This is a genomic window from Acinetobacter sp. YH01020, assembly GCF_013420275.1.
Classification (GTDB): Bacteria; Pseudomonadota; Gammaproteobacteria; order Pseudomonadales; family Moraxellaceae; genus Acinetobacter; species Acinetobacter amyesii.
Genome location: NZ_VOYN01000015.1, coordinates 1 through 57,179 on the forward strand (window position 1 = coordinate 1; position 57,179 = coordinate 57,179).

At 39.9% G+C, this 57,179-nt stretch carries 61 protein-coding genes and 2 tRNA genes (1 of these 63 running past the window's edge); 33 read left to right on the forward strand and 30 right to left on the reverse strand.

The genetic code is table 11. From position 1 onward, the window contains the following. Positions 1-313 (forward strand): hypothetical protein (locus tag FTT85_RS07705; protein WP_180183251.1); only part of this gene is annotated, 313 nt, incomplete at its 5' end. Positions 314-354: 41 nt separating this feature from the next. Here FTT85_RS07705 and FTT85_RS07710 read toward each other — a convergent pair. Then, positions 355-2,097: an FAD-dependent monooxygenase gene (locus tag FTT85_RS07710; RefSeq protein WP_180183252.1), complete on the reverse strand. Its 1,743-nt coding sequence runs from the start codon at positions 2,095-2,097 to the stop codon at positions 355-357. 156 nt (positions 2,098-2,253) lie between these two features. Here FTT85_RS07710 and FTT85_RS07715 point away from each other — a divergent pair, with 156 nt between their 5' ends. Further along, a complete protein-coding gene (locus FTT85_RS07715) occupies positions 2,254-3,135 on the forward strand; it encodes a LysR family transcriptional regulator (protein WP_180063430.1) in 882 nt (293 codons plus the stop codon). A gap of 15 nt (positions 3,136-3,150) precedes the next feature. After that, positions 3,151-3,468 carry an NGG1p interacting factor NIF3 gene (locus FTT85_RS07720; protein WP_180109514.1) on the forward strand — a complete coding sequence of 106 codons (318 nt, stop codon included), beginning with the start codon at positions 3,151-3,153 and terminating at the stop codon, positions 3,466-3,468. Positions 3,469-3,642: 174 nt separating this feature from the next. Here the strand turns inward: FTT85_RS07720 and FTT85_RS07725 are convergent, their stop codons facing one another. Together FTT85_RS07725 and FTT85_RS07730 are read right to left on the reverse strand one after the other, a co-directional pair. Next, entirely contained in the window at positions 3,643-4,416 is a 774-nt protein-coding gene (locus FTT85_RS07725) for a nitroreductase family protein (protein WP_180109513.1), read from the reverse strand. Between the two features lie 96 nt (positions 4,417-4,512). Continuing rightward, positions 4,513-5,313 (reverse strand): enoyl-CoA hydratase-related protein, encoded by an 801-nt coding sequence (locus FTT85_RS07730; protein WP_078192396.1) that lies wholly within the window; start codon positions 5,311-5,313, stop codon positions 4,513-4,515. Positions 5,314-5,419: 106 nt separating this feature from the next. Here FTT85_RS07730 and FTT85_RS07735 point away from each other — a divergent pair, with 106 nt between their 5' ends. Together FTT85_RS07735 and FTT85_RS07740 are read left to right on the forward strand one after the other, a co-directional pair. Then, positions 5,420-5,989 (forward strand): nicotinate-nicotinamide nucleotide adenylyltransferase, encoded by a 570-nt coding sequence (locus FTT85_RS07735; RefSeq protein WP_180026888.1) that lies wholly within the window; start codon positions 5,420-5,422, stop codon positions 5,987-5,989. Between the two features lie 86 nt (positions 5,990-6,075). Then, a complete protein-coding gene (locus tag FTT85_RS07740) occupies positions 6,076-6,642 on the forward strand; it encodes a YceI family protein (RefSeq protein ID WP_180003275.1) in 567 nt (188 codons plus the stop codon). Between the two features lie 17 nt (positions 6,643-6,659). On the opposite strand, the gene FTT85_RS07745 is transcribed toward FTT85_RS07740, so the two are convergent. Next, complete coding sequence (locus FTT85_RS07745) at positions 6,660-7,547, reverse strand: LysR family transcriptional regulator ArgP (RefSeq protein ID WP_180026887.1); 888 nt, start codon at positions 7,545-7,547, stop codon at positions 6,660-6,662. 138 nt (positions 7,548-7,685) lie between these two features. Between FTT85_RS07745 and FTT85_RS07750 the strand changes: the two genes are divergently transcribed. Further along, entirely contained in the window at positions 7,686-8,285 is a 600-nt protein-coding gene (locus tag FTT85_RS07750; RefSeq protein WP_180118225.1) for a LysE/ArgO family amino acid transporter, read from the forward strand. 59 nt (positions 8,286-8,344) lie between these two features. Here FTT85_RS07750 and FTT85_RS07755 read toward each other — a convergent pair whose 3' ends face one another. The 5 genes from FTT85_RS07755 to dapD all read right to left on the reverse strand — a co-directional run bounded on the left by FTT85_RS07755 (position 8,345) and on the right by dapD (position 11,704). Then, a complete protein-coding gene (locus FTT85_RS07755) occupies positions 8,345-8,803 on the reverse strand; it encodes a peroxiredoxin (RefSeq protein WP_180094965.1) in 459 nt (152 codons plus the stop codon). A 135-nt stretch (positions 8,804-8,938) separates the two neighbouring features. Continuing rightward, the gene (locus FTT85_RS07760) at positions 8,939-9,346 is read right to left on the reverse strand and encodes a hypothetical protein (RefSeq protein ID WP_078192024.1); all 408 of its coding nucleotides are present in this window, start codon (positions 9,344-9,346) and stop codon (positions 8,939-8,941) included. A gap of 13 nt (positions 9,347-9,359) precedes the next feature. After that, the gene (gene queC / locus FTT85_RS07765) at positions 9,360-10,031 is read right to left on the reverse strand and encodes a 7-cyano-7-deazaguanine synthase QueC (RefSeq protein ID WP_078190349.1); all 672 of its coding nucleotides are present in this window, start codon (positions 10,029-10,031) and stop codon (positions 9,360-9,362) included. Positions 10,032-10,059: 28 nt separating this feature from the next. Then, on the reverse strand, positions 10,060-10,770 hold the full coding sequence (gene queE, locus FTT85_RS07770) for a 7-carboxy-7-deazaguanine synthase QueE (protein ID WP_078192023.1): 711 nt from the start codon (positions 10,768-10,770) through the stop codon (positions 10,060-10,062). Positions 10,771-10,882: 112 nt separating this feature from the next. Beyond that, entirely contained in the window at positions 10,883-11,704 is an 822-nt protein-coding gene (gene dapD / locus FTT85_RS07775) for a 2,3,4,5-tetrahydropyridine-2,6-dicarboxylate N-succinyltransferase (protein ID WP_078190347.1), read from the reverse strand. Positions 11,705-12,077: 373 nt separating this feature from the next. Here dapD and carO point away from each other — a divergent pair, with 373 nt between their 5' ends. Continuing rightward, positions 12,078-12,818: an ornithine uptake porin CarO gene (gene carO, locus FTT85_RS07780; RefSeq protein ID WP_180073575.1), complete on the forward strand. Its 741-nt coding sequence runs from the start codon at positions 12,078-12,080 to the stop codon at positions 12,816-12,818. A 59-nt stretch (positions 12,819-12,877) separates the two neighbouring features. Here the strand turns inward: carO and FTT85_RS07785 are convergent, their stop codons facing one another. From FTT85_RS07785 to FTT85_RS07820, 8 genes are all read right to left on the reverse strand, one after another. Further along, positions 12,878-14,092, reverse strand: a complete 1,215-nt coding sequence (locus tag FTT85_RS07785; RefSeq protein ID WP_180183253.1) for an OmpP1/FadL family transporter — start codon at positions 14,090-14,092, stop codon at positions 12,878-12,880. A 153-nt stretch (positions 14,093-14,245) separates the two neighbouring features. Continuing rightward, the gene (locus FTT85_RS07790) at positions 14,246-15,169 is read right to left on the reverse strand and encodes a CysB family HTH-type transcriptional regulator (RefSeq protein WP_180183254.1); all 924 of its coding nucleotides are present in this window, start codon (positions 15,167-15,169) and stop codon (positions 14,246-14,248) included. A 56-nt stretch (positions 15,170-15,225) separates the two neighbouring features. Next, positions 15,226-16,287: a sulfate/molybdate ABC transporter ATP-binding protein gene (locus tag FTT85_RS07795; protein ID WP_078190344.1), complete on the reverse strand. Its 1,062-nt coding sequence runs from the start codon at positions 16,285-16,287 to the stop codon at positions 15,226-15,228. 11 nt (positions 16,288-16,298) lie between these two features. Continuing rightward, positions 16,299-17,186: a sulfate ABC transporter permease subunit CysW gene (cysW, locus tag FTT85_RS07800; protein ID WP_078192018.1), complete on the reverse strand. Its 888-nt coding sequence runs from the start codon at positions 17,184-17,186 to the stop codon at positions 16,299-16,301. Then, positions 17,183-18,016 carry a sulfate ABC transporter permease subunit CysT gene (gene cysT, locus FTT85_RS07805; RefSeq protein WP_180007627.1) on the reverse strand — a complete coding sequence of 278 codons (834 nt, stop codon included), beginning with the start codon at positions 18,014-18,016 and terminating at the stop codon, positions 17,183-17,185. The genes cysW and cysT overlap by 4 nt, the downstream gene beginning before the upstream one ends. 85 nt (positions 18,017-18,101) lie before the next feature. Next, positions 18,102-18,707 carry an alpha/beta hydrolase gene (locus tag FTT85_RS07810; RefSeq protein ID WP_180183255.1) on the reverse strand — a complete coding sequence of 202 codons (606 nt, stop codon included), beginning with the start codon at positions 18,705-18,707 and terminating at the stop codon, positions 18,102-18,104. A gap of 33 nt (positions 18,708-18,740) precedes the next feature. Continuing rightward, positions 18,741-19,754 carry a sulfate ABC transporter substrate-binding protein gene (locus FTT85_RS07815; protein ID WP_180183256.1) on the reverse strand — a complete coding sequence of 338 codons (1,014 nt, stop codon included), beginning with the start codon at positions 19,752-19,754 and terminating at the stop codon, positions 18,741-18,743. A gap of 176 nt (positions 19,755-19,930) precedes the next feature. Beyond that, positions 19,931-20,938 carry a sulfate ABC transporter substrate-binding protein gene (locus FTT85_RS07820; RefSeq protein WP_180183257.1) on the reverse strand — a complete coding sequence of 336 codons (1,008 nt, stop codon included), beginning with the start codon at positions 20,936-20,938 and terminating at the stop codon, positions 19,931-19,933. Between the two features lie 161 nt (positions 20,939-21,099). Between FTT85_RS07820 and pabC the strand changes: the two genes are divergently transcribed. The 6 genes from pabC (at position 21,100) to FTT85_RS07850 (ending at position 26,108) form a co-directional block, all read left to right on the forward strand. Continuing rightward, positions 21,100-21,909, forward strand: a complete 810-nt coding sequence (gene pabC, locus FTT85_RS07825) for an aminodeoxychorismate lyase (protein ID WP_180183258.1) — start codon at positions 21,100-21,102, stop codon at positions 21,907-21,909. A gap of 1 nt (position 21,910) precedes the next feature. Beyond that, complete coding sequence (mltG, locus tag FTT85_RS07830; protein WP_180183259.1) at positions 21,911-22,963, forward strand: endolytic transglycosylase MltG; 1,053 nt, start codon at positions 21,911-21,913, stop codon at positions 22,961-22,963. A 9-nt stretch (positions 22,964-22,972) separates the two neighbouring features. Next, entirely contained in the window at positions 22,973-23,578 is a 606-nt protein-coding gene (gene tmk, locus FTT85_RS07835; RefSeq protein ID WP_180076821.1) for a dTMP kinase, read from the forward strand. Between the two features lie 68 nt (positions 23,579-23,646). After that, positions 23,647-24,066, forward strand: coding sequence for a PaaI family thioesterase (locus FTT85_RS07840; RefSeq protein WP_180094979.1), 420 nt, complete (start codon positions 23,647-23,649; stop codon positions 24,064-24,066). A gap of 195 nt (positions 24,067-24,261) precedes the next feature. Then, positions 24,262-25,230: a hypothetical protein gene (locus tag FTT85_RS07845; RefSeq protein ID WP_180183260.1), complete on the forward strand. Its 969-nt coding sequence runs from the start codon at positions 24,262-24,264 to the stop codon at positions 25,228-25,230. Between the two features lie 11 nt (positions 25,231-25,241). Beyond that, positions 25,242-26,108: a histone deacetylase gene (locus FTT85_RS07850; protein WP_180183261.1), complete on the forward strand. Its 867-nt coding sequence runs from the start codon at positions 25,242-25,244 to the stop codon at positions 26,106-26,108. Positions 26,109-26,159: 51 nt separating this feature from the next. Here the strand turns inward: FTT85_RS07850 and nadB are convergent, their stop codons facing one another. Next, positions 26,160-27,806, reverse strand: a complete 1,647-nt coding sequence (nadB, locus tag FTT85_RS07855) for an L-aspartate oxidase (RefSeq protein ID WP_180108010.1) — start codon at positions 27,804-27,806, stop codon at positions 26,160-26,162. A gap of 228 nt (positions 27,807-28,034) precedes the next feature. On the opposite strand from nadB, the gene FTT85_RS07860 reads away from it, so the two are divergent. The 12 genes from FTT85_RS07860 to FTT85_RS07915 all read left to right on the forward strand — a co-directional run bounded on the left by FTT85_RS07860 (position 28,035) and on the right by FTT85_RS07915 (position 38,256). Further along, a complete protein-coding gene (locus FTT85_RS07860; protein ID WP_111883975.1) occupies positions 28,035-29,417 on the forward strand; it encodes a Do family serine endopeptidase in 1,383 nt (460 codons plus the stop codon). 119 nt (positions 29,418-29,536) lie between these two features. After that, the gene (locus FTT85_RS07865; RefSeq protein WP_180183262.1) at positions 29,537-29,986 is read left to right on the forward strand and encodes a thioesterase family protein; all 450 of its coding nucleotides are present in this window, start codon (positions 29,537-29,539) and stop codon (positions 29,984-29,986) included. Positions 29,987-30,181: 195 nt separating this feature from the next. After that, positions 30,182-31,999: a translation elongation factor 4 gene (lepA, locus tag FTT85_RS07870; protein WP_180183263.1), complete on the forward strand. Its 1,818-nt coding sequence runs from the start codon at positions 30,182-30,184 to the stop codon at positions 31,997-31,999. 21 nt (positions 32,000-32,020) lie between these two features. Then, positions 32,021-32,848 carry a signal peptidase I gene (gene lepB / locus FTT85_RS07875; protein ID WP_180183264.1) on the forward strand — a complete coding sequence of 276 codons (828 nt, stop codon included), beginning with the start codon at positions 32,021-32,023 and terminating at the stop codon, positions 32,846-32,848. Positions 32,849-32,868: 20 nt separating this feature from the next. Continuing rightward, the gene (locus FTT85_RS07880; protein ID WP_180183265.1) at positions 32,869-33,240 is read left to right on the forward strand and encodes a DUF4845 domain-containing protein; all 372 of its coding nucleotides are present in this window, start codon (positions 32,869-32,871) and stop codon (positions 33,238-33,240) included. Then, entirely contained in the window at positions 33,212-33,910 is a 699-nt protein-coding gene (rnc, locus tag FTT85_RS07885) for a ribonuclease III (RefSeq protein WP_180183266.1), read from the forward strand. Before FTT85_RS07880 ends, rnc begins: the two co-directional genes overlap by 29 nt. Next, positions 33,910-34,938, forward strand: coding sequence for a GTPase Era (era, locus tag FTT85_RS07890; protein WP_067765139.1), 1,029 nt, complete (start codon positions 33,910-33,912; stop codon positions 34,936-34,938). The genes rnc and era overlap by 1 nt, the downstream gene beginning before the upstream one ends. 31 nt (positions 34,939-34,969) lie before the next feature. Continuing rightward, on the forward strand, positions 34,970-35,164 hold the full coding sequence (locus FTT85_RS07895; RefSeq protein ID WP_078192000.1) for an NF038104 family lipoprotein: 195 nt from the start codon (positions 34,970-34,972) through the stop codon (positions 35,162-35,164). A gap of 8 nt (positions 35,165-35,172) precedes the next feature. Next, positions 35,173-35,889, forward strand: coding sequence for a DNA repair protein RecO (gene recO, locus FTT85_RS07900; protein WP_180059271.1), 717 nt, complete (start codon positions 35,173-35,175; stop codon positions 35,887-35,889). A 9-nt stretch (positions 35,890-35,898) separates the two neighbouring features. Then, positions 35,899-36,624 (forward strand): pyridoxine 5'-phosphate synthase, encoded by a 726-nt coding sequence (gene pdxJ / locus FTT85_RS07905; RefSeq protein ID WP_180183267.1) that lies wholly within the window; start codon positions 35,899-35,901, stop codon positions 36,622-36,624. A gap of 16 nt (positions 36,625-36,640) precedes the next feature. Continuing rightward, a complete protein-coding gene (locus FTT85_RS07910) occupies positions 36,641-37,294 on the forward strand; it encodes a tRNA-(ms[2]io[6]A)-hydroxylase (RefSeq protein ID WP_180183268.1) in 654 nt (217 codons plus the stop codon). Positions 37,295-37,431: 137 nt separating this feature from the next. Next, positions 37,432-38,256 carry a DUF4198 domain-containing protein gene (locus FTT85_RS07915; protein ID WP_180183269.1) on the forward strand — a complete coding sequence of 275 codons (825 nt, stop codon included), beginning with the start codon at positions 37,432-37,434 and terminating at the stop codon, positions 38,254-38,256. Positions 38,257-38,318: 62 nt separating this feature from the next. On the opposite strand, the gene FTT85_RS07920 is transcribed toward FTT85_RS07915, so the two are convergent. Continuing rightward, positions 38,319-39,392, reverse strand: a complete 1,074-nt coding sequence (locus FTT85_RS07920) for a hypothetical protein (RefSeq protein ID WP_180183270.1) — start codon at positions 39,390-39,392, stop codon at positions 38,319-38,321. An 87-nt stretch (positions 39,393-39,479) separates the two neighbouring features. After that, positions 39,480-39,555 (reverse strand) — tRNA-Asn (locus FTT85_RS07925). Between the two features lie 251 nt (positions 39,556-39,806). On the opposite strand from FTT85_RS07925, the gene FTT85_RS07930 reads away from it, so the two are divergent. Continuing rightward, positions 39,807-40,265: a hypothetical protein gene (locus FTT85_RS07930; protein ID WP_180059224.1), complete on the forward strand. Its 459-nt coding sequence runs from the start codon at positions 39,807-39,809 to the stop codon at positions 40,263-40,265. Between the two features lie 50 nt (positions 40,266-40,315). On the opposite strand, the gene FTT85_RS07935 is transcribed toward FTT85_RS07930, so the two are convergent. Then, complete coding sequence (locus FTT85_RS07935) at positions 40,316-40,756, reverse strand: PaaI family thioesterase (protein WP_180183271.1); 441 nt, start codon at positions 40,754-40,756, stop codon at positions 40,316-40,318. Positions 40,757-41,292: 536 nt separating this feature from the next. Between FTT85_RS07935 and FTT85_RS07940 the strand changes: the two genes are divergently transcribed. Next, complete coding sequence (locus FTT85_RS07940) at positions 41,293-41,985, forward strand: DUF2711 family protein (protein ID WP_180183272.1); 693 nt, start codon at positions 41,293-41,295, stop codon at positions 41,983-41,985. A 101-nt stretch (positions 41,986-42,086) separates the two neighbouring features. Here the strand turns inward: FTT85_RS07940 and FTT85_RS07945 are convergent, their stop codons facing one another. Continuing rightward, on the reverse strand, positions 42,087-43,313 hold the full coding sequence (locus tag FTT85_RS07945) for a pyridoxal phosphate-dependent aminotransferase (protein WP_111883988.1): 1,227 nt from the start codon (positions 43,311-43,313) through the stop codon (positions 42,087-42,089). Positions 43,314-43,581: 268 nt separating this feature from the next. After that, positions 43,582-44,409, reverse strand: coding sequence for a type I methionyl aminopeptidase (gene map, locus FTT85_RS07950; RefSeq protein ID WP_078190315.1), 828 nt, complete (start codon positions 44,407-44,409; stop codon positions 43,582-43,584). Between the two features lie 207 nt (positions 44,410-44,616). Here map and rpsB point away from each other — a divergent pair, with 207 nt between their 5' ends. From rpsB to FTT85_RS07965, 3 genes are all read left to right on the forward strand, one after another. Continuing rightward, a complete protein-coding gene (gene rpsB / locus FTT85_RS07955) occupies positions 44,617-45,363 on the forward strand; it encodes a 30S ribosomal protein S2 (protein ID WP_078190314.1) in 747 nt (248 codons plus the stop codon). Positions 45,364-45,505: 142 nt separating this feature from the next. Then, positions 45,506-46,381, forward strand: a complete 876-nt coding sequence (tsf, locus tag FTT85_RS07960) for a translation elongation factor Ts (RefSeq protein WP_180066391.1) — start codon at positions 45,506-45,508, stop codon at positions 46,379-46,381. A 174-nt stretch (positions 46,382-46,555) separates the two neighbouring features. Further along, entirely contained in the window at positions 46,556-47,065 is a 510-nt protein-coding gene (locus tag FTT85_RS07965) for a DUF3465 domain-containing protein (protein ID WP_180109403.1), read from the forward strand. A 253-nt stretch (positions 47,066-47,318) separates the two neighbouring features. Here the strand turns inward: FTT85_RS07965 and FTT85_RS07970 are convergent, their stop codons facing one another. The 7 genes from FTT85_RS07970 to FTT85_RS08000 all read right to left on the reverse strand — a co-directional run bounded on the left by FTT85_RS07970 (position 47,319) and on the right by FTT85_RS08000 (position 53,809). After that, positions 47,319-47,774 (reverse strand): DUF962 domain-containing protein, encoded by a 456-nt coding sequence (locus FTT85_RS07970; protein ID WP_180183273.1) that lies wholly within the window; start codon positions 47,772-47,774, stop codon positions 47,319-47,321. Between the two features lie 152 nt (positions 47,775-47,926). Further along, positions 47,927-48,541: a septal ring lytic transglycosylase RlpA family protein gene (locus tag FTT85_RS07975; protein WP_078190310.1), complete on the reverse strand. Its 615-nt coding sequence runs from the start codon at positions 48,539-48,541 to the stop codon at positions 47,927-47,929. A 286-nt stretch (positions 48,542-48,827) separates the two neighbouring features. Then, positions 48,828-49,829, reverse strand: coding sequence for a lytic murein transglycosylase B (gene mltB, locus FTT85_RS07980; protein WP_078191987.1), 1,002 nt, complete (start codon positions 49,827-49,829; stop codon positions 48,828-48,830). A 788-nt stretch (positions 49,830-50,617) separates the two neighbouring features. After that, positions 50,618-51,268: a hypothetical protein gene (locus FTT85_RS07985; RefSeq protein ID WP_180183274.1), complete on the reverse strand. Its 651-nt coding sequence runs from the start codon at positions 51,266-51,268 to the stop codon at positions 50,618-50,620. 17 nt (positions 51,269-51,285) lie between these two features. Beyond that, positions 51,286-52,104, reverse strand: a complete 819-nt coding sequence (queF, locus tag FTT85_RS07990; protein ID WP_180183275.1) for an NADPH-dependent 7-cyano-7-deazaguanine reductase QueF — start codon at positions 52,102-52,104, stop codon at positions 51,286-51,288. Beyond that, entirely contained in the window at positions 52,104-52,877 is a 774-nt protein-coding gene (locus FTT85_RS07995) for an ABC transporter permease (protein ID WP_111883995.1), read from the reverse strand. The genes queF and FTT85_RS07995 overlap by 1 nt, the downstream gene beginning before the upstream one ends. Then, positions 52,874-53,809 carry an ABC transporter ATP-binding protein gene (locus FTT85_RS08000; RefSeq protein ID WP_180183276.1) on the reverse strand — a complete coding sequence of 312 codons (936 nt, stop codon included), beginning with the start codon at positions 53,807-53,809 and terminating at the stop codon, positions 52,874-52,876. The genes FTT85_RS07995 and FTT85_RS08000 overlap by 4 nt, the downstream gene beginning before the upstream one ends. A 188-nt stretch (positions 53,810-53,997) precedes the next feature. Between FTT85_RS08000 and FTT85_RS08005 the strand changes: the two genes are divergently transcribed. The 3 genes from FTT85_RS08005 to uca form a co-directional block, all read left to right on the forward strand. Further along, a tRNA-Arg gene (locus FTT85_RS08005) sits at positions 53,998-54,073 on the forward strand. 467 nt (positions 54,074-54,540) lie between these two features. Continuing rightward, entirely contained in the window at positions 54,541-56,355 is a 1,815-nt protein-coding gene (gene atzF / locus FTT85_RS08010) for an allophanate hydrolase (protein ID WP_180183277.1), read from the forward strand. 19 nt (positions 56,356-56,374) lie between these two features. Continuing rightward, a protein-coding gene (gene uca, locus FTT85_RS08015; RefSeq protein WP_180183278.1) for an urea carboxylase crosses the window boundary here: on the forward strand, positions 56,375-57,179 show its 5' end (the start). The gene runs 2,795 nt beyond the window's last position; the window shows 805 of its 3,600 coding nt (coding positions 1-805); the start codon lies at positions 56,375-56,377; its stop codon lies beyond the right edge, outside the window.

The following is a 57,179-nucleotide window of genomic DNA, read 5'->3' on the forward strand; positions in this document are numbered from 1 at the left end:
TCAAAATGAAAAGTTGGACGATGCAGAAGTATTTTTAAATCTTACAACATGGCAAGGCAAGTCTTTTACTGAATCTACATTAAAAAAAACACAGGACGGAATTGCTACATTTTCTGCAGAGAAAAGTTTGCAATTTATTCATATATTTCCAGCAAAATATAGTTGGTCGATTTGCGTTTATAAAAATGGATATAGTCAAAATAGTTTTGTGCCAAAAAGTTCAAATAATCGAACACAAAATTTAGTATTGTTGTTAGATAAAGCTGAAATAGGTGTAGAAAAAAAACAACATTGTTGGAAAGAAAAATCCTAAAATATTGAATTAATAAAACCACCCGAAGGTGGTTTTTTTGATTAAACAGCCAATTGAATCTGTTTTAACACCGCCTTCAACGTATTTTCATAATCAAAAGCAGCATTAGTACTGTCTTGGTATCGCCAAGCGACATAACCATCTGGACGAACTAAGACAGCGCCTGATTCATGAATTTCAGATTTCGCATTCCACGTACCGTACACATCACGGTATTCACGAGAACCAACTTGAATAACATCCAAATAAGGCAAATCCAAAGCTTCTGTAGCTTGCTTCCAGCCTTTGCCAGACAAGCCCGTAATTAAGGTAAAACGCCCTTTGCCTGTGATGTCTAAGGTTGAAATTTTTTGGCCTTTGGTATTAATCAACCATGTATGCGGAACTTTTGCCCCCGGACGTGTGGTCGCTTGCAAGTAAAGCTGTTGATCTTTCTCAAAGACTTCCGCTTCAGATTCAGCAATCATGGCATTGGATGTATAACGCTGATTCAGCTCTACACCTTGGGCATTAAACTCAAAGTTTTTAATTTCTAAGGCTTGATATAGCTTTTGACGTATTTCTGCAGCTTGTTCATCTTCTGCAAAAATACGTTGCATCATTTGAGCTTGAGTTGTGATGCCTTGGTCAAAACCAAATACCTCTTTGAGATGCTTATAGTCAAAGCGAGATTGATTGGCACGCGCCACGATTTGCTTGCCAACAGGCGCACGCTCTAATGTATAAGAATCAAGTAGAGTAGGAGCAGCCCAACCTTTAATGGCATATGCCAATTTCCAACCGAGGTTAAAAGCATCTTGCATACAGGTATTTGAACCTAAGCCACTTGATGGTGGATGACGATGTACCGCATCACCGCCGCAGAATACACGACCTTTTGAATATTCGGTTGCCCATGTTTGGTTCACATACCAATAAGACAATTTTTGAATCTCGACATTTTCAATTTCAGCACCGACAAAGGTATTAAGTCGAGCACGAACTTGTTCTTCGGTGACTTGTGGTTCGCCTTTGGAAATATCAAAGCCCCAACCCATGATCCATTCATTCCAAGGTGTAATGGCACGGAGTAAGCCCATACCCAGATCACCAAAGCTGGCTTCAGGGTTAACAATCCATTGCAAAATAGCAGGGCGGTGTTTCACGTATTTGGAAAGATCAGCTTTAAAGGTTACATAGACTGTACCTGCACGAGACATCACCCCTTCAAGGGGTAAATCAAGCTGTTCAAGGACTCTGGATTTTGCCCCATCCATACCGACCAAATATTTGGCACGTAAGCTGAATTCAGTATTTGTAATACGATTTAAAAAGGTTGCTGTTACACCATGCTCATCTTGCACATGGGACAAATATTCAGTATTAAAATTATAAATTGCACCACGTTCAGCCGCATTTTTTACCAACAAAGCTTCCATTTTCGGCTGAATGAGATCGACCAATGGACAAGGACTGCCTTTAATATAATCGCCATGACGTTCATCACCGGTTCCCCAAGCACTCATACGGGCAATTTCTTCACCGACAAGGCTCGTGGTAATGAGGCTTTCACCCATCTGTTCCCAAGGCGTTGCAATTTTTTTGACCTGTTCTTCGATACCTAAGTCACGTAACACTTCCATCGCACGTTGGTTGGTAATATGGGCACGCGGACTATTGGCTAACCAATTAAATTGGGTAAAAAGCTGAACCTGAATACCGTAATTTGCCAAGGCTAAACCTAAAGTAGAACCTGCAGGCCCTGTGCCAATAATCAGAACATCGGTATCGTATTGCTGTGTCATACAAAACTCCATGTGTATGTGAAGCGCAAACTTGGAATAGTCCGCAGTCTAGGCAAATGATTTTCCGAGTAGAATGGATATTCATATAAACTATAGATCTATTGGTATTTTGACTGCATGACACAGGTGATGTAGGGAGTGTGTGGAGTGAAGCGAATGGAATTACGACATTTACGTTATTTTGTGACGGTGGCGAAAGAACAGAGTTTCACTAAGGCAGCGGAAAAACTATTTACAGCACAACCATCGCTTAGTCAGCAAATTAAAGACTTAGAGCAAGAGGTTGGGGTGCAATTATTTGAACGTTCTGCTCGCAAAGTTTTACTGACCGATGAAGGGCAGGCTTTTCTGAAATATTCCGAGCAAGCACTAGAAAATGCCAAACAAGCTGTAGCTGCAGCTCGCCACGTGGCGCAAGCCAAAAATAATCAAATACATATTGGCTTTTTAAATGTCGCAGAATTGAAAATTATGCCGAGTATTTTGGCGCAATTAAAACAACATATCCCTGATTTAAAAATTCATTTACATAGCTTGACGTGTACAGAGCAAATCCAAAAACTTAAAAATACCGAATTGGATATTAGCTTTACTCGTCATCACTTAATTCATGACGACTTCACCAATATTCAGGTTTTAAGTGAGCAGATTTATCTAGTCGGTGCAGCGCATTTGCATCCATCAGATCGCATCTTAAAACTTCAAGAGTTAAAAAATCACACCATTATTATGTGTGAACAAAATGCTTCTCCTGTGTTTTACGATACCTTAAATGCCTTGATTCCTTTTGATCAGCAACAACATGATCACATGCTGTGGGTGACCAATGTCATGCAGCATTTAAATTTGATTAATATGGGTATGGGGCTGAGTTTTGTGCCCGAATATTTACTGAAGTTTTTAAATGATTCGGTCAAAGTCATTCAAACAGATATGGAATTACCGAAACTAGGTTTATATGCTACCTATCCGCATGCATCGAATAATACGGCATTGAAAATGATTTGCAGTGCTTTAAATGATGTGACTGCACAATAGCGTCTGGAATAGTCAATGTTAAAACTAATTTATTATGTACCTGAGTCTCACCTAGAGTCGACTAAACTGGCTGTTTTTGAAGCTGGAGCAGGCGGTATAGGCAACTATGAACACTGCGCTTGGCAGGTGTTAGGTACAGGGCAATTTAAACCTGTAAAAGGCGCAAATCCTTTTATTGGTGAGTTGGATCAGCTGGAGTCTATCCCTGAATGGCGAGTGGAAACCATCGTGCCTGAAGAGAAGGCGAGTGAGGTCGCAAGGTCTTTAAAAGTAAGTCATCCTTATGAAGAGCCGGCATTTGAGTTTATTCAAATGGTGGATGTAAGTTTTTAATTCATAATGAAAGTTCCCTCTCCTTTTAAAGGAGAGGGTTAGGGAGAGGATTTATCAGATTATGCCCCTCATCTTCTTACGAAGAATGCTCCTCTTCCCGAAGGGAGACGGGACTTACCTAATATTTAAAGTTATGCAGTCAATTGCGGTTGTGACTATTCTTTTGAAAGCAAATTATATCTTCTGAATAAACAGCTCACGGTCAAAACGATACTGCGGGAAGAATACACCATCTTTAGCACGTTCACCTGCACCAATCACCATCACTGGGTATTGCTGAGCATTTAATCTTAAAATCTTCTTCACCAAAGGTTCATCAAAACCTTCCATCATACAACTGTCAAAACCATAGGCACGTAAAGCCAAAACTAAGTTTTCACAAGCCAATGCTGTGGTTTTGCTCGCCCAAAGTTTTGCATCTGCTTCATTAAATGCTGTTACAGGCAATTGTTTATCCAGTGTACGTGCAACTTTGAAAGCAACTTTCTTAAAGTTACCTAGGGCGTTGAAGTAGCCTGTCTTATAGTTATAAGGAATGAACTTGTAATACTTCTGCACAGCTGCAGGTGCTTCAGGGAATGGAAATTCGGAAATATTACGTTTAGCCATTTCATCTACACGGTCGGTACGCGCGACACAGACAATCAATTCAGCAGCAGTTTTTGCAGCTAGTTGCCCTAGGCAAGCTTTCACTAATTGTTTTTTCTTTGTAGGGTTTTGAACGACGTAGAATGTCCACGGTTGTAAATTCGATGAATTGGGTGCAAGTAAGGCGAGGTCTAAGCATTCATCTAAAACATCGTTTGGAATGGCCTTGTCGGTAAACTTACGTACAGAACGACGGCTTTGTACAATTTTTTTAAAATTCTCGATATCGATGCCTTCAGGCGCAGGCTCGTAGTAGCGTTTCTTTTCAGGTTTAGTTTCAGTTTGTGATGCTGCAGTCATGTGGAAACATCCAGTTTTTAAATTTAGAAAATAGATTGGGGCTAAGATGAAAAAAACCACCCAAATATGAGTGGTTTTTTACGTTCCATTAAAACATTAATTGAACTGAGAGAAGTCAGGTTTGCGTTTTTGCATAAAGGCTGCAACAGCTTCCATCATTTCTGGAGAACCTACTCGATCCATGAAAATCTCAGCTTCATGGTCAATCCATGCCACGATTTCATCTACATTATGTTTCATTAATGCTTTTGATTGAACCAAAGACGCTAGTGGAAGTGCAGATAACTGTGCTGCTTTTTTCGCAGCTGTCGCATAAGCATCTTCTTCAATGCTATTGACCAAATTTGCTGAAAGCGCTGTCGCACTATCAAACTTCTGAGCAGTTAACAGTAATTCCGCCGCTTTATGGTAGCCGGCTTGTTGAACCAATAGCTTGCTCGATGCACCTTCAGGCGATAGACCAAGGCTCACAAACGGAATTTGGAATAGGGCAGTATTGTCGCTGTAGACTAGATCGCAATGAAGCAGAATCGTAACACCAATCCCAATGGCAACACCGCGAACCGCAGCAATCAGCGGCTTAGAAAATTGAGCAGCAGATTTTAATAAAATGAACGGTGCGCCTTCAGAAGCTGGAGCTTGCCCTTTTTGAGCAGCAGATTTCATAAAATCTTGCATGTCATTGCCCGCACTGAAGTCCGCATCTTGACCACGGAGTACAACTACACGCACTGAAGTATCTTGATCAGCTTCATCTAATGCTTTTGCAATCCACAGATATAGTTCTGTATACAGCGCGTTCTTCGCCTGAGGTCGGTTGATGGCTAAGGTCAGTACGCCATTGTCCAAATTCGCATTCAAATGTTCATGGGGTTGTTGAATACAGCTCAGTGTCATCGTACTATCCTTGCGTAAAAGTTTCGTTTTGATTTTATGCTCAACATTATGTCGCATATTTCAGCCTGTGGCACAACTGCTCAGTTCATAAAAAGTTTGATTTGATATGAAATATACATTTGATTATTTGGTTTTCATTGGGCGTTTTCAGCCGTTCCATTTAGCACATCTGCAAACCATTAAAATTGCCTTGCAACAAAGTCAATATGTGCTTTTAGCGCTTGGTTCGGCGCAAAATGAACGTAATATCAAAAATCCATTTTTGGCTGTAGAACGTGAGCAGATGATCCTTTCAAGTTTTTCAGAGCAAGATCAGAAGCGAATCAAGTTTGTGCATGTGATTGATGTATATAACGATGAAAAATGGCAAAAGTTAGTCAAATCTTTGGTAGATGATGTAGTTGAAACGAATGCAAAAGTCGGTTTGATCGGGCATTTTAAAGATGATTCTTCTTATTATTTAAAATTCTTCCCCGAGTGGAAAATGGTTGAGCTGGATAGTCTAGAAGGGGCGATTTCTGCGACACCAGTACGTGAAGCGTATTTTCGTGGTGAAATTCAGCATAATGCTTTTCCTCAAGGTACCGTCGAATTTTTGCAAAAATTTCAACAGACAGACATTTATAAACAACTTCAACACAAATTTATGACTCAGGATAAAACAAATCTGCTATAAAAAAACGCTAAAATTTCTAGCACTACAATGGAGCAAAAAATAAACATTGTAGTGATTTTAGGTTGTGTTTTATTCAGGAGAAAAACATGAATTTGCGTCACGGAACCTTAGCAAAATATATGGGAGCCTTCGCTTTATGCTGCGTATTGCCCCTACATGCTGCTGAGTGGACGCTAACGCCTAATAGTCAGGTCACTTTTGGCATTAAATCTGTGGGGCTGTCTATTGTAGAAGGGCGCTTTAATAAGGTTCAGTCGAACCTTAAGTTTGATCCTGAAATTCCACATAAAGGTTCAGCGCATTTACTGTTAGATGTAGATAGCATTAGTTTTAGTAACCCAAGCTTAAAGGGATTAATCTTGGGAAGTGAATATTTTGATGCCGCTGAATTTAAGCAAGTGAAGTTTGTCAGTAAACAAATCGAACCAGTGGCATATGCGAAGTATATGATTCGAGGGGATCTCACCATTCGTGGTATCACTAAACCTGTGATCTTCGATACCACACTCACCCCAAATCCGCAAAATCCAAAAGTGTTGGATGTTCAATCTTTGGCAACCATTAAGCGTAGTGATTTTGGTATGCGTAAAGCACTGGGTGGTGTTGGTGAGCAAGTATTGATACAGCTCAAAGGCCAATGGCGGCTTGAATAACCGCAGTCTTACAGGGTTTAACACATATGATCTTTGGCATGTTGCAGCACAACAGCAGTCAATTTTTGTAATTGAACAGATTGTTGGTTCCAGTGATGCCAATACAAGGCTAAATCAATACTGAGTTCTGTTGAAAGCTCTATCAATTTTCCCTCTGCCAATAAGTCTTTGCTTTGATAGTCGGGTAACCATCCATAGCCCAAGCCCATCGTAATGGCATCAAAAAATGCCGTTGAAGAGGGAATGAAATGATGTGGATATTGTGAAGGATTGAGTCCGAAATTTTTCTGAATCGATTGCGTATGTAGGTCATCTTTCTCATTAAAAATCAGTGCAGGCGCAGCCCTTAACGCATTTCGCGTCACGCCTTGACCGAACCATCTTTGTATAAAATCAGGGGTTGCTACAAAGCGATAATGCATTTCACCCAGATATTCTGCGACGCAGCCTTTCATGGCTTCTGATTCTGTTGTGACACAGGCATTGACCAGTCCTGCTTCTAATAAATGATGTGTTTGTGACTGATCATCGACCTGAAAATGAATCACGATTTTTTCTTCAATTAAGAGATCTTTGAGTAGCGGAAGCAGCCATGTCGCAAGTGAGTCAGCATTGGTTGCAATATTGACTTGATAGAAAGCATTCGCCGTTTGTCCTGTTAGATTTTGCAGAAAATTATGTTCTAGTAATTTGCTGTGTTGTAAATAATGCAATAAAGATTGGCCTGCGAGTGTTGGGCGGCAGGGCCGTTCACGCACAATGAGCACATGACCTAATTTCTTTTCTAAGGTTTGTAGCCTGAGCGTGACCGCAGATGCCGTAATATTTAAACGCAGTGCCGCTTGTTCAAAGCTTCCTGTTTCTGCAACCGCAAGAAATGCTTCACTATGTTTGCTTTGTAACATGAGTCACCTATGAGCATTAGAAATTCTATAAACTAAGAAAAACTTAGTTATATTGATATTTATTTATAAATACTTATTTTTAGCAATAAGCTTGGATAATAGCAACATTCATTTAAAGCTTTGAAAGTGTAGTTAAAAATGTTGCACAGTTATATGCAAGGGCTCGCAATTGGATTTAGCCTAATTATCGCGATTGGTGCGCAAAATGCGTTTATTCTCAAGCAAGGGTTAAAAAAGCAGTATGTCTTTTGGCTCTGCGCTATTTGTGCTGCTTCTGATTCGATACTCATCTTATTGGGAGTGCTCGGATTCTCCCAATTGGTTGAAAGTCATCCGGAAATTGTCAATGCAGCGAAATATTTGGGCGCAACGTTTTTAGCAGTTTATGGGGTACAGCATTTTCTGCAAGCCTTTAAAACTTCGAGCAGTTTAGCGCCCAGTGAGAAGAATGAAACCAAACTATTGAAGTTGATACTGATTTGCTTGGCTTTAACGTGGTTAAATCCACATGTGTATCTCGATACGGTTGTGCTGATTGGGTCTATTTCCACGAAGTTTGAATCGACAGCAGTATATTTTGCGATTGGGGCAATTACAGCTTCATGGGTATTTTTCTTTGTCCTCGGATTTGGCGCGCGCTATTTATTACCGCTCTTCCAAAGTGCAAAGGCATGGAAAGTTTTAGACTTTATTATTGGCGTTGTGATGTGGGGAATTGCAATTTCATTATTGCGCTAGTTAGAAGCTCTTATTAAGTTTGAGCCCATTCCTATAGGAGCAGGCTCAAATCATTACTTTTATGCTGCTTGTAATGCTTTTAAATCTTCTAGGACTTGTTCTGCATGGCCTGCGGCTTTGACCTTGCGATATTCTTTTACCAGCTTGCCATGATGGAAAATAAAGGTTGAACGTTCGATGCCCATAACCTTTTTGCCATACATATTTTTTTCTTTAATCACGTCAAAATGCTGACATAGCACTTCTTCTTTATCACTGATTAAATCAATGCTTAGATTTTGCTTTTCAGTGAAGTTTTGATGAGCTTTAACCGAGTCACGAGAAATACCGTAGATTGGGGTATTAAGCGCATCAAACTGATTTTTTAAGCATGAAAACCCTATAGCTTGCGTTGTGCATCCCGGTGTTGAATCTTTAGGGTAGAAGTAAACAATCAGCCAGTCATTGTTAAGTTCCGCAAGGTTAACTTCACCTGAGGTAGTTGGAAAGGTTTGATTTGGTAAGCTAATTTCAGTCATGAAGATTTCCTTTTTCGTGTCTTATCCCTAAAGGGGCTTAAACAAAGTATGTGAAATATGACCATCATACAGAATTTACTTTGAACTTAAAGCAATAAAAAAGCCTGCATTTGCAGGCTTTTTTAAGACGAAAAATTATTTTTTCGCTTGAGCAGATTTCATTGCTTCTTCAGTTAAATTTTTTAATTTACCAGTTAACTGAGGACCGAAACATGCTTGAAGGTCTTTATTTTGTTTTTGAACAAAAGCGAGTGTTGCAGGGCTTTTCTTCTGGTTGATTGTGCTTTGGATTTCCCATTTTTGAGCATTGGTTAAACGACCATCTGCTTCAACAGCACAAGTACAGTATTTGCTAACTTCAGCGGCAGTTAGTTTTTTACCTTTGCCAGTTTCTTCTTTACAAACATTAATTAACGAAGATTTTACGTTAGTGCTCTTATATGCTTGTTGAAGCTTGTCGTTGTCAGCGTGTGCAACTGAAGCAAACAATGCAGCTGCAGAGAACGCAGCAGAAAGAATAATGTTTGATTTTAAATTTTTCATAAACCCTACCTTGTTATTTCGGTATGTAACGTGTCGGATCTTCAACACCTGCGTCAACGAAACCTTGTTTACGAAGACGACAGCTATCGCATTTACCGCAAGCACGACCTTGGTCATCTGCTTGATAGCAAGACACCGTTTGACTGTAGTCTACGCCATGTTCTATACCTAAGCGAATGATATTTGCTTTGGATAAATGTAACAGAGGTGTTTCAAATTTAAGTGGTTTTCCTTCAACGCCAACCTTTGTTGCAAGGCGAGCCATGTTGGCAAATGCTTCGATAAACTCTGGACGACAGTCTGGATAGCCTGAGTAATCAACTGCATTAATACCAATGACAATCGCTTCTGCACCAAAAACTTCCGCCGCAGCTAAAGCATATGACAAGAAAATCGTGTTACGCGCTGGTACATAAGTTACAGGAATACCGGCTTGTTCATGATCAGGAACTTCAATGCTATGGTCAGTTAACGCAGAGCCACCTAAGTTACCTAAATCGATATTAATGACACGATGTTCTACACCAGCCTGCTTAGTTAACTCACGAGCAGCATCCAGTTCTGTCGTAGAACGTTGACCATACATAAAACTTAAGGCAATACATTCATAACGTGCTTGAGCCCAAGCTAAACAAGTGGTTGAGTCTAAGCCGCCAGACAATAAAACTATGGCACGAGGGCGCATATGCATTACTCCAATAATTCTTTAAAACTTAACGACCAGTTTCATCGTTCCAAAGCAATTTATGTAATTGCAATTGGAAGCGAACAGGGAGATGGTCTTCTAAAATCCATTGTGCTAAATCACGTGCAAGCTGAGGCAAACGAACAGCACCTTTTTCAACGGCAAAGGCCGGAGAGAACCAAATGGTGCTAACTTTTTCGTTTAGCTTATAGCGCTCAACTTGCTGTTTTGACCATTCATAGTCTTCACGATTACAAATCACAAATTTGATCTGATCATGCGCTGTTAAATGGTCGAAGTTGCTAAGCAAGTTTCGTGCAACTTCACCCGATGTCGGGGTTTTTAAATCCATAACCTTTGAAACACGTGGGTCAACTTTAGACACGTCTAAAGCTCCACTTGTTTCTAAAGAAACTTCGCAGCCTAAATCGGCCAGACGAGTCATGAGGGGAAGGGCGTTCGGTTGAGCAAGCGGCTCACCACCCGTCACGCAAATATAAGGGGTTTTAAAATCTAAAGTAGTTTGAATAATTTCTTCTAATGATTGGCGTTCACCGCCTTCAAACGAATAGGTTGTATCACAATAAGTGCAACGTAACGGACAGCCCGTTAAGCGGATAAAGACCGTAGGCAAACCTGCGGTATTGGCTTCACCTTGCAATGAATAAAAAATCTCCGTAATACGTAAACCCGCAGACGGATCAGAAACAGGAATAGCGGAAGATCGAAGGGTATTCATAGCAAAATTAACCAGATATAAAAAAACAAAAAATCTCTACGATTATTGCTAACCGTAGAGACGAGGAGCGATAGAAGCTCCACGGAACACGAATGCTCCGCTGAAATAAAACTTAGTCTTCGCGTAATAATTCGTTCAAGCTTGTTTTCGCACGAGTTTTCGCGTCAACTTTTTTCACGATTACTGCAGCATATAGGCTGTATTTACCGCATTTAGAAGGCAGGCTGCCAGAAACCACAACAGAGCCAGCAGGAACACGGCCGTAATGGATTTCGCCAGTTTCACGGTCATAAATCTTAGTCGATTGACCAATGAATACACCCATTGAAATCACAGAACCTTCTTCTACGATTACGCCTTCAACGATTTCAGAACGTGCACCGATGAAGCAGTTATCTTCAATAATTGTTGGATTCGCTTGAAGTGGTTCAAGAACGCCACCAATACCAACGCCACCAGATAAGTGAACATTTTTACCAATTTGAGCACATGAACCAACAGTTGCCCATGTATCAACCATTGTACCTTCGTCAACATATGCACCAATATTGACATATGAAGGCATCAATACAACATTTTTTGCTTGGAAAGAACCTTTACGTGCTACAGCAGGTGGTACTACACGTACACCAGCAGCTTTAAATTGTTCTTCAGTCCAGTCAGAGAACTTAGTATCAACTTTGTCATAGAAGCGTAAGTCACAAGCTTCCATTGGTTTGTTGTCGTTCAATTTGAATGAAAGCAAAACGGCTTTTTTCACCCATTGATGAACAATCCATTCACCATCAATTTTTTCAGCAACACGTAATGTACCGTTGTCTAGGCCAGCGATCACTTCTTCTACTGCTGCACGTACTTCAGCAGGACAGTCAGCTGCAGTGAAATTAGCACGGTCTTCAAACGCTTGTTCAATGATTGTTGAAAGCTGAGACATGTTCTTCCATCCAGAAAAAAATTTTCCAAGATTTTACACTAAATCGAGTTAAAAATAGATGGTAAATCGGCCTAGGATCGGAATTAATTATTAAGCAAGCACTAAAACCAAGAAATTAAGAGTGATGAATTTAGCATTTTCATAAGGTTTGTATAAGAAATACGCAAAATATACAGAATTGTTCCTTAACATCATTATTATATTTAAAAAATGAAACAAAAACTCTTTATTAATCAATATTAAAATCTAAATGTATCAAAAGTTAACAAAAAATCAGTAAATTTGCATAAATGTTGAGCTGTGTTTCGTTTTAACATGTGCCATATAACAAGTCTGTAAAATCTGAATAACAGTTTATTTTGAGGAGAAACACATGAAATCATTACGTTTATTAACAGTAGCTGCTCTACTTACTGCTGCAGGTACTGCAATGGCAGATACCTCTGTAGTTCATGATGGTTATGCATTTGATCAAAACCAACTTATCCCAACTGGCGCTCGTCTAGAAGTGGGTACGACTGGTTATGGTGGTGCGTTACTTTGGACTGCGAACCCATACGTCGGCCTTGCATTAGGTTATAACGGTGGTGATATTTCATGGTCTGATGATTTGTCAATCAATGGCACTAAATATGACATGGATATGGATAACAGCGTTGGCTACTTAAATGCAGAAATTCGTCCATGGGGCGCAAGTACGAGTCCTTGGGCACAAGGCTTATATGTTGCTGCAGGTGTAGGTTATATCGATAATGAATACGGTCTAAATAAACATAATAAAAATGCCGAAGGTACGATTAAAGTTGATGGTACCAGCTACACTGGCATTGGTGGTGTGAAAGGTAACTTATCTTATGATAACGACATTGCGCCTTATGTAGGTTTAGGTTTTGCACCAAAATTAAATAAAAACTTTGGTGTATTTGGTGAAGTAGGTGCTTATTACACTGGCAACCCTACTGTGAAACTTCAAGAGTACGGTAATCTTCAAAACTCTGTAACAGGCTCACCTTCAATCAGCGAATCTGTAGATAATGAGGCACGTAAAATTGCAAACGATGACAAATATGAATGGATGCCAGTAGCTAAAGTAGGTGTGAGCTACCATTGGTAAGTTCTTACTGAAATAAAAAAAACGAGCTTCGGCTCGTTTTTTTTGTTTTTAGAAAGCGTTTAAAATCTGTGACCAAATTTCAGACCATAGATCATGGCATCATTGTCTGAGACACTTGCAAGACCTGAAATATGAGATGTTTCAGTATTCGATGGTTTTGAGAGTTTCATATAATACAGGCCAGTCGCTAGAAAATTGTTCGGGTTAAATTTATACATCATACCTAAACCTAAACCGAGATAGCCATCACTTGGGTTTAAGGTAGACGCCGCATTTCCTGTCCCGTTGTCCCAAATAAACTCTGCAGCAGCGAGCCAACTCGGATTCAATTGATGTGCAATCCCTAACTTTCCTGACCATTGATCTTTCTGATATTCCACCAATTGTATATCAGCTAAATCACGGTATTGTGGATCGAGTGCTGCGTATTGAAGCACGGCATTAAACTGCGGTGGCTGAATGTTGAAATCTTTCCAATTAATCCACCGAACTGTGCCATATACAACATTGTGTGGGCTAACAGCTGTTTGAAGTTCAAAATTAACGCTTTGTGGCGTTTGAATGGATGTATTGGTGTCAGGGACTAACTGAAAAGGACCATTTGAATATAAAGTTGATTCAGAGGTCTTATTTTCATGTTTGATTTTTGAACGATAGGTTAGGCTGGTTTTAATAGCGTATTCAGGGATTTGATAACTGAAACCGAGCAGCCATCCGAGCGCTTCATCTTGTTTAAAGTCGGCATGGTATCCATTGAGAGCTGCATATTGTTGCCCAGATATTTTTAAATCACCTTTAAATGTTTGTAGGCTCAAACCGCTATAAATATTCCAATTTTTATTCGGCTGATAGCCTACCAGTCCAGTTAGGTTATGCGTTCTAAAGTTAATATCGGCACTTTCAATATCGATATTTGAGCCATCTGGTAGGCGAGGGCTATATTGATAACTGATGTCGGTATGAAAAGGTTGTTCATAAATCATCCCCGCAGAAATATTTTCATGCGGTTGAATTTTGAGTGCAAATTTCCCAGAAAATTGTTGATGAGCGAGATTCCCTGTAGAAAAATCAGTGATGCCCAACTCACTGATTAAACCTTGGTTTTGAACTTTGCCGTCCACTTGAGCATCGACATAAGCGAAACTGACTTCAGTATAATTTCCGGGTTCAAGAAAGGCCGAGATCGATTGATCTGAGTTTTCTATTCCTGCTGCATACATGATCTGTATGGGGCAGACGATACCGACTGCCACTGCGACGAATTGATTTTTCATAAATATGGGTCGGAAGTAATAAGGTTTTAATTTTTATTGTGTTGGATGTATTTTAATCAAAATTAAAAATAAAGCCAAGAAAACTTAGATAAAATATGTGTTTACCAAAAAAAGAGGACAGTAGGTGTCCTCTTTAATTCGTCAATTGGCCTATCATTCTTCTGGGTAAGCGACTTTTTTCAACGCTTTGATGTCAGCATCTGGTGAACATAAAGAAATAAACTCATAGCCATAACCGCGTAGTAAATGTCCTTTGCGAACAGCAATCCAAGTGGTATTGACCCCAAAAATATCGGTTGGAATTTGTTTTAAACGGTAGTCACGTTCTGGGTCATATGCCACATCGTTGACAATACCAACCCCCATATTGAGTTCAACATAGGTTTTAATAACGTCTGCATCAAGTGCGGACATCACGATATCAACATCAAAGCCTGAATCTTCAAAGGCTTTATCAATTTTTGAACGACCCGTAAAACCACCGTGGTAAGTAATAATTGGATAGTTCGACAAATCTTCAATGGTGATATTTGATTTTTGGGTCAGTGGATGCTCTTTAGGCGTGATGATACTGTGTTGCCAGTTATAGTAAGGCACACTTGCAAGGTTATCTTCGGTGGTTAACGATTCGGTTGCGATCCCAATATCCGCTTCACCTTGAAGGAGCATTTCTGTAATTTCAACAGGGCTTGCTTGTTGCAAAATTAGATGAACTTTTGGAAATTCTTTTTTAAATTGGTTCACAATCGGCGGCAAGACATAACGCGCTTGCGTATGTGTGGTCGCAATCGTCAATGTCCCTTCATCCACTTTGTTAAAGTCATCTGCTAGACGTTTAATATTGTCTGCATCCACGAGCATACGTTCAACGATACCCAGTAACGACTGGCCTGGTTCAGTTAAACCGAGTAGACGTTTACCTTTACGGATAAACAGCTGTACACCAAGTTCATCTTCTAGATCTTTGATGTGTTTACTCACGCCAGACTGCGAGGTGTAAAGTGCAGCAGATGCTTCTGTTAAATTAAAATTCTGACGTACGGTTTCTCGAATAATTCTTAATTGTTGGAAATTCATAATTTTATTTTACCTTAAAAGCAAGTGGGGCTTGTGACGGCCCCAACTTTTTTGTTTTATGCAACTTGGTTTTCAAATAAATGCAAGTTCGTTGCACTTAACCATACTGTTTGATTTGGGCGGAATTGATGTGCTTTCGCTTCATCTGCCGTTAATGAAATTTCGATGAGATTACCTTGGCGGTCATGTAGTTCAGCAATGACTTTACCTGCAATCCAAAGCTCACGTACAAAAGTCGCTTGGATGGCATTTTCTTGCGGTTGTGCATGAATACGCAGTTCATCCGGGCGAGCGAAAGCAATGACATTGCCTTGTGGCGCATTGGCGTTTTGTGGCAACAAAATTCGGTCTTCACCAATTTGAATGAGGCCATTGCTATTTTGACCTTCAAAACGGTTGGCTTGACCTAAAAAGTCAAATACAAACGGTGTTGCAGGTTTTTCATAAACTTCACGCGGCGAGCCAATCTGCTCTACGTTGCCTTTGTTCATCACAATGATTTGATCGGCCACTTCAAGTGCTTCTTCTTGGTCATGGGTCACGAAAATAGAGGTGATGTGGAGTTCGTCATGCAAGGTACGTAACCAACGGCGTAATTCCTTACGAACTTTGGCATCCAATGCACCAAAAGGCTCATCCAGTAATAACACACGTGGTTCTACAGCTAAAGCACGTGCTAAGGCAATACGTTGGCGTTGACCACCTGAAAGCTGAGCAGGGTAACGGTCAGCCAAGAAACCAAGTTGAACAAGATCAAGTAAACGAGTAACCCGCTTTTTGATCTCGGCTTCAGATGGGCGTGTTGCACGTGGGCGTACGCGTAAACCAAAAGCAATGTTGTCAAACACGGTCATGTGGCGGAACAGTGCATAATGCTGGAATACAAAACCAACTTCACGTTCACGGACATGAACTTTAGTGGCATCTTCACCTTCTAAAATCACTTGACCGCCATCGGCAGATTCAAGACCGGCAATGATACGGAGCAGGGTAGTTTTACCACAGCCTGATGGGCCAAGCAGCGCAACGAGCTGGCCATCAGGAAAATCTAAAGAGATATTTTTAAGTGCATGGAATGCACCAAAGTGTTTTTCAATATTTTTTACTTGAATACTCATGAGGTCATTCCTTAAGAAACTTGTGAATCTTCTTTACGCTTGTCTTGTCGTTCCTGACGTAGTTCAACCCATGTTTTTAAAATCAGGGTCACAATCGCCAAGAGCGCTAATAGTGAAGACACAGCAAAAGCAGCACTAAAGGTATATTCGTTATAAAGGATTTCTACGTGTAGCGGTAAGGTGTTGGTTTCGCCACGAATGTGACCTGAAACCACAGAAACAGCACCAAACTCACCCATTGCACGTGCATTACAGAGAATCACGCCGTAGATTAAGCCCCATTTAATATTTGGAAGAGTCACTTTCCAGAAGGTCTGCCAACCTGAAGCACCCAATACGATTGCCGCTTCTTCTTCCTCTGTCCCTTGAGCTTCCATTAACGGAATTAGCTCACGTGCCACAAAAGGAACGGTAATAAACACAGTGGCAAGGACAATGGCTGGAACGGCATATAAAATTTTGATGTCGTTATCCATCAGCCAGCCGCCTAACCAACCTTGAGTACCAAAAATCAGTACCAACATTAAGCCTGCAATGACTGGAGAGACTGAAAATGGCATATCAATAATCGTAGTTAAAATAGATTTACCACGGAAATTAAACTTGGCAACAGACCATGCCGCTGCTACACCAAAGACCACGTTTAACGGTACGGCAATCACAGCTGTTAATAATGTCAGTTTCACTGCAGATAATGTGTCTGGATGAACAAGTGCTTGGAAGTAAACGCCAACACCTTGTTTAAAGGCCTCAACGAAGACCAAAACCAATGGCAGAATCAGGCAGCTTAAGAAGAAAATTAAAGCAATGATGATCAGGGTATAACGAACCCATGTTGGTTCACGCGTTGCATCACGCGACTGTAATTTTTCCGCAAGCGCATTACTATTCGTATTCATCGTGCAGTTCTCCCTGTACGGCGACTTGCCCATGCTTGAACCAAGTTAATTAAGAATAAAATGGCAAAAGAAATCACCAGCATCACAACTGCAATCGTGGTCGCGCCTGCATAATCATATTCCTCAAGACGAGAGATGATCATCAATGGAGCAATTTCAGTTTTGAAGGGTTGGTTACCTGCGATAAAAATTACCGATCCATATTCACCCACACCACGTGCAAAGGCCAAAGCAAAACCTGTTAACAGAGCAGGAAATAGAATAGGTAAGATCACTTTAGTCACGATCTGAAAGCGATTTGCGCCCAGTGCCGAAGCTGCTTCTTCAAGTTCAGTTTCTAGGTCGCTCAGTACAGGCTGTACAGTACGAACCACAAAAGGAATACCAATAAAGATGAGGGCTAAGGTAATACCGATTGGGGTATATGCGACTTTAATGCCAATGGGTTCAAGGTACTGACCGATCCAACCAGTCGGTGCATATAACGAAGTCAGTGCAATACCAGCAACGGCAGTTGGCAATGCAAAAGGCAAATCAACCAATGCATCGATAATACGTTTACCCGGGAAGGTATAGCGAACCAAACACCATGCTAAGAGCAAACCAAAAACCACATTGACTAACGCAGCAATAATGGCGGCACTAAAACTCAGTTGTAACGATTTTAAAATACGTTCTGAGCTTAAAATTTCCCATAGTCCATCCCAACCGATACCTAAAGATTTAATAAATACGGCCGAAAGGGGAATGAGCACAATTAAGGATAAATACGCTAGGGTAAAGCCTAGAGAAAGACCAAATCCTGGCAGCACTCGGGATCGCTGCGACATGTTGACTCCTCAAAATGAGAAAAGCTGACTTAAAAGGTCAGCAAAATTGAATAAATGATTTTGCGACAAGCTTAATGCTCAGTACTTAAAAAGCAAATTGAAATAAATACTTGTTTTCATCAGTAAAGCTGATATGTTTCATGTGGTTTTCTGAAATTAAGTAATTGAAAATTTCAGGAAACGGTCCAAAACCTGATGCAACATTAATGTGACCCACAGCACCCATATTCACAGGGTAAAGCTTCCAAGCATCAGCAAGTTGTTTTGCATCTTCAAAGCCAAGCCAAGGATCATTTTCACTAATCAACATCGTTGTCGGCACACTAATACTCAGCTGATGAAAAAAAGCTTTGTAATCCGTTGTACTGTCGCGTGCAAAGCCGTTTTCTCCAAAGCGTGCTGGATTGGCTGGCGCAACCAAAACTAAATTTTTGATTTTTTTATTGAGTTCTGGATACAAGGCCAATGCTGCCACCGTGGTTAAACAACCAAAGCTATGCGCCACAATTTGAATTTCACCCTGTAAAGGTCGTACGGTTTTAACGAATTGTTTAATCCAGTCCTTGAGTACAGGATGATTCCAGTCTTTTTGCTGAACACGAGAGCTAGACATGAGCTGACGTTGTAACCAAGATTGCCAATGTGCGTGTTCACTACCGCCTACACCCGGGACAATTACTGTATGTGTCATGTCAAGTTCTCCTGATTCAGTCAATGAATGGTCTTATTTTCCATTGTTGGCTTTGACGATTTGGTCAAACACGCCGCCATTTTCAAAGTGTGCTTTTTGGACTTTATCCCAACCACCAAATTCTTTATCAATGGTTACGAGTTTAAGTGGCTTAAAGACTGATACGTATTGTGCAAGCGTTGTAGCGTTACGTGGACGGTAAAAGTTCTGAGCTGCGATTTGCTGACCACGTGGTGAATAAAGGAAGTTTAAATAACCTTTGGCTAAATAAAGATTGCCTTTTTTCTCTGCATTTTTTTCTAAAACAGCAACAGGTGGCTCAGCTAAAATTGAAAGTGAAGGAGTCACAATTTCAAACTTACCCGGTTGTTCACGAATCGCTAAATGTGCTTCATTTTCCCAAGCCAGCAATACATCACCAATACCACGTTCAGCAAAGGTCGTAGTCGAACCACGTGCGCCTGAATCGAGTACTTTGGTGTTTTTATAAATCTTACGGACGAATTCTTGAGCCGTTGTATCATTACCACCCGCTTGATGTTTTGCCCAAGCCCACGCAGCTAGATAGTTCCAACGCGCACCGCCTGAAGTTTTCGGGTTTGGGGTAATAATACCCACGCCTGGTTTAACTAGATCGCCCCAATCTTTAATCGCTTTTGGGTTGCCTTTGCGTACTAAGAACACAATAGTTGAGGTATATGGCGTTGAGTTTTGCGGAAGTTTCTTTTGCCAATCTGCAGGTAAAAGTTTGGCTTTTTCTGCAATCACATCAATATCTGCTGCGAGAGCTAAAGTCACCACATCGGCATCTAAGCCATCAATGACGGCACGCGCTTGTTTACCTGAACCACCATGAGATTGTTTAAAATTAATTTTTTGACCTGTACGGCTTTCCCAATATTTACTGAAGTCTTTATTCACACTTTCATAGAGTTCACGCGTTGGGTCGTAAGATACGTTTAAGAAGTCTTTTGCAGCTGCGCCAAAAGAAACCGTCGAAATGACTGCAGCAAGAACACCCAATTTTAATTTTGCGGAAATACTCATGTGAACCTCAATAATTTTTACTTTATCTGTAACATGGGTGAAGAATAGCGCCAATCTTTATGCATAAAAAATAATTAAAAACGAATTTTATATGAATAAAAAAGATAACAGACGTAGCTACGAAAAAAAAGCATCGACCTTATGCGAAAGGACGATGCTTTTCAGGATTTAAAGCATTATTTGGAATTATTGGTCTTCACGATTTGGTCAAAGACGCCACCATTTTCAAAATGCTTTTTCTGCACTTTGCTCCAACCACCAAACTCTTTATCAATCGTGACGAGTTTTAAAGGTTTAAAAACATTTTTATATTTTGCTAAAACTGCCGCATTCCGTGGACGATAATAGTTCTGTGCGGCAATAGTTTGACCTGCAGGTGAGTACAGATAATTTAAATACGCTTTGGCTAAATTTTCATTGCCATCTTTCTTGGCATTTTTTTCTACAATCGCAACAGGCGGCTCGGCCAAGATAGAAAGTGAAGGGGTCACAATCTCAAACTTACCTGGCTGTTCACGAACTGCCAAATGTGCTTCATTTTCCCAAGCCAATAACACGTCACCAATACCACGTTCTGCGAATGTAGTTGTTGCACCACGTGCGCCTGAGTCGAGGACTTTGGTTTGCTTATAGATTTGACGGACAAATTCTTGGGCTTTTGCATCATTACCACCTGCTTGATGTTTTGCCCAAGCCCACGCTGCTAGATAGTTCCAGCGCGCACCACCCGATGTTTTTGGGTTGGGGGTAATAATGTCGACACCGGGTTTAATTAAATCGCCCCAGTCTTTAATGCCTTTCGGGTTGCCTTTATGCACTAAGAACACAATGGTCGATGTATATGGCGTTGAGTTTTGTGGGAATTTCTTTTGCCAGTCTTTTGCAACTAAACCACGTGCAGCAATTTCATCAATATCTGCAGCCAAAGCCAAAGTGACGACATCTGCATCTAGACCATCAATAACTGCACGAGCCTGTTTGCCTGAGCCACCATGAGATTGTTTAAAGTTAATGTCTTGGCCTGTGGTTTTTTTCCAGTAAACACTAAAGTCTTTATTGAAGTTGTCATACAATTCACGGGTTGGATCATATGACACATTTAAGAAATCTTTGGCAGATGCACTAAATGCTGTGGCAGAAATGAATGCAGCCCAAACCCCAAGTTTTAATTTCGATAGATTCATGTTGTCCTCAATTTTTATACATGTTTTGTTGGATGAGGCAAGAATATCTGTAGTTTTAATGCAGAAAAAATAATTAAAAAAGAATTTAATATGAACAAAAAAGAAATATATGCTGAGCGATTATTTTTTAAAATAAAGTGATGTAATTGGGATGACGACGTATGCAGTGTTTTAAAAATGCGCAGCAAATAGAACAAGTTAATTTACTTGATCGAGCCTTTCACTATGGCGATGGCTGTTTTAGCACGGCACGTATTCGCCAAGGACAAATAGAACTTTTAGCTTTGCATATTGCACGATTAAAACTGAGTAATGAACGTTTAAAGCTAAATGCAGATTTAAGCCTTATTGAATACACTCTAAAATTGTTACGTAAACAAGATGTCGTCAATGGCACTTTAAAAATTGTGTTGAGTCGTGGTATTGGTCAGCGTGGCTATAGTTTACCTGAGCATCCAGCAGATGTTTGGGTGTTTTATTACCCCAAAGCTGTTGCAGATTTTGAGTACGAAACTGTCGAAAGTGGTGTATTACATCAAGCCATTGGGTTAACCATGCCAAGTTTGGTGGGCTTGAAGTCCTTAAATCGATTAGAACAAGTCATGCTCAAAGCAGAGTTGGATCAAACCCCATGGGGGGAAGCTTTGGTGACGGATGTGCAAGGTACAGTTGTCGAAGGTGTGAGCAGTAATTGTTTTATTCGTACAAATGAAGGATGGATTACGCCCGAACTTCGTTATAATGGCGTGCATGGTGTCATGCGTGCAGAAATTTTAAAACGGATGCAGCAGCATCAGATTCCATGTACTCAACGTCACGTCAATATGGATGAAATTACGCATTTTCAGAGTGTTTTTTTCTGCAATGCTTTAAGTCCCATGAAAATTGCATCAACTCTGAATGGAGTTGAGTTAGATGTTCAAGCTTGTATTGAACTTTTCCGAACACTTCAATTAAGTCAGATTCGTTAATATGTCCACCGCGTCTAAAAAAACAAATAAGAAAAAATCTGCCAAAGCAGGTTTTCCATTTAAAGCATGTTTGGTTGTGCTACTTGGTATCGTTGTACTTGCGGCGATCTTACTGTGGTCGAGTTTATTTAAAGCCTATCCTGTGGAAGGCAAAAAGCAAATGTTGGCGATTGGCGCAGGGGATACCTATTCAGGATTTATTGACCGACTGGCCAAAGAGAAACAAGTTCATTTTCCTATTATTTTGAAGTTGTACCAAAAGTTCATGATCAATGACACCCTGAAAGCGGGTGTATATGAAATTCATGAAGGCATGAGCGTACGTGAAGTCATGAAACTGATTTCTAACTCTGAAAATGCGCAAATGAATCGAATTTTAGTGATCGAGGGGACGACATTTAAGCAACTGATAGATGCTTTAAAAAATGACCCTTTGGTGACGCATGACATCAGTCATTTACCGTATGCACAAATCTTAAAAGAGCTTGGCATTCCGTATTCACATCCTGAAGGATTATTTGCACCGAATACGTATTTCTTTGCAAAAGGCGAGTCTGATCGAAAAATTTTGAAGGATTTGTATAACCGACAAATTAAAGCCTTAGATCAGGCTTGGACTAATCGAGCTCAAAATTTACCGTACAAAGATAAATATGAAGCCTTAATTATGGCGTCGATTATTGAAAAAGAAACCAGTATTGATAGTGAGCTTGAACAAGTGTCTGGTGTATTTGTGCGTCGTTTACAACAAGGCATGCGTTTACAAACGGACCCTACGGTTATTTATGGCATGGGCGATAAATACCAAGGTAATATCACTCGCCAAGATCTACGTACACCTACAGCGTATAATACGTATACGATCAACGGCTTACCGCCTACACCGATTGCTTTGCCAAGTCAAAAAGCTATTGAAGCTGCGATGCATCCAGATGCGTCAAATAACATCTATTTCGTGGCTACAGGTAACGGTGGTCATAAATTTAGTAGTAATTTGCAAGACCATAACCGCGCAGTACAAGAATATTTATCTGTAATTCGTGCGAAAAACTAAGGAGTGAGCATGTTTATTAGCTTTGAAGGTACGGAAGGTGTGGGTAAAACTACACTCATTCGTAAATTACATGATCATTTCCAAAATTTGGGTAAAAATGTCGTACTTACACGTGAGCCGGGTGGTACACCTATGGCTGAACAAATTCGTGCATTACTTTTGGCCGTCAATCATGATGAAGCAATGAGTGATGATACAGAGTTGTTACTTATGTATGCTGCACGCGCACAGCATTTGGCGCGCGTGATTTTACCTGCATTGGCAGAAGGTAAAATCGTTTTATGTGATCGTTTTGCTGATTCGAGTTTTGCTTATCAATGTGCAGGACGTGGTTTAGATCGTGACAAGCTCAATGTCTTAAATGCAAGTTTTGTTGCGCGTATGCCAGATATTACTTTTTGGCTTGATGCACCGATTGAAACAGGAATGTTAAGAGCAAGAGAGCGTGGTGCTTTAGATCGTTTTGAGCAAGAGAAAGCAACTTTCTTTGAGAAAGTAAGATCAGGTTTTGCTGAGATTCATCAAACGCACCCTGAACGAATGAAACGCCTTGACGCAACCCAAACACCTGAGCATGTATTCCAACAGGCATTATCGCAACTACAGCAGATCTAAAATGCCATAGTATTTGTTAGGTAATTGATTTAAAAATCATTCATAGCAAAAGTTATGGATGATTTTTTATGCATGCTACAAAACAGGAGATTATCAATTTCCTTAAGACTGAATTTGCGCCAAGCTTAAAGCATTGCACTATCGTTGAAGTTGGTGAAAAGGCTGCCACTTTAATTTGGCATGTGACTGAAAAAGATTTGCGGCCTGGCAATACTGTTTCAGGCCCGACTATGATGACTTTGGCGGACTTTGCATTGTATGTGGCAATACTTGCAGAGATTGGAATTGTCGGACTTGCAGTCACCACAAGTATGAATATTAACTTTTTAAGGAAGCCTGAGGCGAATAAAGATTTGCGGGGAGAATGTCGATTACTTAAAGTCGGTAAAAGCATCATTTATGGTGAGGTGTTGGTGTATTCAGCAGGTGTGGATGAGCCTGTTGCACATATAACAGGAAGCTATTCTATTCCACCGAAGCGGCATTGAACTGAAAATATGCAGTTGATGGATTGGATTAAATGAAATTTTAGCACTCAGTCAGATTAAATTGTGTATTGGTTGGTGAATTTTCTGCGTAGTGTATTTTTATTTGCATAATTTCAAAAACTTAGTAGGAATCAATCAGCTCACAAGTGCTGTTTTAAATCTATAATTGAATCACAGATTTGATTGGTTAAATACATGACTGCTACTGCACATGAAGTTATTCGGCTCTTTCAGGAGTATACATATCCTTTGTCAGAAAAATTGACAGAAATGTTGAATGAGCATTACTCACATCAAACTGAACGGCGTGGCTGTGGCTATACCCAAGCCACACGTGTGTTAGCTGAATATATTAATGTGCCGCGTGCATCACATGAATTTCAAGATCTCAAACTTTTTGATCAATATGACACGCATGGTTTACGCAAAATTTTAGATCATAGTCGTGCTTATCATTTAGATTTGTCTAGTTGGCGTCATCTAGATTTAAATGAAAATTTAAATCAAAATATTCAGCAATTGAAACAATCCCCAGACTTTTACGAGGTTTTACAGAAAGAATTGCATTTTCAAAAAAGTTTGCGTCAAATCCAGCAACATGCAAATTTGGAAGAAAGTCAGCTTATTTGTTCCTTTATTGAAGATGTGATTTTGCCAAAATCGTCAACTGAAAACCAAATTGTTGAAGTACAAGCACTGGCTAATAAGCCAAAAGTTGGCTCTTGTCCAATGGCTGAAAATTTCTTTTTGAAAATTGCACATCGACGTGTATTACGTAGCGGTGAAATTAATATTTTTGTAGATGAATACGGTCAGCCCTTATTTATGGAAAAGTTAAATATGGGGGATAACCATTCTTGTATCAGCTTGAAACCTGTACTCATGAATGGTGTTCGTATTCCAGCGGGTTCACTTTTTTCCGTGAGTTATGATGCTGAACAATTAGTTGAAAAACGACAAAATCGTGAGTTTAAAGGTTTTGTGATTCCTTATCAGGCCATTTCTGGTTGGTGGTTTTTACGCTTAACGACTTTGGCTGTGTCGCCACAAAATCGAAAACGTGCATTCAGTACGCATTTTCAGCAGCAAGTGGATAATGGTCTGTATAGTCCAGGTACGACTGAGCTTCAGCAATTAATAGATGTGGCAATAGCGCAACTTTGAGTGTTTCCATCATGTTAGATGTATGCTTTTCGCCAAAATATTTTGCTCATACCCATACCAATAGTATGGAAAAATTATTGGCGGTTGGAACAGCTTTAGAACAATGGCAGAATATCAGAATACATGAGCCTGAGTGTATTGACGCTGAAATTTTAAGCCAAGTGCATGATCCTGTTTATGTGGACGCATTTATGACAGGGCAGCCCACTAAGCTTGCGACCTTTTCAGGTTTTAAGCCTTGGAATACTCAGCTTCGAGATGCAGTGCTGAGAATCAATGCAGGGCAGTTGATGGCAGCAGAAATGGCTTTGCAAAAAGGCATTGCAGCAAATGTTGCACAGGGTTTTCACCATGCAGTGTATGAATATGGTGGATCATTTTGCACCTTCAATGGTTTGGCTTTTGTGGCACAGCAGAATCCGAATAAAAAAATCTTTGTACTCGATTGCGATCAACATGGGGGGAATGGTACAGCTGAGTTTACTAGACGCTTAGAGAACCTTTTTAACTTTAGTATTTATGGGCTACGTTTTGGTTGTCCTACTTATGAACGTTCTTTAACTCGGCATGTGCATAAAGATCGTGGAAATTTTGCACAATATACCTTGGCCATACATGAGGGAATACAGCATGCCAAAGCATGGGGTGCAGATTTAATCATTTATCAAGCAGGAATGGATTGTCATCAAGCTGACCCATTTGGCTCATCATGGTTTAGTACCGCTTTGATACAGAAACGCGAAGAAATGGTCTTTAAATTGGCTAAACGTGCAGATATTCCGCTGATGTTTGTATTGGCTGGGGGCTATCAAAATATGAATGATCTTGTAAATCTGCACTTAGAAACTTTCAAAGCTGCACTACGTATTTATGGATAGTAAAATCGAAAAAAGCCGACATTATGTGCGGCTTTTTTTGATTTAAAAGTTTTAAGAGACTAACTCAGTATTAACTACAGGGCAATCAACCGTGAAATCGGGTGGACTTAACACCGTTTTACGTAGTTCGTCTGCTTGTTCAGGATAGTCTAAAGTGAAATGCAGACCACGAGACTCTTTACGTTCCATTGCACAGCGAACAATCATTTCTGATACCAGTACTAAGTTGCGGAGTTCAATCAGATTTTTACTGACTTGGTAATCTTGGTAATACTCGGTGATTTCACGCTTAAGCATTTCAATGCGGTGTAGGGCACGTTGGAGGCGCTTGGTTGTTCTGACAATACCCACGTAGTTCCACATGGTTTGGCGAAGCTCGTCCCAATTTTGCAAAATCACCACGTCTTCATCAGGGTTGGTCACTTGCGAGTCATCCCATTCTGGGACATGAGGCGCCTGATAAGTTCCTTGATGCTGTGCTGTGATATGTGCTGAAGCACTCATACCATAGACAAAACATTCCAGTAAGGAGTTACTCGCCATACGGTTTGCACCATGTAGGCCGGTATAAGAGGTTTCCCCAATGGCATATAGGCCTGGAATATCGGTCTGACTGTTTTCATCAACCACAACGCCACCACAGGTGTAGTGTGCTGCCGGAACCACCGGAATCATTTCTTTGGTAATATCAATACCGAGTTCCATTAAGCGTGCATACAATGTTGGGAAATGTTCTTTGACAAATTCTGCAGGTTTATGGGTGATATCAAGCCAAACATGACGGATTCCTAGACGTTTGATTTCATAATCAATAGCGCGCGCTACGATATCGCGTGGTGCTAATTCGGCACGCTCATCAAAGCGCAGCATAAAGCGTTCACCATCTGGAAGACGTAAATAGGCACCTTCGCCACGCATCGCTTCGGTAATTAAGAAAGAGCGAGCTTGAGGATGATATAAACAGGTTGGATGGAATTGGTTAAACTCCATATTGGCAACACGGCAGCCTGCACGATACGCCATGGCAATACCATCACCCGTCGCAATGTCGGGATTTGATGTATATAAATATGCTTTCATGGCACCACCACAGGCAAGGGCAGTGAAGGGTGCTAAAAAGGTATGTACTTTTTCGGTTTTTTCATCTAAAGCATACAGACCGAGAGCACGGTTTTCAGTTTCAGGATTTAATTTTTGTGCGGTGATTAAATCGATTGCAATAAAATTTTCAAAAATATGAATATTGGCTTTTTCTTGCGCACGTTCAACCAATGTTGTGGAAATAGCACGACCTGTGGCATCTGCTGCATGGATAATCCGCCGGTGAGAGTGACCACCTTCACGTGTCAGATGTAACTGTTCTTGGTCGTCTAAAGTAAATTGCACACCCTGATTCAGTAGAAAATCGACAGAAGATTTACCACCTTCAACGGTTTGTTTTACCGCTGCCATTTCACATAAATGCGCACCGGCAATCATGGTGTCATTGATATGTTGTTCAATAGAATCTGTTTTATCGAGGACGGCAGCAACACCACCTTGGGCATAATATGTACTGGCATCCGTCAGCGTCGATTTAGCTAAAACAGCAATATTAAAATGATCTGGTAACGATAGGGCTAAACTTAGGCCTGCACCGCCACTTCCCACAATAATCACATCAAATTGATGTGTCGTGTTTAAATTAGACATGTCCATCAGCTAATTTTAAAAATGTCCGATCATCACAACTGTTTTTGCCTAAAAACGCAATGACTATAAATTAACTAAATAATGAAAAATATTCATAGATCTGTAATATTTAAGGAATGTTTAAGATTGTTTATCATAAATAATCATCAAACATTTTATTACGAAGCTTAGACTTGCATTGTGATAAAAACTAACGTATTTCAAATGATAAGCACAATTGAGTGAATGCTAACAATGAATAAATCGTATTTACAAAAGGGACTTTATGCAGCTGTGTTTACGGTTGCTAGCGTACAAACGCAGGCAGCAGGTCCTGTTGATTTTTCCAATTTGGTTGAACAGGTCAGCCCAGCTGTCGTAAGCGTGAATGTGGTTAAAAAGCTCAGTCAAGAAGAGCTTTTACAGCAGCAAGTCCCAGAAATATTACGACGCTTTTTTGGTAATCAGGTCGTTATCCCGCAGCAAAAAATGCCGCAAGAAAAGACCGGTTATGGAAGCGCATTCTTTATTAGTAAAGATGGTTATCTATTAACTAATCACCATGTGGTAGAAGATGCATCGAAAGTCACCATCGTATTGAATGACCGCCGTGAAATTGATGCCACCGTTGTGGGTAGTGATGAGCGGACTGATGTGGCTTTGCTAAAGGTGAAAGGTTCAAATTTTCCAGAGCTACGCACAGGTAATGTTGACCGTTTACGTGTAGGTGAGCCAGTGTTGGCTATTGGTTCACCATTTGGTTTTGACTATTCAGCTTCGGCAGGAATCGTTAGTGCTAAAATGCGTAATATGATGGGAGAAACCTCGGTTCCATTCATTCAAACCGACGTGGCATTGAACCCGGGTAATTCTGGTGGTCCATTATTTAATCAGTCTGGTGAAGTGGTCGGGGTAAATTCTCGTATCTTTAGTGGTACAGGCGGTTATATGGGGTTATCGTTCTCGATTCCCATTGATGTTGCAATGGATGTTGCAGACCAATTAAAGAAAAACGGCAAGGTAACACGTGCTTATTTAGGCGTCATGCTACAAGATATCGATCGTAATCTTGCAGAGTCTTATAACCTTTCAAAACCAGAAGGCTCTTTGATTACTCAAGTTGCACCAAATTCACCAGCTGCAAAAGCTGGCTTTAAAGTGGGTGATGTCATTTTGAAATTTAATGGCACACCAATTTCACGTACAGGCGAACTGCTGAATTATCTTAATCGTACAGGTCCAAATCAAAGTATTCAGCTTGAAGTGCTGCGTGATGATAAACGCCAAAATATTTCAGCAACCTTGATCACAGCACCAGATGATACGCCTGCAAAAGCTGAAACGACATCTGTGAAAAAAGGTCCTGTGATTGGGGTATCAATTCGCAACTTAAACGCAGATGAATTAAAACAACTGAGTCTAAAAGGCGGTGTCTTAATTCAAGATGTACGAGCTGGTGGTATTGCTTCACAAGCGAGAATTCAGCCGGGGGATGTTGTCACCCAAGTTAATAATAAAGTCGTAAACAATGCTGAAGATTTTGTGAAAGTTATTTCTGAGTTGAAAAATGGTAGCATTGCACGTGTTTCTTTGATTCGTCAGGGACAGCGTGCGATTGTGGGCATGCGTATTCAGTAATGAGTTACTAAATGAAAACCACTCCAAGCGAGTGGTTTTTTAACTTTAGCGTTTTTGCAATTCACCCTTAGATAAAAATGGGTAGACTGTGGGCCACAATTTAAAATTTGCAGGACGCTATGAGCGATATCTTTGATTTAAAAATTACAGTTCAAGCTGAACATATCGACACATTAAATCATGTGAATAACGTGGTGTACGTCAGTTGGATGCAAGATGTCGCGACAGCACATATTGAAGCTTTGGGTTTAGGCTTAAAAGAATATATTGAATTGAAGCATGCCATGGTCGCTGTTGAGCATCATGTGCAATATCGTAAAGCAGCGCTCAAAGGTGAGGAGATTATTTTACGAACTTGGCTAAATGATATCAATGCATTGTATTCGTTTCGGCAGTATGTATTTTATCGCCCTAAAGACAAAGCGATATTATTTACAGGCAATACACAGTGGGCATGCATTGAAATTGCTACAGGCCGTCCAAAGCGCATGTCGCCAACATTTACCCAAGCTTATCAACCCATCGCAGATAGCATAAATCCGCTTGATTTTAGTGCTTATGATTTCTGATTTTTAATTGAAACCTCATACTAAAGCGAAGACTAGTTAAGTTTTACACGCAGGAAAAGTGGTTAGCATGAAAGCAATGCATTATTTTCGATACTTTGAAAAATCCATCTGCTATAATCCTCGGCAATTTCTATTCGGCTTTTGCTATGCATAAAGAATTGCATGCATAGCGCTTTTATTTTTCCAAGGTAGCCCATGGCGCAAGCTAAAAAATCTGTTGATATAAAAAACATTCGTAACTTCTCGATCATTGCGCATATCGACCATGGTAAGTCGACGCTTGCCGACCGATTTATTCAAACTTGTGGTGGCCTGCAAGATCGTGAAATGCAGGCACAGGTTCTAGATTCTATGGAATTAGAACGTGAGCGTGGTATTACGATTAAAGCTACGTCTGTGACTTTGTATTACACTCATCCTAACGGTGAAGAATACCAGCTTAACTTTATTGACACACCTGGGCACGTTGACTTTTCTTATGAAGTTTCACGTTCACTTGCTGCATGTGAAGGCGCATTATTGGTGGTCGATGCTGCACAAGGTGTAGAAGCCCAGTCTGTTGCTAACTGCTATACCGCAATTGAACAAGGTCTAGAAGTTCTACCGGTTTTAAACAAAATCGATTTGCCGCAAGCAGAGCCAGAACGTGTGATTCAAGAAATTGAAGATATTATTGGTATTGAAGCGACTGAAGCACCGACGTGTTCAGCGAAAACGGGTCTAGGCATTGAAGGTGTGCTTGAAACACTGGTGAATGTCATCCCTGCACCACAAGGCGATCGTAATGCACCTTTACAAGCCTTGATTATCGACTCTTGGTTCGATAACTATTTAGGCGTGGTTTCTTTGGTTCGTATTAAAGAAGGCCGTGTGCGTAAAGGCGATAAAATGTTGATGAAATCAACAGGTCAAACGCACATCATTACTTCAGTAGGTATTTTTAATCCGAAACACACAGAAACGGACATGCTCGAAGCAGGTGAAGTTGGTTTTGTGATTGCGGGTATTAAAGATATTTTTGGTGCTCCAGTGGGTGATACGATTACCTTGGCAACCACACCAGAAGTAGCAACATTACCGGGCTTCAAGAAAGTCAAACCACAGGTCTATGCAGGTTTGTTCCCAATCGATTCAAGTGAATTTGAACCGTTCCGTGAGGCGCTGCACAAACTGCAAATTAATGACTCAGCATTATTCTTTGAACCAGAAAGTTCAGATGCACTCGGTTTTGGTTTCCGTTGCGGCTTCTTGGGTATGCTGCACATGGAAATCGTACAAGAGCGTTTAGAGCGTGAGTATGATCTTGACCTGATTTCTTCTGCACCAACCGTAATTTATGAAGCGGTGATGAAAAATGGTCAAACCATTTATATCGATAGCCCTTCTAAAATGCCGGATGGTTCAACAGTTGAAGACTTACGTGAGCCAATTGCTGAATGTCACATCTTGGTACCGCAAGAATACTTGGGTAATGTGATGACTTTATGTGTTGAACGTCGCGGCGTTCAAAAAAATATGAAGTTTATGGCGAACCAAGTGGCCATTACGTTTGAAATTCCAATGGCTGAAGTGGTAATGGATTTCTTTGATAAGTTGAAATCATGTTCACGTGGCTTTGCATCGCTTGACTATAGCTTTGTCCGTTTTGAGAGTTCATCTCTCGTTAAGGTTGATGTGTTAATTAATGGTGAGAAGGTTGATGCCTTGGCCATGATTTGTCACCGCCAAGATGCTCGTCACCGTGGTATTGCTCTAGTTGAAAAAATGAAAGATTTGATTCCACGTCAAATGTTTGATGTGGCTATTCAAGCAGCAATTGGTGCGCAAATCATTGCACGTTCAACTGTAAAAGCGATGCGTAAAAACGTATTGGCAAAATGTTATGGTGGTGACGTGTCACGTAAGAAGAAACTTCTTGCGAAACAAAAAGAAGGTAAGAAACGTATGAAGCAAGTGGGTAGTGTTGAAATCCCACAAGAAGCGTTCCTTGCGGTATTGAAAGTAGAAAGATAATAAATAGAGGTTTATGAGCTCATGGATTTTGACTTTAATTTGATCCTTGTTCCTGCCACAGTCATTTTTTTCCTAATTTGGCTGTTGGATAAGTTTGTCTGGAAACAACGGCAGACCAAAGGTAAGGGGAATGAAAACGTCGTTATCGCGTGGGCTTATGACTTCTGGCCGATTCTAGCGATAGTTTTGGTGATGCGTTCATTCTTATATGAGCCATTTAATATTCCATCAGACTCTATGGTTCCAACTTTAGAGACAGGTGATTTTATTGTGGTGAATAAATATCAGTATGGTGTACGATTACCTATTATTAATAAAAAAATTATTGATGTTGGTGAACCTGAGCGTGGAGATGTAATTGTATTCCGTTATCCACCGCAACCAACCATTAGCTATATTAAACGTGTGGTCGGTTTACCAGGTGATCATATTATTTATGATCATGGTCAACTGAGTGTGAATGGTCAGAAAGTGGCAAAAGTTCCAGTTGAATTTAGCCGTGAAAAAGATCAACTCGATACACCTACATCGATTTATCATAAAGAAACCATGGGTAAGCATACGTTTACCATGCGTGAGCTTGACGGCGTCAATGTTGCGCGCCAAGCGCCATTTATCAACTATGTTGAAAATGGTAAATATTCAACAGAAAATGGTTTATATTGGGAAGTTAAGGTTCCTAAAGGTCACTATTTCGCGATGGGGGATAATCGTGATCAAAGTGCGGACAGTCGTTTTTGGGGCTTTGTGCCTGAAGAAAACCTCACTGGACGTGCTTTTTACAAGTGGATGCATAAGGAACCTGGTTTAAAACTGCCTTCATTTAGTCGTAATGGCAGTATTGATTAGTCTTACATCAGGAAAATAAAATGAGACATCAACGGGGAACGTCTTATATAGCAATTTTAATTGCTATTATTGGTTTTGCTTTTTTAGCTAAAGCATTAATTGCGGTTTGGGGACCGTATGTTGATGACCGTCTCGTCAACAATGAAATTGAAGCGTTAATGAAGAGCAGTCCTAAAAATATTGCTCCGAGTAAGTTTGAGTCACAAATGTCACAGCGTTTAGATATGAATGGTGTGCGTGATTTAAACTTTAAAGATATTGCTCAAGTCACTAATGTAGACGGTCTACAAGTGAAAACAGATTATGAAATAAGAAAACCTTTCTTATTGAATATTGATATTGTGTTGAAGTTCGAGAAAAGTTTTGATCAAAGCTCAGTCCAAGCTAAATGAAGCTCGTTTAGCAAGTCGTATCGGTTATCAGTTTAAACAACCTGAATTGTTACAACTGGCCTTGACCCACCGATCGGTGAGCCATAAATACAATTATGAACGCCTAGAATATCTGGGCGATTCATTGTTGGGTATGATAATTGCCAATTATCTGTACCATGCCTACCCGCATGAAAATGAAGGGCGTCTAACGCGTATGCGTGCAACACTGGTTCGTCAGGAAGCGCTAGGTAAAATTGCCAATGACTTAAAACTCAGTCAAGAATTAATCTTGAGTACAGGTGAGTTGAAATCTGGCGGTCATCATCGCGAGTCTATACTTGCGGATACCGTTGAATCGATCATTGGTGCAATCTATGTCGATTGTCAGGATTTAAAAATTCTGGAACCGATTGTTCTTAAATGGTATGTGCCATATTTAGATCATATTGAACCAACTGATCAACTGAAAGATCCTAAATCACGTTTGCAAGAGTATTTACAAGCACGTAAAAAACCTCTCCCGGTTTACGAGGTTGTAGATATTCAGGGTGATGCTCCAAACCAACATTTTAAAGTTGAATGTACAGTCGAAGGGCACCCTGTTAAATACGGTGAAGGTTCAAGCCGTCGCTTTGCTGAACAAGCTGTAGCGGCAGAAATCTTAGAAATTTTGGAGAAAAAGTCTTAATGACTACTCATTCCGATCACGTAGATGCTGATCATGAGTCGCAAGGCGACAGTAACGATTTAATTAGTCAGTTTTTTAGTGCGCAAGGCACTGAAATTCCAGCCGATTTTAAAAGTGGGTTTGTGGCCATTGTTGGTCGTCCAAACGTGGGTAAATCAACGTTGATGAACCATATTTTGGGTCAAAAACTTTCCATTACCTCTCGTAAACCACAGACCACACGTCATAAAATTGTGGGTATTGACTCACGCGAAAAATCTCAAGCGGTATTCGTAGATACCCCGGGGATGCACAAAAAAGAAGTCCGTGCCATCAATAAAATGATGAACCGTGCGGCACATTCTGCACTTCGTGATGTGAACTTAGTTTTGTTTGTGATTGATGCAGACAAATGGACACAGAATGATGATTTAGTGTTAGAAAAGCTAAAAAATGCCGATATGCCAGTGATTCTTGTGATCAATAAAATTGATACACTAGAGAATAAAAACCATGCATTACCATTGATACAAGAGCGTGCAAAATTAATGAATTTTGCAGAAATTGTTCCTGTATCAGCATTACGTGGTGCAAATTTAGATCATTTGCGCAGCACGATTGAGAAATATTTACCATTCCAACCACCACTGTATTCACTTGAGCAATTAACGGATCGTTCAGAGCGCTTCCTTGCCTCTGAAATTATTCGTGAAAAAATCATGCGTCAATTGGGGGAAGAGCTTCCTTATGATCTAACCGTTCAAATTGAGTCGTTTAAAACAGAAGAAGCAACAGTTAATCCAAAAACTGGTCGTCCTAAAGCGGCGTGTACCTATATTGATGCGACGATTTTTGTCGATCGCTCTGGTCAGAAGGCTATTGTGATTGGTGAGAAGGGTGCCAAACTGAAGAAAATCGGTATGGATGCACGTGTGGATATGGAAAAAATGTTCGAGCAAAAAATCATGCTGACACTTTGGGTGAAAGTCAAAGGTGGTTGGTCTGATGATGAACGTGCGTTGAAAAGCTTGGGTTATAGCGATATCTAATCGTTAAATAACAAACTTTGAGGGAAGAGTAATGATGAAAGTATTAGCTGTAGTGGCATGTGTTTTGTTTCTACAAGGGTGTATTCATAAAATCGTTACTGTTCCTGTCAAAGTGGCTTATAAAACCACAAAAGGCGTGGTTAAAGGTACTGCTGCAGTTGTGGGTGCAGTCATTCCAGATGGGGATGAAGATGAAGACGACAAGAAAAAGAAAGACAAGGATTAATATTTCAAATCATGCGTAATGAGATACTGCATGGTTATTTAATTCACCATCGTAAATATCGTGAAAAAAGTCATATTGTGCACTTGTTTACTCAGGAGCATGGTCGAATTGATGGTATTCTCAGGCAAACGCCACCTCCCCAGTATCAACCAATTTGCTTGCAAGCATCTGGTAAGTCCGAACTTAAAAACTTTAGTAAACTCGAAATTGTAAATCAACCGATTTTCTTTTTTGGTGATGCTTTTTTTTCAGGATTTTATCTAAATGAAGTCTTATTGAGGCTATGTCCGTTAGAGGTTGAGATGCCTGAGACATTTGCTCAATATGCACACACCTTGGAAAAACTTCAATGCATGTCTGTCCAGGCCCACCCTGATCTATTCTTACGGCAAATCCTTAGACAATTTGAGTATGTGCTGCTTGAAGAGTTGGGTTTTGCGTTGGATTTTTCAACTGATGCAAATCAACAGCAAATTCAGCCTCATGAAAATTATCAATTTCATTTAAACGAAGGTTTTCAACCTGTCATTAAAGCCTCACGTGCTACATTGTCAGGTCAACATATTTTAAGTATGTGTGATTATGAAAAAGGTGGGGAATTTAATCCTGAACAGTTACAATTACTGTCTAAGTTGTACCGACAAATGATTACTTCCTTGCTTGGCGATCGTCCATTAAAAAGTCGTCAATTGTGGATACAGAATTCTCAAACTCAACGTCATTAGGAAAGAATTATGGCAGCTTTGCTTGGTGTAAATATTGACCATGTGGCAACACTACGAAATGCACGTGGGACAACTTATCCAGATCCTGTGAATGCCGCAATTATTTGTGAGCAAGCGGGGGCGGAAGGGATTACGCTGCATTTACGTGAAGATCGTCGCCATATTAAAGATGATGATGTACGTCGTATGCGTTCTGTATTAAAAACCCATATGAATCTTGAAATGGCAGTGACCAATGAAATGGTTGAATTTGCCAAAGAGATTCAGCCGCATCATGTATGCTTTGTTCCTGAAAAGCGTGAAGAAGTCACGACTGAAGGCGGTCTAGATGTGGTTGGGCATTTTGAAGATGTAAAAAACGCGACTCAAGCACTTGCGGCGATTGGTTGCGAAGTTTCATTATTTATTGATGCTGACTTTGCTCAAATTGATGCAGCGATTGCCTGTGGTGCGCCTACGATTGAGTTGCATACAGGTGCATATGCAGATGCTGAAACACCTGAAGCGCAGAAGGCAGAGCTGGAACGTATTATTCAAGGTGCTGAATATGCCGCATCTAAAGGTTTGATTGTGAATGCTGGCCATGGCTTAAATCTTGACAATGTCACTCCGATTGCGCGCATTGCGCAAATTCATGAACTAAATATTGGTCACTCGATTATTGCTGATGCAGTGTTTATTGGATTGGCACAGTCTGTAAAACAAATGAAAGCTGCGATTAAATCTGTACGTTAATTTTTAAGTAAAGTATATGTCAAATATTGATTATGATGCCCTAATGAAGCCAGTCATTGGCTTCTTGGGGTGTGAAACACCAAAAGCATGGTTAGATGAAGCTTTAAATAATTTGGGTATCCTGATGCAGGATCATGCCAATTGTGAAAAGAAAGCAGCAAGTACAGCAATGAATTTGATGTTTCGTTATAGTTTTTTCTCGAATTTACAAATCAAACTGGCACAGCTAGTACGTGAAGAAATGCTGCACTATGAGCAAGTGCTGGAACTGATGGCAAAACGTGGTCAGGAATGGACTGCAATCAGTGCTGGTCGGTATGCAGGTGGTCTACGTAAAGAAGTGCGGACTTATGAGCCAGAAGCGTTAATTGATATCTTGGTGATCGGCGCATTTGTTGAAGCACGGTCATGTGAGCGTTTCTATGCGCTTGCACCACATGTGGATGAAGAGTTGGGGCGTTACTACCGCTATTTGCTAAAGTCTGAATCACGCCATTATGAGGACTATTTAGCATTAGCCATGGATGTGGCGACGACCAATAAGCTAAAGAACCCGAAAGAAGATATTCAGATGCGTATTGAGCATATTCGTGAAGTTGAAAAAAATCTGATTAGCAGCCCAGATGAGTTATTCCGCTTTCATAGCGGTGTGCCAGTCAAAGCAGCTTGATAAAAAGAATCCTCCAGAATGGGGGATTTTTTATACACTTAAAATAAACGATAATAAGAATTATTTACAATTGTCTTGGGTGAATCTAAAATGAAACGATCTCTATGAATAAAGCAATTTAAGTTCACCTATTTTATATGAAATTACAATTCACTTTACTCTGTTTGGCTTTGTGTACGGTTGGTCAGGCTCAAGCGCATTATCCTTATGTTGCGCCTTTAAATTATCAAACATTTAATAATCACAGTGCCATACTTTCTGGTTTTTATGACAATCCGTTTGTCTCTGAAATTGCAATTAAAAATTTTAATTTCCATGTACATACACCATCAGGTGACAAACTACATTTAGCGGATGCTGATTGGGCAAAAACTCAAACAGTCAGCAGTTATAGTTTAGAGAATAAGCAAGATGGCACGTATCGTATTCGTGGTGAAAAGCAGGGAAGTACAGCGCGTTTTGCTTACGATCAAAAGCAGTGGAAAGCGTTAATCAATGGTGTGCGTGATCCTCAAAAAACTGCGAATGCAAATGTCATTTATACAGCCGAGTTGACTAAAAATTCGCAAATCAAAAGTATTCAAACCCAAGAAATCATTGAAACTTTTGTATCACGTCGTGTAACGTCTACACAAGTGGTGAATCATTTACATGATGGTTTTGATGTGCAATTTAAAACTCATCCGAATGCCATTATGCAAAATGAGCCAGTACAACTGAAAGTGCTAGATCAGAAAAAAGCGGTTGCGGGTTTGCAGATTGAAATTTTGCAGCAAACTACGGATTACAGCCGTGAAGGAAAGGTTTATAAAACGCTTAAAACTGATCAAGATGGAAACTTAAATTTTAATCTAGCAGATCGTGGTCAGTATTTACTGAAAATTGACTATCAGCAGCCTTTTGAAATGAAGGGAGACGCATTAAAACGATATAAATATACTTTGAGTTTTAATGTGATCTAAATCGAAGGGTAGTTAAATGAGAAAAAGCTCTGCGATTTGCAGAGCTTTTTTATGAAAATGATTTAGCTATCTTTAGGTTCAAGATAAAACATCGATAAACCTATCAATAAAATTAAACTGGTTTGGGTGAAGAAGTGTTTATTAAAACCACCATAATATTGCTGCGAATAGCCTGCAATTAGTAAATAACCCGTTAAATAAAGCAATCGATAATATCGGCTCTCAAAACAATAACAGACACTTGCAAAACATAAAATCAGACAACCAATCACCATATAGTGGATATCCCAAATGATGGTGTTGATTACAAATAAAAGTGCTGAAAGTGCGCCGATAGATAAATTACGAAGGCTTTCAAACCCTTGAAAAATGTGCATCAAAGCTAAAATGAAGAGTGGCAATAGAGCAAGTGCATATTTTATTTTCATACTGTTTTGCGTCATGAGCATAAAATTTTGCTGTTTCTCCACAATGGGGTTACTACTGATGCTTAGCCTAAGCCATTGTAGGGTTAAGTGTTCAGGGATGTTGGCTTTAACTAAAAATTTGAGTGTGGCTTGTGGTGGGATAATATAATTTTCTTGGAATTCATGGCCATAAAAGATCCAGGATTTATTGGTCTCCAATGTGTGATATTGCGTATTTTTTTGAGTTGAGATGTTAAAGATTTGCCCACTTGCATTTAACCCAGCTTTCATACATGGTGTTTCTTTTTCGTGAACAATACATAACGGCAGTACCGAAATTTCAAGATCTTTTCGAGTTTGTTGCTGACCTGCAAAATCGATATGAACATACAGTTGATCAGATTGGTTTTGCAGTGTAATCGGTGTACTCGCCCAATATTGTCCTTCTGTCATCTCGTTCAATACAAATTCAGAAATTTCGGAAATAGTATTGTGATTTTGAATCTGCTGAGGTGGAATCAACCATTGTAGGTTGCTGTCAAGAAGGGTGTTCGATTCACTATTATATAAATTGGGTGGTGTTTTGAAGTGTTGTTCAATTTCACTTTCGGGTGTGCAGCTCACCAAATAAATTGCAAATGGACTGATAAAAATTAAAAGAAAAATGAATGCAGTGAGATAGTGTTTTAAGGCAGTTTTATTTGATTCAACATCAACTTGAATGAACATTTTTTTATTTTAATGACAATGACTTATAGATTATATGTAAATCATAGGCATTAAAAAAGCCCATTTAAATAAATGGGCTTTAGAATTTGGCTCTCCAACCTGGGCTCGAACCAGGGACCTGCGGATTAACAGTCCGTCGCTCTACCGACTGAGCTATTGGAGAATCTGAATGCGATTATAAGCAGATTTTGAAGAGGGTCAAGCTAAAAATACCAATATGAGGAGAAATGCGTGATAGATGTTTTTTATTTGAACAAAAAGAAGGATTTTTTAGAAAAAATTAATCTTAGGCTTGCAAAGAAAAAATTCAATTGATAGTCTGAATGTAACAACAGAGCGTTTAAACATATGTTTAAACAGTGTGGATTTAAACCCAACTTGCCAGCACTAAAATGGCTAAACAGGAGAAAGCGAATGAATACGCTGACTATTTCTCAGATTTTTTCAAACTTTTCTTTTTACCAAGAAAACTATCTTTCCATTATTAGTAACCAAGAGCAATATCAAACACCTGTGGAAGGTGCGTACGTTGACGTTTGGCCTTTGGGTCGACGTGACTTGGCATTGGGTGATTTATTACAACTGTGGTTTAGTGAAAAATGGTTGATCAACGCGCCATGTCATTTACGTTTTGAACATCAAGATGATGGTCGTCGTGTGCCTTTACAACGCAAGCAAGATTTGTATTTATACCAATTGGCAGGTAATGCGTTATCAGGCTCAAATCGTTCTAAAGTATGGTCTATTTCAGAACAACAAGAACTTCGTGTTGAGTTAGATAGTGCTTTAAAATATTACTGCTTTCAAAAGGGCAGTAATCGGATTGATCTAAGTGAAGGCCAATTAATTCGCGCCTTACATTCAGCAATTTAAGTTTGAACCATCATCTGCTCGCATTGAATTGCGAGCAGAAAAATAAAATATTAAGGACGTATAATCATGCAAGTTGCAGTTGCAGTTGCATGTGCATAAAGTTTGCCATTGTCATCAATAATTTTCCCTTCAGAAATCCCTAAATTTTTACTGATATTAATGACTGTTCCTATCGCTGTAAGTTCAACATTCTTTGGGATCGGACGACACATTTTAATATTTAAGTCGATGGTGCCATAACCCACACCAGCCTCTAATAACGTGTGAATGGCACAACCTGTCACCGAGTCGAGTACCGTAGCAGCAAAGCCACCATGCACGCCGCCAAGCGGATTTAAGTGTCGTGCATCTGCTTTAGCCTTAAAGCTAATACAGCCCTCAGATACTTCATAAGGCTGCATAGGAATAGTTTCGCTAATACTTGCAGGAGGAATTTTCCCTGCACACATGGCTTGTAGAAGTTGCAGTCCAGTCATTTCTTTTGGGTTCATTGTGCTTTTCCTTTTACTAAGTTTTTAGTTCCTTTTTGGAACTTGATTATTAATAAAACAAAAAACAGCAGATGCGTCAATTAAAGAGAATGAAATGAAGAGTCGATTTGGTAAGACTTATATGTGCAGTACGATGATAGATAGAGCTATTCGTTGCTATAAGAGAGATAGGTTTTATCAAAGTTGTCAAATGACAAGTTGTTTAGCCAATTTTGTGCTGGAAATTCCTTTTATGCTTTTGATTTATTTTGTCAAAGCTTCGAATAGCCCAAAGATATCATTCTATCGATGCTCTTTGGCGATTTAGCCTCAAGTTGTATATACCTTAGTGAAGTAGATAGACTGTGTGACGGAGAAGTGTTCAATTGTCTGTGCTGTATTTAGCCATTATCTGCAGAATGTGGTTTATCGGTGTGCCTTTGAGTTGGCATATTATTTTACCCGAAGTAATTGTCTTCGCCGGAATTGACTTGGTGGTTTGGTCTTCGGCAGGGAAAGGGTATTCTGAAAAACATGAAAATTAGAAGATATAAATCATGAAAGAAAATAATGTATTAACTCCTGAAATTTACGCCTCTTATCCTTATGATGGAAAGATTTTAGAATATTATCAGGGCGTTTTTGAATCGGTATATATCATTTTGCATCCCTTTTATAAAGCAGTCACATTGGAACTGGAACGTTATAATGTTGAAACGTGGCCTGAAAAAAATGAGTTTATCAAAGGCTGTTATCCAATTGCATGGCATGAAATTTTAAATTTGTCTGAGCTGGAGAATGTCTCTCAAATTGATGTTGCATTAAGGACGATGATTGGCGGAATTAAACAACAATATGAAAATAAAATGTGGGAAAAGCAGGTTCTTGATTTATACAAGCAGAGTGAAATTATTAATCCATGTGATGATGGGCTTATTTCGCCATTTTTAGAAAATCCGCTTTTATATGCATTGAAAGAAATCGGCTATGACTTTTTGCTGACGGTTGATGAGCATGGGATAAATCAACCGAAAAAAATGCAGATTGATTATTTGATCGCAAATGATCTGCTTGATGTATGTAATTACACTGAAGATTATCAGCTTCTATTTGCCACACATTGGGACAGTCACTGTACTTTTTTATGTTCTTCAAAAAAAATCATTGATCAGATTCTAGAAATTCACCCCTTTGAAGGATTCTTCTGTACTCCTAAAACTGAAGTCTATTGGGGACTGCATGAGATTTAAACGATGAGGCTTTTAAATCATCACAATATTAAGCCGTGAAATGTAAACCATAAAAAACCCGCGAATATCGCGGGTTTTTTTGATTTGATCTTTAGATCAAATTATTTTTCAGCAGCAATTGAAGCAATCGCAGCGTCTACGCCTTCGATTGAGTCAGCAGCTTTCTTGATACGTGCAAGTGCATCTACAAGCACTTCGTCTGCAGTTGCATAAGAAATACGCATGTAACCACCTAGACCGAACGCATCACCAGGAACTACTGCAACACCAGTTTCTTCCAATAACCATGCAGAGAATTCTGTGCAAGATTTTAAACCTTTTGCACGAATCAGTGGACGGATGTTTGCGTATGCATAGAATGCACCGTCAGCAGGAAGGCAAGTAATACCGTTGATGTCGTTCAAGCCTTTCACAACTAGGTCGTGACGGCGTTTGAATGCTTCAATCATTGGCTCAAGAACGTCTTGAGGGCCATTCAATGCAGCTTCAGCAGCAACTTGTGAAATAGAAGTTGGGTTTGAAGTTGATTGAGATTGGATTTTTTTCATCGCACCGATCAGTTTAGCAGGGCCCGCTGCGTAGCCAATACGCCAGCCAGTCATTGCATAAGCTTTAGATACACCGTTAAGAACGATTACACGGTCGTAAAGGTCTGGTGCAACTGTTGCGATGTTGTAGAATTCGTCGTCCCAACGGATTGGTTCGTACATATCATCAGAAGCAACTAAAACTTCTGGGTATTTACGTAGAACGTCAGCTAAAGCAAGTAATTCTTCTTTAGTGTAGATCATACCTGTTGGGTTAGAAGGGCTGTTTAGAACCACTAAACGAGTTTTGTCAGTGATTGCAGCTTCTAATTGAGCAGGCGTAATTTTGAAACGTTGGTCTTCACCACATTTCACGATTACAGGAGTACCTTCAGCAATGATCACCATGTCTGGGTAGCTTACCCAGTAAGGAGCAGGGATAATTACTTCGTCACCTTTGTTTAACAAAGCAAGTGCCAAGTTAAAGAAAGATTGTTTACCACCACAAGAAACCAAGATTTGGTTTGCAGCGTAATCAAGGTTATTGTCGCGTTTTAATTTAGCAATAATTGCTTTTTTAAGACCTGGAGTACCGTCAACAGCTGTATATTTAGTGAAGCCATTGTTGATAGCAGCAATTGCAGCATCTTTGATGTGTTGTGGGGTATCGAAATCCGGTTCACCTGCGCCTAAACCAATTACGTTTTTACCAGCAGCCTTCAATTCAGCAGCTTTGTTAGTAACAGCAAGTGTAGGGGACGGTTTGATGCTATTTACACGATCAGACAGACGTACGTCCACGGCAGTATTCCTTCTTATAGGGATTAAAAAATAAAAAGCACACTATCTTAGCTTAAATGCACAGTAATGGGGAGTGGCAAAATCAACAATGTGCAAAAAAGTGTGATATTCCATCCTAACCCTATAATTAAGAAAATTTACATTGAGTTACTTAAATTTTTAATCAAATTTTATGGAAAAATCTTAAAGTCACGGATAAAAAAAGGCATAAAAAAGGCCACAATATGTGTGACCTTTTTAATTAAATTTTATACTTCAAATACTTTGCTTATTGAACAAAACGCGATAAATCTTCTTCAGGGCGAGCAGTTAGCACTTCTACACCATTTTTTGTTACAAGTAGCGTGTGTTCGTACTGTGCAGACAAGCTATGATCTTTAGTCACGACAGTCCATTTATCGCCAAGAAGTTTGGTTTTCCAGTCGCCACCATTCACCATTGGTTCAATCGTGAATGTCATGCCTTCTTCTAAGATCATGCCTGTATTGGGTTGACCGTAGTGTAAAACTTGTGGTTCGTCATGGAAAACGGTACCAATACCATGACCACAATATTCACGTACAACACCAAAACGTTCTGACTCAACATATTGTTGAATAGCATTACCAATATCGCCCATGGTTGCGCCTGGTTTTACCACCGCCATACCACGGTACATGGCTTCTTGGGCAACTTTGCATAAACGGTTCGCTAAAATAGTGGTTTCACCACCGACGATATACATCATGTTGGTATCACCGTGGTAACCATCTTTAATCACAGTGACATCGATGTTTAAAATGTCACCTTTTTTTAACTTTTTGCTTTCAGATGGAATACCGTGACACACCACATGGTTCACTGAAGTACAGATAACGTGCTGAAATGCTGGACGACCCGGCGCAGCGCCATAACCTAGACATGCAGGAATAGCTTCTTGTTTATTGACAATATAGTCATGACAAATCGTATCAAGTTCGAGGGTAGTCACACCTGGAACAATATGCGGTTTGATCATATCCAAAACTTCTGCCGCCAGTCGACCCGCGACGCGCATTTTTTCAATTTCGTCAGGAGTTTTAATTAATCGACGTGGAGCTTCGTAAGTACTGTTCATGATCTCTAAAAACTTTTGGAAATTTGTATGTGACTATGGTATAAATAGCCGCCCATTTTATCAAATGCTTTTTCGTGAATATCTTTCACGAGCTTTGTGCGATGGGGCAATAAAATCCGCACATATATCGACACATTTCTCTGGGTGCCTTTTTAGGTGGAGAATGCGGGTATATGGAGGCCTAACCCAAACTTTAAGGTAAAGAAAATGGCAGATTACAACGTAAGCATGCGCGACCTTCTTCAAGCAGGCGCACACTTCGGTCACCAAACACGTTTTTGGAATCCAAAAATGCGCGAATACATCTTCGGCGCGCGCAACAAAATTCACATCATCAACCTTGAGCACACTGTTCCTGCGTTAAATGATGCTTTGAACTTTGCTAACAACTTGGCTAGCAAAAAGAACAAAGTTTTGTTCGTTGGTACAAAACGTGCAGCTTCTGCAATCATCCGTGAACAAGCTCAACGTGCAGGTCAACCATATGTTGATCACCGCTGGTTGGGTGGTATGTTGACTAACTGGAAAACTCTTCGCCAGTCAATCAACCGTCTAAAAGACCTTCAAACTCAATCTACTGACGGTACTTTCGCTAAACTTACTAAACGTGAAGCTTTAGAACGTACTCGTGAGATGGAAAAACTTGAACGCGCTCTTGGCGGCGTTAAAAACATGGGTGGTTTACCTGACGCATTATTCGTAATCGATGTTGATCACGAAGCAATTGCTATTAAAGAAGCTAAAAACCTTGGTATTCCTGTTATCGGTATCGTTGATACAAACTCTAACCCAGACAACGTAGACTACGTTATTCCTGGTAACGACGATGCGATCCGTGCAGTTACTCTTTACGCTTCTGCTATGGCTGATGCGATTCTTGCTGGTAAAGAATATGCTCAATCACAAGCAAATGCACAAGCTAAAGGCGAAGAAGCTCCTGCTTCTGAGGCTTAATGCGTTTGACGTAAGCTTGTCATTTTTGCGACACGTGATGGTGGCAAAGTAAGCGTCATGTATGCAGACGGCCCAAGAGACAGCTCTGGGCCGTTTCTGTTCTAAAAAAGAATTCATTTTCTACCGTATTTAGGAGATTAACATGACTGCAGTTACAGCAAGCATGGTTAAAGAATTGCGCGATCGTACTGGTCTTGCAATGATGGAATGTAAAAAAGCATTAACAGAAGCGGGCGGTGACATCGAATTAGCGATCGACAACCTTCGTAAATCTGGTCAAGCTAAAGCTGCTAAAAAAGCAGGTAACATTGCTGCTGACGGCGCGATCACTATCGCTCAAGAAGGTAATAAAGCAATCCTTTTAGAAGTGAACTGTCAAACTGACTTCGTTGCTAAAGACGAAAACTTTGCTGGTTTCTCTGCTAAAGTTGCTGCTGCTGCGCTTGCTGCTGGTGTAACTGACGTTGCTCAAATTGCTGAATTGAAACTTGAAGATGGTGCTACTGTTGAAGAAGCTCGTATCGCGCTTGTTCAAAAAATCGGTGAAAACATCCAAGTACGTCGTGCTCAAATCGTTGAAGGCGACAACCTTGCAGTTTACAAACACGGTTTAAAAATCGGTGTTGTAGTTGCATACGCTGGTGATGCTGAAACTGGTAAAGGTTTGGCTATGCACATCGCTGCATTCAACCCAGTTGCTGTAAACGAAGCTGGCGTTTCTGCTGAACTTATCGCTAAAGAAAAAGAAATTGCTGAAGCGAAAGCAATTGAATCTGGTAAACCAGCAAACATCGTTGAAAAAATGGTAACTGGTTCAGTTCAGAAATACTTGAACGAAGTTGTTCTTGAGAACCAAATGTACGTTATCGACAACGATAAGAAAGTTGCAGAAGTTCTTAAAGCAACTGGTACTACTGTTGCTAACTTCGTACGTTTCGAAGTTGGTGAAGGTATTGAGAAAAAAGCTGAACTTTCTTTCGCTGAAGAAGTTGCTGCTGCTCAAGCTGCTGCAAAATAATCTCTGATTATTTGTAGAAAAAAGCCCTCGTTTTAGAGGGCTTTTTTTATGGCTGTAGCTTTACTGATTTCAAAGCTATTTAAACTTTATATTGTGTGCATTCTTGTTCACAGATTCTATTTTTATCAATTTTAATGACTATAATGAGTTGAAAATTTAGATTTAAACTATCTTATGGCAAACAAAACAAACTTAACCATCGGCGGAATTATTGTTGCGCTTGTAGCAGCTTATTTCGGAATCGATTTACAACAACAAAAAACTGCACCAGTTCAGACGACAGCTGAACAAAACTCACAGCCACAAATAGAACCAGTACAACCCGCAGATGCTCAACAAAAAGGGCAGAGTGCTGAAGATATCATTGCGCATGCATTTAAAAGTAAACTCAGTAATGTTCAGGTTGAAGGTGCAGGTCAAGTGAAAGCGGTACTACGAGATGATAATGAAGGTAGTCGCCATCAAAAGTTCATTTTGACCTTAAATAATGGTCAAACGCTTTTGGTCGCGCATAATATCGATCTTGCTCCACGAATTGACGACTTGCAAAAAGGCGATACAGTTCAATTTTACGGTGAATACGAATATTCAGATAAGGGAGGTGTGATGCACTGGACACATCACGATCCGAATGGACGTCATCAGGATGGTTGGTTAAAGCATCAAGGTAAAACCTATCAATAAAAATCACGTAGTCATTTTTAACTTTAGTCATTTAAATGATCATGATTTAGATGAAGCTATCAACATAAAATTGGATTAACCATATTGAGTAAAAGCCAGTGTTTAAACACTGGCTTTTTGGACGTATAAATAGAAAAAATGATTGGAAATACCAGAGATAAATACACCTATAAACAATAGGGTTTTAAGCATCGAATATGAAGAAAACCGATGTGGAAGAAGTGAAAAAGAGATCTATGAAATTAACAATGCTTTAAATGCTCTCTATTTGCGATTTATAGCGTGTTTTCCAATCACCAATTACTTTGCTTGCAAATGTGTCTAAACACCAAATAGGGCCAATGAGGAGGAATTGGAGATCTTTGAAAAAAGAGGGCTTTTTACCTTCAATTTTATGGCCATAAAATTGACCAATCCATGCGAATATAAAGAGCGCGATATAAAAGCCATATCCAACTGGTAATACCCAAATTAGCCATGCCATGATTAACGTTAACGCGGCCATTGCAACAGCAAGCACAATGTCTAAACGTGCGTAAAAGATAAATGCTAAGGCAAGTGAGACAGCAGTAAGTAGCGCGCTAAAATGCGCCAATATGCCAACGATTGAAAAATAAATCGTGGGTACGCAAATCCAGTGAATCATTTTATTGGTTTTATTTTGATGACTTTCGCTGTATTCATCAAACCATTCGTTGATTGTTTTCATGATAGTCCTTAATCATGGGGAAGGACTCCAATATAAACAAGAATGCGGGAAGGGTCAAAATTAGGCTTACTGAAGATTAGAAAGGCTAAGAGGCTACAAATAAAAAACCACGCTAGGCGTGGTCTGTTAAATGCAGTCACTTCATTGGAGAATTAAGAATTTGGACCGTCTACGCGTTCAATGCTCACGTTTGCAGTACCCGCACTGGTAATACCCAATTGCTTAGCAGCGCCATAAGATAAATCGAGAACACGGTTGCCATGGAATGGACCACGGTCATTTACTTTCACCACGACGCTTTTACCATTATTGCGATTCGTAACACGAATAAAGCAATTAAGTGGCAGGCTACGATGTGCTGCTGTAAGTGCGTTCATGTCAAAAGTTTCACCACTTGCTGTTTTACGACCGTGGAATTGACGACCGTACCAAGAAGCAGTACCTGTTTGAGTGAACTTACGAACAGTATTCGATGCAACAGTATTTAACTTTTCAATCACTGAAGGCTCATCTTCAGGAATTTCGATTTTAGCAGCGATTGTTTGACGACGAATTTTATCGCCAGAACGCTCAGTGATTGAAAGGCTACTTAAATTCGTAAAGTTTGAATTGAAGCTTTGAGCTTCTTTATTCAATACACGAGCTGCAAGACGAGAGTTGTCATTATCATGATTGAATGATGATGACTGAACCATCTCAGCTTGTGACTGACTTAGCGCAACTGCCGTGGCAACCGCTAAGGCATATTTAATAATTGATGACTGCATTGTTTATCTCCCAATGGCATATTTACTGGTTCAACTAAGTCGCTGAAATCCATGTAAACACGTCTGATATTTCACTTTTGCAACTATATTTAACGAGATGGATAATATTCATGCCATCAATAGGCTGTCTAGTGTTTAATTAAAATACTTTGAAAATGTCTAAAAAATTAACAATAGTTGTTTAAAAAATAATCAATAATGTAACAAGGTATGTAAAATGTCGAATAAATGCTCATTTTGGTGAAAATATTTGTTGACTTTTTTGCTCTATAAGAAAAAACCAGTCTTATCGACTGGTAACTTCAGTGCCTAAAAGCCATAGTGCAGTCGCATACATACGGCTTTTGTTATAGGTTGTAATGACCTGAAAATTTGGATAAGTGATGTAATAAATTGGTCCATAACTATCTTGCAATTGGATGACATTGACTAAATCGAGATCATCGATTTTTACCAATGGATTCATAGGGGTTACACCTTGAGCCTTGAGTACACCATAGGGTGTTGGCTGGTTTAAATCCTTTGCAATAATAGCATCTGGGTTGTTTCCGCTATAGCGAGCAGCAAAAGCAATCGGTTGATTACGCTGCCAACCATAATTTGCTAAATAATTTGCAATTGAACCAATGGCATCGACAGCTGAATTACGCAGGTCAACATGACCATTGCCATCGTAGTCCACACCAAATTTTGGAATGTTACTTGGCATAAATTGAGGATAACCCACAGCACCTGCATATGAACCGACGACAGAGTTGGTTGGAACACCATCTTTATATGACCAGGCAATCAGTGCAGCAAGTTCATCTTGGAAATATTGCGCACGGCGTTCATAGCCAAAACCAAGGGTCGCCAAAGCATCACGGGTGATAAAATTACCTTTATTGCTGCCATAGCCTGTTTCAACACCCAAAATGCCTAAAATCACGGATTGAGGCACACCAAATTGTTGTTCTGCACGATTTAAAGTGTCGGCATATTGATTTTTGAAGCGAACGCCGCGTTGAATTGTACTTTCAGCTAAAAAGTTGGTTTTGTATTGGTACCAAGGCTTTGATTCGCCAGGTCTATTCATAATACTAATAATGTTGGGTAGGTTTTTACTGCCTTGCATTGCCCAATCAATTTGATTTTCACTCAGACCATAGGTTTGCATTGCATTTTGTTTAAAGCTTGCATATGCCGGATGAGATTGGAAGTCGTTAGCCTGACAAAAACTGGTCAGTGAAATTGAACCGGCCATAATGGCAATATGTGATAGTTTTTTATAAAAATTTCGATTTAGCATAAATAAAAAATTTCCAGTTGCTTTAGCGATGAGTATGAATAAAATTTCGAGGGGAAAAGATCCTGAAAATTGTGATGACCTTCTGGTTTCATAGCTCATTAAAGGTAAACGTTACCAATAGCAACTAAGATACCACTGACAGCGCATGCTTTCATAAATAGATATACAAAAAAAGACAAAGCAAAGGGTTTTTTCGCAGTTAACATATTGAAAAGTGACATATTCATTTACATAACTTGCAAATATTCACAAATCATTTGAAATAAAGATGACTCTAAAACTCATGCTTCATAAAAACGCAGAACGAATAACCTTTATTGTGTTGTGAAATACTGTTTAGTAGCTACAAATTTTGCAAAGTGAAATCAAAAAAACGAAGTGACAGGATTAGAAAAGCACAGGTCTAAAAAGACCCATGTGCAAGCTCTGGTTTATCCATCTCATAGGTTTTTTCGCTAACGCTTCAAAACTGTTGAAAACGTCGCTATATATAGTAGAAATATAGAATGAATGATAAAAAAGAAAGAGATTGAATATTAAAATGGACACATTGAAATTTAAGCCAAAATGACGACTAACATTAAAAGTTGATCTGTAATCAGGTTCTTTCTTTTCTGTGTGGATTTTTAAAAATAGTACATATAAATGTACTGTCATTTAATTGAGATCAGTTCATATTCTAGAACTGTGTTTGCATGACTATATATAGTCATTGTATCGGGATTCGATTTTATGCGTTTAGCCATAAAAAAACCTAGCTGAAGCTAGGTTTTGACGAGTAGTGCGATTTATTTGTTAAACATCGAATCATGTGCTTCTGCAAGGGCACCTAGCTCTTCTTTGGTCAGATTTGGGAAAATCTTATCAATCGCGATATGAATTGCTTTAATCACGGCAGAAGAACCGATATCGGCTGCTTTACGTTTAATCATGCCTAAATCGAGTGTTTTATTAAAGTCATTCATAAAATGACGTACTGCAGCTTCAGCAAACTGTTTATACAGTTCACCAAAAGCAGCTTTATTGACATCTACACCCGATTTAATTTCGGCATAACTGTTCTTAAGGTTAGTGACCAATCCTGCATCTAAGCTCAGACCTACACGATGAGCGCCGACTGTGTCCTGAAATAAACTTCGTTCTGAAAATTCAATGGATTGTTTCACCACATCATTCGGAGATTTACCCAATAGCTGCTTTAACAATACAGCGACTGTTGATTTGACATAGCCAGCCAGTTTTTCTGCTGTGTCGCGCTTATCGCTTGCAGGAAACAGATGAACAGGAGCTAATATAGTTGCACCAATGATTTCTTCATTAATCAGCAAAGCTGTTTTATCACGTAAAGGATAAAGGGGTTCACTCGAATTTTTTTTCGCGTGACCATTTTGGATACTGCTTAGAAGTTCCTCAGAAGGAATAAAACCAAAAAATGGCATCACTAACCTCAATTTTTTTATTGTCGCGCCAATCGAATGGGGCGAGGCATCCATGTTAAATCCGATACACGACAAGGGTTGATATCCAATCCACCACGGCGTGTATAGGCAGCATATACCATCAGCTGACTTGGTTTTAAATGTTGCCAAATATCGGCAAACATTTGCTCCACACATTGTTCGTGGAAACCATTATGCTGACGGTAAGAAATAATATAAGCCAGAATACTACGATAACAAGGCTTAGTACCTTTATACCGTATAAATACCGTTCCCCAATCAGGTTGACCCGTGACTGGACAGTTACTTCTTAATAAATGTGAATAAAGTTGAATTTCAACTTCTTCTTGCGCTGCATCTTCATCTAAAGCGAGTAAAGCTGCATTTGGATGATTTTCTAACTGGGTGGGTTCTAAGTCATCAATACAGATGCCTTGCGGTTTTGAAATTTCAACATCATCGACATGAAATAGATCAATAGTCACAGCGGCATTGGCTGCTGCAGATAAGTCTTTTTCAACGGTTGCTTTAAACGCTGCCTGAGAATCAAATTTGGTAAAGTTCATACTATTAAAGTAGAGCTTTAAAGATTTGGATTCGATCAGGTTTTCTGAACTTGCAGGCAAAGTTAAACGGCCAATAGCGACTTGAGGCACACCAGAAGCATTTAACCAAGAAATTTCAAAAACATGCCACCAGTCTTTACCTTGGCGGATGCCTTCCACATGGGCATATTGTTCACGTGCAGTGGCACGTGCAATCGGAAACAGAATATCAGGTTGATATTCTGTTGGGTAATTGGTGTCTTTACCTAAAAGGGATTGTTCTACACTCATTATTCACGCATTCCTGAACCACGAGAAAGTAAATGATACGCCACGCCATAAAGTACAACGCAACATGCAGTAATTACTGTCAGTGAAATGCCGACATTCACATCGCTATGGCCCAAAATACCGTAGCGGAATGCATTTACCATATACACGACAGGGTTGATTAAAGAGAGATTTTGCCAAAAAGGACTCAGTGATGAGATGGCATAGAAAACACCGCCTAAATAAGTCAGCGGAGTCAGGACGAAAGTCGGGATAATCGAAATGTCGTCAAAAGATTTTGCATAAACAGCATTAATAAATCCGCCAAGAGAAAACAGCAGCGAAGTAATGAGAACTGTATATATAGTTATAAATATATTAGTCAGGTGTAATTCAGTAAAAAATAGGCTCATGGCAGTAACAATAAAGCCGACTAAAACACCACGGCAAACGCCACCGATCACATAACCCCAAAGCACCATGTGTAACGGCACTGGGCTCATGATTAATTCTTCGATGCTTTTTTGAAATTTTGCACTAAAGAAACTGGATGACACATTGGCATAGCTATTGGTAATGACTGCCATCATAATTAAGCCGGGCACGATGAACTGCATATAGCTAAAACCGCCCATTTGCCCAATGCGTGAACCGACTAAATTACCGAAAATCACAAAGTACAAACTCATGGTGATCGCAGGTGGGAGAAGAGTTTGTGGCCAAATACGCATGAAACGGCGAATTTCTTTATAAACTAAGGTGTAGAGGGCGATACACAGTTGGTTAAAATTCATTGTGCTGCACCTTCAAGATTTTTTTCGACCATACGGACAAACAGTTCTTCTAGTCGGTTAGATTTATTACGCATACTACGAACCTGAATACCTTGAGATTCCATGAGTTGGAATAGATCATTTAAGGTATGGGCTTTATCCATAGTGACCTCTAAAGTGACGGGGTCAACTAAGTTGAAACGGACACCAATAATTTCAATATGGATCGGTTCAATGGGTTCGGCTAGATCGAAAATAAAGGTTTCTTCATTCAACTGACTGAGGAAACCTTTCATGCTGGTGTCTTCTTTAATCACACCACGGTCAATAATTGCGATTCGACGGCACAACATTTCTGCTTCTTCTAAATAGTGTGTCGTTAAAATAATAGACGTGCCTTTTTCGTTCATTTCAGTGAGGAAATCCCACATCGAACGACGTAGCTCAATATCAACACCAGCAGTTGGCTCATCTAAAATCAGCAGTTTAGGTTCATGCATCATGGCACGAGCGATCATTAAACGGCGTTTCATACCGCCCGATAGCATACGTGCTTGGGTACTGCGTTTCTCCCAAAGGCCAAGTTTTTCTAAATATTCCTCGGCACGTTTCTCTGCTATCTTTTTAGAAATACCGTAATAACCAGCTTGAGTCACCAAAATATCAAATGTTTTTTCAAATTGACCAAAGTTAAATTCTTGAGGGACAACGCCCAAACACTGCTTTGCATGCGAGGGATGGGTATCTAAATTGTGCCCAAAAATTTCGACAGTGCCTGAAGTTTTACGGGCTAGTGAACTGATAATACTAATCGTGGTAGATTTTCCTGCACCATTGGGACCTAACAGTGCATAAAATTCACCTTCGGGTACTGTTAAATCAATACCTTTAAGCGCCTGAAACCCATTTTTATAGGTTTTTGACAGCTGCTTTAACGTTAGTGCATCAGTCATAAATAATTCACTCTATAAATAGTGTGAGTATTGTGCGATATCGGGGCAAATAAACCAAGTAAATCGTATGGAATTCTGCATTTTATAAATAGAACGTTGTATAAAGCTTAAGCAGAAAAAAGCCTAACATCTATATAGTTGCTTTACCTTACAGTTTTTTTTGTTATGATGTGCGCAATCCAAAATAAGCGCTCATAGCTCAACTGGATAGAGTACAGGTCTCCGAAGCCTGTGGCGTGGGTTCGAGTCCCGCTGAGCGCACCATTTTTTAGTTTTGACTGTTTAACTAAATTTTGCGAATCAATAGCTTTTATTATTACTACTTTTCTATTCAACCCGATCAATCTCAAAGCCCAATATTGCTTTAGCCATCATTGATGTATCTTTTTCTATATATAAAATTCAAAATATTTCTCAGTTGTTTTTATTCTAAGTTCAAAGTCATAAAAACATTTAAATTGAAAGTTTATAAAGAGTGAAAATAGAAAGTTCACTGTATTTATATCCGCATCTAAATGAAAAGAATCTATTGAAAACACGATTATAAAAGTCATGCACCAAAATAGTGGAGCTTGGAAACTTAATAGAACACTTATCGTTTTGTATTGCCTAAATAAAATAGGGAAATGATTGTTTTTTAATATTAAGATATTGAAAAATAATAAAAAATTAATTTTGGCATGATGTGTGCAATACAGTATTCAAACTTGGATACAAGAATGAGCACATCAATGAACTCAATAAAAACTTTAGGCTGGACTTTAGCGGAATGGAAAGCGGGCTACACGAATAACACAATTCAACTCGAAGACTTATATGCCTTGGTCGAGCAATTTGATCATGCAGATCCAGCATGGATTTCCATTGCCTCTATAGAGCAATTAACTGCGCAGATTGAAGCTTTAAAACAAATCGAAAATGCGACTGCCTTACCTTTATTTGGTGTGCCTATCGCAGTTAAAGACAATATTGATGTGGTGGGCTTTGCGTCAACGGCTGCATTCAAATTATTTACCGAAATCAAAATTGAAGATGCCTTTGTGGTGCAACGCTTAAAACAAGCGGGTGCGATTATTGTAGGCAAAACTAATCTAGATCAATTTGCCACAGGATTGGTCGGTACACGTTCGCCATTTGGTGCAGTGCCGAATACTTTTAATTCTGACTTTGTAAGCGGTGGTTCAAGTTCAGGTTCAGGCAGTGTGGTGGCGCGCGGTTTAGTCCCGATTGCGCTCGGTACAGATACAGCAGGCTCAGGGCGTATACCCGCAGCATTTAATAATATTGTTGGCTTAAAGCCGACCAAAGGTCGCTTTTCAAATACTGGCTTACTGCCTGCGTGTAAAAGCTTAGATTGCATTTCAATTTTTGCTTTAACTGTCGTTGATGCAACTGCAGTGTCAGAAGTTATGGAAGGTTTTGATGTAACCGACAGTTATTCACGTGTGAATCCTGCTACAGCGCCTGCAAAGTTCAGTGCACAATTAAAGTTAGCCATTCCAAAACAATTAGAATTTTTTGGTGATGCTCAATCGGCGGATGCATTTCAGCAAGCATTAATTGAATTAAAAAACTTAGGGGCAGAACTGACTGAAATTGATTTCAGTGCTTTTAGTCAATTGGCGAGCCAACTTTACCAAGGGTCATGGGTTGCAGAGCGTACTGCTGCAGTTGCAGACTTATTAGAAACATCGGTACAAGACTTTGATCCAACAGTTTTAGAAATTATTCAAAAAGGCCAGCAGTACACTGCGGTTGATGCTTATAACGCCGAATATTTAAAGCAAGAATTGGCTCGAGACATTCAGCAAACCTTAGCGCAATTTGATGCCTTAGTGGTGCCAAGCTCGCCAACCATACACACGCTTGCAGAAATGGCTGAATCGCCAATTGAAAATAATAGCCACTTTGGCACCTATACCAACTTTACCAATTTAGCAGACCTTAGTGCCATCGCTGTACCTGCAGGCTTTCGTGCCGACGGGCTGCCTTTTGGAATCACATTCATTGCACCAGCTTGGCACGATACGGCTTTAGCAGATTTTGCCGAAAAATGGCAAAAGCATTTGAAATTACCACTCGGTGCAGTAGCTAAAACATTGCCTGAAGCAAATTCAGTCATGTCTGCACCATCCGCACAACATTTTCGAGTTGCAGTCGTAGGCGCACATCTCACAGGCATGCCACTCAATTTCCAACTGACAACACGCCAAGCCGTGCATGTTGAAACCACAACCACTTCTGCCGATTACACTCTTTATGCACTGCCGGGCACAGTACCTCCGAAACCAGGTTTAGCGCGTCAGGAAGCGGGTCAAAAAATTATTGTCGAGCTTTGGGATATTCCAAAAGCACGCTTTGGTGAATTTGTCGCCGAAATTCCAACACCACTGGGTATGGGCAATATCGAGCTTGCCGATGGACGTTGGGTGAAAGGCTTTATTTGTGAACCTTATGGCCTAAACGGTGCAAAAAATATCAGTGAATTTGGCGGCTGGCGCGCCTATGTCCAATCACTGCAAGCAACAACAGCAAAATCAAATTAAAAAAATCGGGGAAATAATCATGTTTAAAACAGTTTTAATTGCAAACCGTGGTGAAATTGCTGTTCGTGCGATTCGTACTCTAAAAAAATTAGGTGTGAAATCTGTTGCCGTGTATTCAGAGACCGACCGTTATGCACAGCATGTCTTAGATGCAGATGTGGCAGTTTCTCTTGAAGGTATTAAACCTGCAGAGACTTATTTAAGTATTGAAAAATTGATTCAAGCAGCCAAACAAACTGGTGCTGAAGCAATATTTCCCGGTTATGGTTTCTTATCTGAAAGTGCCGACTTTGCCCGTGCATGTGAGGAAAATAACATTGCTTTTATGGGGCCAACCGCCGAACAAATTTTAGAATTTGGCTTGAAGCATCGTGCACGTGAATTGGCTGCGGCAGCCAATGTACCCATGACACCGGGCACAGGTTTATTGGCAAGTTTGGATGAAGCACTCGCATCTGCTGCAGAGATTGGCTATCCCATCATGCTGAAAAGCACCGCAGGCGGTGGCGGGATTGGTTTAACCCGCTGTGATGATGAACAATCATTAAAAGATGCGTATGAAAGTGTAAAGCGTCTAGTCGAGCAGTTTTTTAAAGATGCGGGTGTTTTCCTCGAGCGTTTTGTCGATAAAGCCCGTCATGTAGAAGTACAAATTTTTGGTGATGGTTTAGGGCAAGTCGTTGCCTTTGGTGAGCGTGATTGTTCCTTGCAGCGCCGTAACCAAAAAGTGGTGGAAGAAACACCAGCACCGCATTTACCTGAAGCGACCCGTCAAAAATTGCACCGTGCTGCTGTAGAGCTCGGACAATTGGTGAAATACCGCA

Bases quoted from the DNA above. Each gene is read 5' to 3' on its own strand.
- FTT85_RS07710 (WP_180183252.1), bottom strand. From the start codon at position 2,097: ATGACACAGCAATACGATACCGATGTTCTGATTATTGGCACAGGGCCT.
- FTT85_RS07715 (WP_180063430.1), top strand. From the start codon at position 2,254: ATGGAATTACGACATTTACGTTATTTTGTGACGGTGGCGAAAGAACAG.
- FTT85_RS07720 (WP_180109514.1), top strand. From the start codon at position 3,151: ATGTTAAAACTAATTTATTATGTACCTGAGTCTCACCTAGAGTCGACT.
- FTT85_RS07725 (WP_180109513.1), bottom strand. From the start codon at position 4,416: ATGACTGCAGCATCACAAACTGAAACTAAACCTGAAAAGAAACGCTAC.
- FTT85_RS07730 (WP_078192396.1), bottom strand. From the start codon at position 5,313: ATGACACTGAGCTGTATTCAACAACCCCATGAACATTTGAATGCGAAT.
- FTT85_RS07735 (WP_180026888.1), top strand. From the start codon at position 5,420: ATGAAATATACATTTGATTATTTGGTTTTCATTGGGCGTTTTCAGCCG.
- FTT85_RS07740 (WP_180003275.1), top strand. From the start codon at position 6,076: ATGAATTTGCGTCACGGAACCTTAGCAAAATATATGGGAGCCTTCGCT.
- FTT85_RS07745 (WP_180026887.1), bottom strand. From the start codon at position 7,547: ATGTTACAAAGCAAACATAGTGAAGCATTTCTTGCGGTTGCAGAAACA.
- FTT85_RS07750 (WP_180118225.1), top strand. From the start codon at position 7,686: ATGTTGCACAGTTATATGCAAGGGCTCGCAATTGGATTTAGCCTAATT.
- FTT85_RS07755 (WP_180094965.1), bottom strand. From the start codon at position 8,803: ATGACTGAAATTAGCTTACCAAATCAAACCTTTCCAACTACCTCAGGT.
- FTT85_RS07760 (WP_078192024.1), bottom strand. From the start codon at position 9,346: ATGAAAAATTTAAAATCAAACATTATTCTTTCTGCTGCGTTCTCTGCA.
- queC (WP_078190349.1), bottom strand. From the start codon at position 10,031: ATGCGCCCTCGTGCCATAGTTTTATTGTCTGGCGGCTTAGACTCAACC.
- queE (WP_078192023.1), bottom strand. From the start codon at position 10,770: ATGAATACCCTTCGATCTTCCGCTATTCCTGTTTCTGATCCGTCTGCG.
- dapD (WP_078190347.1), bottom strand. From the start codon at position 11,704: ATGTCTCAGCTTTCAACAATCATTGAACAAGCGTTTGAAGACCGTGCT.
- carO (WP_180073575.1), top strand. From the start codon at position 12,078: ATGAAATCATTACGTTTATTAACAGTAGCTGCTCTACTTACTGCTGCA.
- FTT85_RS07785 (WP_180183253.1), bottom strand. From the start codon at position 14,092: ATGAAAAATCAATTCGTCGCAGTGGCAGTCGGTATCGTCTGCCCCATA.
- FTT85_RS07790 (WP_180183254.1), bottom strand. From the start codon at position 15,169: ATGAATTTCCAACAATTAAGAATTATTCGAGAAACCGTACGTCAGAAT.
- FTT85_RS07795 (WP_078190344.1), bottom strand. From the start codon at position 16,287: ATGAGTATTCAAGTAAAAAATATTGAAAAACACTTTGGTGCATTCCAT.
- cysW (WP_078192018.1), bottom strand. From the start codon at position 17,186: ATGAATACGAATAGTAATGCGCTTGCGGAAAAATTACAGTCGCGTGAT.
- cysT (WP_180007627.1), bottom strand. From the start codon at position 18,016: ATGTCGCAGCGATCCCGAGTGCTGCCAGGATTTGGTCTTTCTCTAGGC.
- FTT85_RS07810 (WP_180183255.1), bottom strand. From the start codon at position 18,707: ATGACACATACAGTAATTGTCCCGGGTGTAGGCGGTAGTGAACACGCA.
- FTT85_RS07815 (WP_180183256.1), bottom strand. From the start codon at position 19,754: ATGAGTATTTCCGCAAAATTAAAATTGGGTGTTCTTGCTGCAGTCATT.
- FTT85_RS07820 (WP_180183257.1), bottom strand. From the start codon at position 20,938: ATGAATCTATCGAAATTAAAACTTGGGGTTTGGGCTGCATTCATTTCT.
- pabC (WP_180183258.1), top strand. From the start codon at position 21,100: ATGCAGTGTTTTAAAAATGCGCAGCAAATAGAACAAGTTAATTTACTT.
- mltG (WP_180183259.1), top strand. From the start codon at position 21,911: ATGTCCACCGCGTCTAAAAAAACAAATAAGAAAAAATCTGCCAAAGCA.
- tmk (WP_180076821.1), top strand. From the start codon at position 22,973: ATGTTTATTAGCTTTGAAGGTACGGAAGGTGTGGGTAAAACTACACTC.
- FTT85_RS07840 (WP_180094979.1), top strand. From the start codon at position 23,647: ATGCATGCTACAAAACAGGAGATTATCAATTTCCTTAAGACTGAATTT.
- FTT85_RS07845 (WP_180183260.1), top strand. From the start codon at position 24,262: ATGACTGCTACTGCACATGAAGTTATTCGGCTCTTTCAGGAGTATACA.
- FTT85_RS07850 (WP_180183261.1), top strand. From the start codon at position 25,242: ATGTTAGATGTATGCTTTTCGCCAAAATATTTTGCTCATACCCATACC.
- nadB (WP_180108010.1), bottom strand. From the start codon at position 27,806: ATGGACATGTCTAATTTAAACACGACACATCAATTTGATGTGATTATT.
- FTT85_RS07860 (WP_111883975.1), top strand. From the start codon at position 28,035: ATGAATAAATCGTATTTACAAAAGGGACTTTATGCAGCTGTGTTTACG.
- FTT85_RS07865 (WP_180183262.1), top strand. From the start codon at position 29,537: ATGAGCGATATCTTTGATTTAAAAATTACAGTTCAAGCTGAACATATC.
- lepA (WP_180183263.1), top strand. From the start codon at position 30,182: ATGGCGCAAGCTAAAAAATCTGTTGATATAAAAAACATTCGTAACTTC.
- lepB (WP_180183264.1), top strand. From the start codon at position 32,021: ATGGATTTTGACTTTAATTTGATCCTTGTTCCTGCCACAGTCATTTTT.
- FTT85_RS07880 (WP_180183265.1), top strand. From the start codon at position 32,869: ATGAGACATCAACGGGGAACGTCTTATATAGCAATTTTAATTGCTATT.
- era (WP_067765139.1), top strand. From the start codon at position 33,910: ATGACTACTCATTCCGATCACGTAGATGCTGATCATGAGTCGCAAGGC.
- FTT85_RS07895 (WP_078192000.1), top strand. From the start codon at position 34,970: ATGATGAAAGTATTAGCTGTAGTGGCATGTGTTTTGTTTCTACAAGGG.
- pdxJ (WP_180183267.1), top strand. From the start codon at position 35,899: ATGGCAGCTTTGCTTGGTGTAAATATTGACCATGTGGCAACACTACGA.
- FTT85_RS07910 (WP_180183268.1), top strand. From the start codon at position 36,641: ATGTCAAATATTGATTATGATGCCCTAATGAAGCCAGTCATTGGCTTC.
- FTT85_RS07915 (WP_180183269.1), top strand. From the start codon at position 37,432: ATGAAATTACAATTCACTTTACTCTGTTTGGCTTTGTGTACGGTTGGT.
- FTT85_RS07920 (WP_180183270.1), bottom strand. From the start codon at position 39,392: ATGTTCATTCAAGTTGATGTTGAATCAAATAAAACTGCCTTAAAACAC.
- FTT85_RS07930 (WP_180059224.1), top strand. From the start codon at position 39,807: ATGAATACGCTGACTATTTCTCAGATTTTTTCAAACTTTTCTTTTTAC.
- FTT85_RS07935 (WP_180183271.1), bottom strand. From the start codon at position 40,756: ATGAACCCAAAAGAAATGACTGGACTGCAACTTCTACAAGCCATGTGT.
- FTT85_RS07940 (WP_180183272.1), top strand. From the start codon at position 41,293: ATGAAAGAAAATAATGTATTAACTCCTGAAATTTACGCCTCTTATCCT.
- map (WP_078190315.1), bottom strand. From the start codon at position 44,409: ATGAACAGTACTTACGAAGCTCCACGTCGATTAATTAAAACTCCTGAC.
- rpsB (WP_078190314.1), top strand. From the start codon at position 44,617: ATGGCAGATTACAACGTAAGCATGCGCGACCTTCTTCAAGCAGGCGCA.
- tsf (WP_180066391.1), top strand. From the start codon at position 45,506: ATGACTGCAGTTACAGCAAGCATGGTTAAAGAATTGCGCGATCGTACT.
- FTT85_RS07965 (WP_180109403.1), top strand. From the start codon at position 46,556: ATGGCAAACAAAACAAACTTAACCATCGGCGGAATTATTGTTGCGCTT.
- FTT85_RS07970 (WP_180183273.1), bottom strand. From the start codon at position 47,774: ATGAAAACAATCAACGAATGGTTTGATGAATACAGCGAAAGTCATCAA.
- FTT85_RS07975 (WP_078190310.1), bottom strand. From the start codon at position 48,541: ATGCAGTCATCAATTATTAAATATGCCTTAGCGGTTGCCACGGCAGTT.
- mltB (WP_078191987.1), bottom strand. From the start codon at position 49,829: ATGCTAAATCGAAATTTTTATAAAAAACTATCACATATTGCCATTATG.
- FTT85_RS07985 (WP_180183274.1), bottom strand. From the start codon at position 51,268: ATGCCATTTTTTGGTTTTATTCCTTCTGAGGAACTTCTAAGCAGTATC.
- queF (WP_180183275.1), bottom strand. From the start codon at position 52,104: ATGAGTGTAGAACAATCCCTTTTAGGTAAAGACACCAATTACCCAACA.
- FTT85_RS07995 (WP_111883995.1), bottom strand. From the start codon at position 52,877: ATGAATTTTAACCAACTGTGTATCGCCCTCTACACCTTAGTTTATAAA.
- FTT85_RS08000 (WP_180183276.1), bottom strand. From the start codon at position 53,809: ATGACTGATGCACTAACGTTAAAGCAGCTGTCAAAAACCTATAAAAAT.
- atzF (WP_180183277.1), top strand. From the start codon at position 54,541: ATGAACTCAATAAAAACTTTAGGCTGGACTTTAGCGGAATGGAAAGCG.